This window comes from Corynebacterium sp. KPL2861 (assembly GCF_040225475.1).
Classification (GTDB): Bacteria; Actinomycetota; Actinomycetes; order Mycobacteriales; family Mycobacteriaceae; genus Corynebacterium.
Genome location: NZ_JBEHFW010000003.1, coordinates 1 through 57,671, shown reverse-complemented (window position 1 = coordinate 57,671; position 57,671 = coordinate 1). Strand labels below are relative to the sequence as shown.

The window sequence follows — 57,671 nt, the reverse complement described above, 5'->3', positions numbered from 1 at the left end:
AACTTGGCGTCCTGCTCGGCGTAGAGCTGCAGGAAGGTGTACGCATTCCAGATGGGGAGCAGCGCCTGGCGCACGCCTTCGCGGATGCCCTGCTCGGTGACGATGAGGTTGCCGCCGCGCAGAATGGGCGAGGACATCAGGAACCAGCGCATGGCATCGGAACCGTCGCGGTCAAAGACCTCGTTGACGTCCGGGTAGTTACCCTTGGACTTGGACATCTTAAGCCCGTCGTTGCCCAAGACGATACCGTGGGCCACGACCTTCTTGAACGCTGGGCGGTCAAAGAGCGCGGTGGACAGCACGTGCAGCAGGTAGAACCAGCCGCGGGTTTGCCCGGAGTACTCCACGATGAAGTCCGCCGGCGAGTGAGTTTCAAACCACTCCTTGTTTTCAAACGGGTAGTGCTTTTGCGCAAACGGCATGGAACCGGATTCGAACCAGCAGTCCAGCACGTCCGGCACGCGGCGCATGGTGGACTTACCGGTGGGATCGTCCGGGTTGGGGCGGGTCAGCTCATCGATGTGCGGGCGGTGCAGCGACTCCGGGCGCTTGCCGAAGTCCCTCTCCAGCTCATCCAAAGAGCCGTAGACGTCCATGCGCGGGTACTCGTCATTATCGGACATCCACACCGGGATGGGCGCGCCCCAGTAGCGGGTGCGCGAGATATTCCAGTCGCGGGCACCTTCCAGCCACTTGCCAAATTGGCCATCGCGGATGTGCCCTGGCAACCACTCGATCTCGTTGTGGTTGAGCTCCACCATGCGATCACGGAATTCGGTGACCTTCACAAACCAAGCGGGCAGCGCCATGTAGATAAGCGGCTCGCCCGAGCGCCAAGAGTGTGGGTAGGAGTGCTCGATGGTCACGTGGCGCACCACTCGCCCAGCGGCCTTGAGGTCTTTGATGATGGATTTATTCGCATCGAAGACCAGCTGGCCCTCGTACGGCGGGACCTGGGAGGTGAACTTACCGTCCTCATCCACTGGGACCACCAACTCGATGTCGTACTCGTTGGTGGTATTCATATCGTCTTCACCAAAGGCGGGCGACTGGTGGACAACACCTGTACCGTCTTCGGTGGTGACGTAGTCCGCCAACAGTACCTGGTAGGCATTGCGCAGGTCTGGGAAAAATCCGAAGATCGGCTCGTACTTAAAGCCCTCAAGCTGCGCGCCGGTGAAGGTGCCCAGCACCTCCGCCTCACCCAGCTCCTTTTCCAGGGTACCCAGCAGGTTTTCAGCCATGATGAACGTGCGGCCGGCGAATTCGCCGTCGGTGGCCTTAAACAGTGCATAGGAGACCTCCGGGTGAACCGCCAGCGCCTCGTTGGACGGCAGGGTCCAGGGGGTGGTGGTCCAGGCGAGGAAGGAGGCATCGGCAAGCGCGGGGTAATCCGCCAGCGTCTTCTCCGCCGCGGTGCCCTCGCGAGCGCCCGCGACCGGGAAGGTCACCGTCAATGTCGGGTCCTGGCGCATCTTATAGGAATCATCCAAGCGCGTTTCCTGGTTGGACAAGGAGGTGTGCTCCGCCCAGGAATACGGCAAAACGCGGAAACCCTTGTAGATCAGGCCCTTGTCATACAGCTCCTTGAAGGCCCACATGACCGATTCCATGAAGTTGATATCCATGGTCTTGTAGCCATTATCAAAGTCCACCCAGCGCGCCTGGCGGTTGACGTAATCTTCCCACTCATCGGTGTATTCCAGCACCGACTTTGCGCAGTACTCGTTGAACTTGTCCAGGCCCATGTCCTCGATCTGGGCTTTATCGGTGATCCCGAGCTGCTTTTCCGCCTCCAGCTCCGCTGGCAGGCCGTGGGTATCCCAGCCAAAGACGCGGGGGACGTAATTTCCGGCCATCGTGCGATAGCGCGGCACGATATCCTTGACGTAACCGGTCAGCAGGTGGCCGTAGTGCGGCAGGCCATTGGCAAAGGGAGGGCCATCATAAAAGATGTATTCGGGGCAGTCCTTGGTCTTTTCCAAAGAAGCCTGGAACGTATCGTCCTGCTTCCAGTACTTCTGGACTTCTTCTTCCATATCCGGGAAACGGCTCGAGCCGCCGGTCATATCGACCTTGGGATAAATCTTTTTCACCATTATCTTCCTTCACGCTGTAACTTGATGCAGGGACGGGCCAATGGCTCGCGGTACCACCCTGCTTGAGCTAAAAAGCTCCGCTTCGTTTCGGTGAAGGAGATAACGGTCCCACCCGTTCAGTTCTACTGAGCCTTCTGGCCGTTCTTCTGAATTGCTCCCCCGGTGATGGCCGGATCATCGCATGTGCCCGCCAGTATAGCGCCACAAGAACGCTGTGCACAAAAGTTATCCACAGGTAGAAAATTTACTGTTGTACGCGGTTGCGTGCAGCCATAGATTATGAAGCATGAACGCGCTCGAGAATTACTTAGCATCTATGGCCCCGGGGATGGATATCGTCGCCGGGTGCGCTGGCATGTCTGAGGACGATCTGCGGGCGCATGGTGCGCCGGAGCACACGGCGCGGGAGCTTATCCTGCTCAAAGAGGCTTATTGCGGAAACACCAAATTCACCGGCCGGCGCCGGCGCGCCATGGACGGTGCCCGGCGCAATGGCCATTCCATTGTGGCGTTGTCCATCATCGAAAAGTATGCCCGCAAGATGCCCACGCTTTTCGATGCCTGGCTCCTCCGCGAGCAGCTCTGCACCACCAACGCAAGCACCGGGGACCTAGAAAAACTGGCAAAATCTAAGCTACCTGCGAAAAAGAAGAAGGTTAAGCCTGGAGTGCGCATCATTCGCCGCAAGAATGCGCCGTGGACTTTGGCCATCGATGCGCGGTCCTCGCTCATTGCAGACCTTCATGCCGCGCTAAAGGAGAGCGGAAAAGAGCCGCTGGAGGCGGTGGAACAGACATTCTTCGGCGGCGGCACCGCCGTTAGAACCACGGTCATGACCAATGTCCTGGTCAACCTGGATGACTACGTACGCATCATCAATGGCGATGGCGAAGAAATCCAGCTGCAGATGACCAACGGCGCAACTCTTACTGGCACCGAGTACCTAGAGCGCGCCCTCAAGGAAAGAGGGCTCATTACCCTCATTAGCCCCTTTGAGGGAGCGGTCAATCTGTACCGCACGGAGCGCTTTGCCAATGCGAAACAACGCCTTATGGCCGCAGCAGAGAATCCCATTTGCCCGTGGCCGCGGTGCAGTAAGCCCGCAGACGAATGCCAAATCCATCATTTGGAACCGTGGTTGCACGGTGGATTGACCAACATAGGTAACTTATCCACAGCCTGCGCCTACCACAACGGGGTCAACGACGATGACCCCAATGCCCCACCACTGCGCGGACACCTGGTCCGCAGGAATGGGACCATCCGGTGGGAACCTCCGGATTAGGCAGGAGCATCTGAGAGCTCGTCACGAATTCCCGGCTGGGGTCCGCCTGGGAGTCCGCCTGAGGATCCGTTTGGGGGTCCATTTGGGGATTCGACGACCGATCCGAGAAAACCGCAATCCCATAAACCGCAGAGGTTGCTGGTGACGCAATTGCTACTGAGGCTCGGACCCCAGTCAGTTGAGGCGCAGGCGTGCGCCTACTTTGGCATGCCGTAATTGCGTGGAGATTCTTTCTGGCCGCTCACTTTGACCGCATCAACCAAACCACACCGAAACTGAGCGGGCAGAGACGGATGTGAGCGACGAAGGGGCCCTAGTTCTGCTTCCATCCATGGGACAGGTCTTCGTCAAGGGCGCTATTATCCGCGCGGTGCTTGCGCGCCCAGTCGATGATAAACAAAACGATGCCGGAACCCGCTGCGATAAAGACGAGGTACAACGCCCAGTCGGCGGTATTTAAGACATACGTCACCAAAGCCACGAAGGCCACAAGGGCAAGGACGAGGGCGGCAACGAGCATGGCAGTTCCTCTCAGGGATTAAAAAGAAGCGATGGGAACAATCATAGCGGGGATAAAACCATAATAGCGCCCACTCCCCTAGAGGCGTGGGCGCTACGGGTAACTAATTTGGCTTAGTTACTGCCAACCAGCTTTCTTAGTTCTTGCCGGCATCGCCATTTGGTGCGGCGGTTCCGCGGGTCTCGAGCTCTTCCAGCTGGGACTCGAGGAGGGTCTTCAAGCGGGTGCGGTACTCGCGCTCGAAGGTGCGCAGCTCGGAAATGCGTGCCTCCAAAGCGGTCTGCTGCTGCTTGACCGTGTTCATCACTTCAGTGTGCTTCTTCTCGGCATCGGCCTGCAGCGATGCGGCCTTCTCCTCTGCCTGGCGAATCTGTGCCTCGGCGCGGGAGGAAGCATCGGACTCGGTCTGCTGAGCCTTGGACTCTGCCTCCGAAACCAGCTTCTTGGAGCGGGTTTCTGCGTCCTGCACCTGAGTGTCGTACTTCTTCTGCGCCTCGGCAAGCTGTGCCTTGGAACGAGAGTCAGCATCGGAAAGCTGCTTTTCTGCAGCCGTGCGGGCCTCAGACAGCATGGACTCAGACTCGGCGCGAGCCTCAGAGGTCAGGCGGTCCGCCATCTCCTGGGCCAAGCCCAGCACGCGGGCTGCCTGCATGTGCGTATCAGGGGTAGCCAGGCCGTCTGCGCCCTGTGCTACACCAGCACCTGCAGCGGCCGCTGCGGCGTTGGAGGCAGCCGAGTTCGAGGAGCCAGCGGCGGAAGCGGACTTCTTCAGGCTCTCGTTCTCGCGCTGGGAAGACTCCAGCTCCTTCTTGGCCTGCTTGGCCTCGGTGCGAGCCTCCTCGGCTTCCTTCTTAGCCTTCGCAGCCTCATCGCGAGCCGCCTTGAGCTCGGCGGTATTAGCGGCGGCGGTGGCGCCAGCTGCCGGGGCATCGGCACCGCTCTCCTTGGCCTTTGCGGCCTCGGCCTGGGCGGCCTTGACCTGCTCCTGGGCTTTCTTGGTTTCTTCCTTGGCGCGAGAGACCTCGGACTTGGAATCTGCCAACTTGGTTTCATACTCAGCGCGCAGCTTGGCCTCAATCTCCTTACGCAGAGCTTCTTCATCTGCGCCAGAGGTTGCGGCGGCTGCGGCACCAGCCCCTGCTCCGCCGGCCTTGGACCCGGAGCTAAGATCGCTCACCTGCGCCTGCAGGTCTTCATTTTCATCCTGCAATTGGGCAAGGGCATCCTCAACGAGGTCGAGGAACTGATCTACCTCATCCTCGTTGTAGCCACGCTTGCCAATCGGCGGCTTGCTGAACGCGACGTTGTGTACATCAGCTGGTGACAGTGGCATGACTTGTCTTCCCCTTCGAGTTGATACAACCCCGGAGGTTCCAGGGCCTTAGGAGCTGCGGTTCCAGTTTATCTAAACCTTCCCCACAAAGTTATATGTGGTTCATAATACGGGTTATCGCATTTTATTGTAACCGAAAGTCCACAATAATGGACGTAACGCTGACTCTCAATGTCTACCACAGGTTACGGGGTGATGCGGGGTTGTCCTACAAGAAAATGGCCTGCAGGAAAATTGTCAGGAACGAGAGGATAAAAAATAGCACCAAGACGGAAACGTCCAGCGCGATTCCACCCATCTGCAGCGGAGGAATAACCCGGCGCAGCGCTTTGACCGGTGGGTCCGTGATGGCGAAAAGGGGTTCAGCGATGATCATGAACCAGCGCGGGGGATTGAATTGCCGCGAGAAGGATTGGATCATCTCGATAATAATCCGGGCGATCAGTACCCATGTATAAACCCTCACCAGAAAGATGAGGATAATTCCAATGTCAGTCACGATTACTCAGCCTATCGAATAGTCCCCCGCACATGCGCATTGCGCGCCGTACGGGGGTTAATGGGATGTGCGTCGTCGTGCCTAGCCCGCGCTCCTAGCGCAGACCGGCGGCGCGCTCCAGTTCAGGTTTAGCGATATCGGCGGATTTCGGCACGACGGCGAATACCTTGCGCTGGGTGTCCATGCCCTTCGACAGGTTGAGCATGCGGCCTTCCAAGCCGAAGCAGAGGCCGGCTGCGAAGTCGATGAAGCGCTTAGCGGTGCCGCGCTCGGCATCGGTAAGTTCAAAGACCACTGCATCGCCATCGCGGAAGGGCTCGCCCACCTTGGCGGCATCGTTGAACGAGGTCAGGGAAATTGCCACGATAGTCGGGACGAACTTTTCCTCGACGGGCGCCGGCGCCGGATTCGACTCATAGGCCTGCGGGGCGCGGCGCGGGGCGTAGGCCGCAGAAGTGGCCGCTCCGTTGCCCGCGTAACGCGGCTCGTCGTTGTAGTAGGCGTCGTCTTCTTCGAAATCCATCGGACCAAGCCCGAAGAAATTCTTCGTCCTATCAATGAATGACATTTTTGGGTCTCCCTCTGACCTAAATTTGTTCAAGTTCAAGCGCGTAAATGTGAATGATGTGACTCATGTGATTTACGCTGTGAAATGCGCTTTTGCGATATTTTTAACCTACTGGGCGCTTTCCCATGATGCTGGTTCCGACACGCACAATATCGGTGCCCGCAGCAATCGCCGCATCCATATCCGCGCTCATCCCGGCCGAGAGTTTGAGCTGCCGGCCAAGGCGTTCGGAGAGGCGATCCACGTCTGCGCGCACTGTAGTAAATACCTCCTGCGCATCGGCATCAAGGGGAGGAACCACCATGAGCCCGGCGAATTCTAGGTGCTCCGCCGCCTCGACGGCCTCGATAACCTCATCCAGCTCCTCACGGATTACTCCCCCGCGCGACGTATCGCCATCGGCGGAAACCTGAATGAATATTGGGAGGTTGTTCTCTCGCTGGCCGCGTTCTTTTGCCAGGCTCACGCCGCGGTCCAGCGCGTTGGCCAGCTTCACCGAATCCACCGAATGCACACTAGTAGCCCACCGCGCGACGTGGTTGGCCTTCTTGGTTTGAATCTGGCCAATCATGTGAAAACGCAGCTGGTCTAGCTCCTGCGCCTTTGCCCGGGCTTCTTGCTCGCGGTTTTCCGCTACATCTTCCACCCCGAGCTCCGCTAGAAGGGCGATATCCTCTGCGGGGTGGAACTTGGTCACGACCAATAGCTGCGGTGATGGGCGGTCGTGCTCGGCGGCAATGGCGCTGATGTGTTCCTTCGTTGCGGCAAGATTATCTGCCAGTTCTTGTTTCCGGTTACTCATGATTAGCCTCCAACCAAATCACACCGGCCTGGCGGCCGGTGGTTCCTTCGCGGCGATAAGAAAAGAAATCCGTGTCCTCAATGGTGCAGCGCGGATCCGAATCGATATTGGTAATGCCCAGGCCCATCAATTGGCGGATAAGCCCAGCGCGCACGTCGATGCCCCACGTCCCTTTCGCGGTCCTACACTTCGAGCCGGGAAGGCGCCGTTCGACATCGTTGGCCATTTCTTCTGGCACCTCGTAGTTTTTCCCGGATGCGGCGGGTCCCATGACCACCTGGATTCGCTCCGGCTGAGCGCCAAGTTTCTGCATCTCGCGCACGGTATTGACCACGATGCCGTTGCGGGCACCGAGCCGGCCGGCGTGGGCGGCGGCGATGACGCCGGCGGGGACATCGACAAGCAGCACGGGAGTGCAATCGGCGACGAGGACGCCAAGGCCAAGCCGGCGTTGCGTGGTCACCACCGCATCCGTGGCTGGAACCGGTGACTCGTGCGGGCTGTCGATAATGGTGACCGTATTGGTGTGGAGCTGTTCCATCCATACGATGTTCTCGAGCCCGGTCACGCGCAAGAGGCGCTCGCGGTTGGCCGCGACGTTGGCTGGCTCGTCGCCGACGTGGCCGCCAAGATTGAAAGACTCATAGGGATATGCAGACGCCCCGCCTGCACGGCTAGTAAAAACCATGCGGACGGGGCGGCTGGTGCGATGTTCCTCGTTTACTGGCATGCACACCAGCGTAGCGGTTTGCGCTTAACGCATGAAGGACGGCACATCGAGATCATCATCGCCATCATCATCGCGGCGCTGGCTTGGCCGGGACAGGCGGTAGTCTTCGCGGCGCTCCTCGCGGAAGCGATCGGAGTTGGTAAACAGGCCGGTGGACTCGCTGCGGCGCTCCTCGGGGCGGCGTTCTTCCACGCGGCGGTCGTCGTACCGGCGATCGTCTACGCGGCGCTCATCAGCGCGGCGGTCCTCCACGCCACCCTGGCCGGCGCGCGGCTCATAGGAGTGGCGCGGTGCGTAGTCATCGGCAGCGGGCTGGGCAGGTGCCGGGGTGGCGGAGTTGCCGGACTCGCGGTCGCGGTTATCAAAGAGCGAGCCGGGCTTGCGCTGCTCGGGGGCGCGCTGTGCGGAAGCTTCCTGGGCGGCATTGGCCTCGGCGTCGAAACCGGTGGCGATGATGGTGATGCGGATTTCATCGCCCAAGGTGTCATCGATGATGGTGCCGAAGATGAGGTTGACGTCTTCGTCGGCACGCTCTTCGACCATGGAGGCCGCGGAGTTAACCTCGTGCAGGCCCAGGTCGGAGCCGCCGGCGATGGACAGGAGCACGCCCTTGGCGCCTTCCATCGTGGATTCCAATAGCGGCGAGTTGATGGCCTGCTCGGCGGCGGTCATGGCGCGGTTATCGCCCCGTGCGGAGCCGATGCCCATCAGCGCGGAGCCGGCATCAGACATGACGGAGCGAACGTCAGCAAAGTCGACGTTGATCATGCCCGGGATGGTGATCAGGTTGGTAATACCCTGGACACCATTGTGCAGAACCTCATCGGCCGCGCGGAAGGCTTCCACGATGGAAAGCTCTTCCCCACCGAGCTGCATCAGGCGGTCATTCGGAATAACGATGAGGGTATCGCAAACCTCGCGCAGCTCCTCGATGCCGGCCATGGCCTGGCGGGTACGGCGCGCGCCCTCGAACTTGAAGGGGCGGGTGACAACGCCCACGGTCAGCGCGCCCATCTTCTTCGCAATGGAAGCCACAACGGGGGCGGCACCTGTACCAGTACCGCCACCCTCTCCGGCGGTAACGAAGACCATATCGGAGCCCTGCAGGGCATCCTCGATTTCGGACTTGTGGTCTTCCGCAGAGGTCTTGCCCACCTCAGGGTTGGCGCCAGCCCCCAATCCGCGGGTGGCCTCGCGGCCGATGTCGAGCTTGGTATCGGCATCAGAGAAAATCAGCGCCTGAGAGTCGGTGTTTATGGCGACGAATTGGACGCCCTTGAGGCCTTCTTCGATCATGCGGTTCACGGCGTTGACGCCGCCGCCGCCGACGCCGACGACCTTGATATCCGCGAGATTGTTGTTGGAAGAGATCATGTGAGCAGGTCTCACCTTTCGCTACTTTAAGTCTGCACGTGCATTAAACGAGGATTGTATGCGCTTCACGAGCGTGAATCGCGTTCCCCTCCATCTTTAACGACACACCTGTAATTTTCATGCTCATTTTACGCGTGTCGGGACTCTCAAGTACCACTTTAGGGTTGCTGGCCTGCGGTTTTGTCCGCCACTTCCGCACCATTGACACCACCTAAAAGAGAAAATAAAAGACCCTGCAGCGCATACGCTTCGGGCGCGGCGCGGCGGGGAAACTTTCGGGTCTATCGAGGCCTCCACCGAGGTATCTACCCTATCCGCGGGTAGTGACCAGTTCGGGGTTAGAAATATTCCATTCTTGGCCCTCCATCTTCAGCACGGTGGCGAAGGCGCGGGCCTTATCGTCGTTATTTTTATCGCTCGCACCCCAGAAAATGCGGCGATCATCCTTAGTGGTGAACTGCAAGGAGTAGGAATCGGTGACCTCGAGGGTGGCAACTTGGTGGCGCACGTCATCAGACAGTGCGGCAATGGCAGCCACCGCGTCTTGGGCCTCGGAGGAGCCACTGTCGATGTCCCCGGTAAGTTCCACCGCACCTTCAGGCGGCTCTGCGGAAGTAAATTCCTCGCCCTTGTCGTCGATGAGGTAGGTGGTGTCGTCTCGCTTCACGAAGGCGACGGGCTTGTGTTCCTGCACGGAAATGGTCAAGGTCGAGGGCAGATCGCGCGAGACCGTCACCGAATCCGCCCAGTCCAGGCTCGCAACGCCACTGGCGGCCTCGTGCGCGTCCACCCGCAAGAGGTTTTCGCCCTCGGGCACGCCCGCGGCCTCCTGTACCTGGGCGGCATCGAGCTGGTGCACGCCCTCCACCTCAAAGTTTTTCACCTTGAAGATGGGCAGTGCCCATACCGCGGCGCCCACCACCAGCACGAGGGCGAGCAGGCCGCCGATGATGCCGAAAATGAGTTTCTTCGACACCCGCACTAGTGGGCCCGCAATTCATCGAGGATTTCCGCGGCCACGAGGGTGATGGAACCGGCGCCAATAGTCAAGATGATATCGCCCGGCTGCGCGATGGAGACCACGTCCTTGGCTGCGGCGGAAAAGTCTGGCTCGAAGATAACCTCCATCTCTTCTGGCATCTTATTGGTGATAATGCGCGAGGTAATGCCTTCCACGGGTTGCTCGCGGGCGCCGTAGATGTCGAGTACAACGGCGGCATCGGCAAGCGCAAGCGCCTGGGCAAACTCAGCGTCGAATTCCATGGTGCGCGAGTACAGGTGAGGCTGGAAGCAGGCGATGACGCGCCCGCCATTGCCCTCGGCCGCGACCTTGGCGCGCGCGGCCCGCAGCACCGCGGCGACCTCGGTGGGATGGTGGGCATAATCGTCGAAGACGCGGACGCTGCCGCCCTGCCAGTCCACGCTGCCCCGGTACTCAAAGCGGCGGCGCACGCCGCTGAAATCCGCAAGCCCCTCCGCGATGGTGCTGGGCTCGCCACCCGATAGCACGCCGGCGATCAGCGCCGCCATGGAGTTGAGCACCATGTGGTGGCCGGGAATCTGCAGCTGGTAGCTCACGGATTCCTCCACGCCGGGCAGGGACAGCTGCACGGTGCACGCCATGCCGGCGGCGGTGGTTTCCTCCGCGGTCAGCGTCGCGGCGAGCGGAACGGAGGTGGTGCGGGCCTTTTCCGCGCCGCCATAGCCGATGACGTTGATGCCGCGGCTAAGTGCCTGCTCACCGATCTCGGCCGCGTGCTCGTCCTCCGCGCACACGACGAGGTAACCGGTATCCGGGGTGACCAGGTCCGCGAAGTCCGCAAAGACCTTGAAATAGGCATCCGCGGAGTGGAAATAATCGAGGTGGTCCGGCTCCGCGTTGGTGATGACGGCGATATCGGGGCTATAGCGCAAGAGCGAGGCATCGGACTCATCGGCCTCGGCAACGAAGGCCTCGCCGGTGCCGCCGTGCGCGTTGGTGCCGGCGCGGTTGAGCTGGCCGCCGATGGCAAAGGAGGGATCCAGCCCCGCGTGCTGCATGGCGCTCACGGCCATCGAGGTTGTCGAGGTCTTGCCGTGCGTGCCGGCCAACAGCACCTGGGTGTGGCCCTCCATCAGCGCGGCGAGCAGATCCGAGCGGCGAATGAGCGGGATATTATTACCCCGCGCTGCGACGAGCTCCGGGTTATCCTGCGGAATCGCCGCGAAGGAGGTGACGACGGTGGTGGGCAGCTCGCCAGAAAGCTTGAGGTTGTCCGCAGCGTGGCCGATGGCTACCTTGGCGCCCATCGAGCGCAATACCTCCACCGGGGTGGAGTCCTTCACATCGGAGCCGGTCACGACGGCGCCGCGGGCGGCGAGGATGCGGGCAAGACCCGACATGCCGGAACCACCAATGCCGATGAGGTGGACGCGGCTGAGATCGTACTGTGCGGGATCGGTCATTTACTTATCCTTCTTTCCTGCCTGCAGTTCTGCGTCCTGCACGCGGGTGGCGATGCGGTCAGCGATGATATTCGCCGCATCCCCCGCCTTAGACTGGGCGGCGGCCTGCGTCATGGATTTCAGGCGCTCTGGATCATCGAGGATGGCGCGGACCTCTTCGATGAGGCGATCGGCGCCCAATTCGGCATCGGCAATCTGCACCGCAGCGCCGGCCTCTACCATTTCGCGCGAGTTCAAAGCCTGTTCGCCGTTGCCGTGCGGCAGCGGGACGTAGATGGCGGGAAGGCCCGCGGCAGAGACCTCAGCCACCGTCATCGCGCCCGAGCGGCACACCACCAGGTCCGCTGCGGCCAGCGCGCCGGCCATGTCGTCGATATACGGCAGAGCGGCGTAGTTGGGGTACGGCTTGGGCGAATCGTTTTTCTTGCCATAGGCGTGCAGGAGCTGGAAGTCCTTAGTGAGGTCCTCCGCTGCGCCCGCTACGGCGCCGTTGATGCTGGCCGCTCCTTGGGAGCCGCCGGTAATGAGGATGGTGGGCAGCTGCGCTAAATCCCACTTCGTGCGGGCATCCGCAGCGGTATTCCCGTCCTTATCCCCGGCAGCCGCGGCCAGGCTGGGGCGCACTGGGATGCCGATGACCTCGCCCTCCATGCCGGAATTGGCGTGGGCATTAAGGCCGATGCCGCCGAGCTTCACGCCCAGCTTATTGGCCATGCCTGCCAAGGCATTGGTCTCGAGGACGTAAAACGGAATACCTAAGGTCTTCGCCGCTATATAGGCGGGCCCAGAGACGTATCCGCCGGTGCCGAAGACGACATCGGCCTCCACATCCTTTAAGACCTTCCTCGCTTGGCGCACAGAGCGTGCAAGCTTGACTGGCAGCTTGGCTAGGTTGGTGCTCACCTTGCGGGGAATCGGCACGGGGGTAATCAGGCGCAGGTCCACGCCGCGGGCGGGAATAATATCGCTTTCCAGCCCCTTTTCTGTACCTAATGCAGTAATCCGAGCGCCGTAGCGCTCGCGCAAAGCTTCACCGACGGCAAGGGCGGGCTCAATATGTCCTGCAGTGCCGCCACCTGCAAGGACGACGGAAAATGGCGTGGAATTCATAGCCTAAAGGCTACCAGCGCCTACCGCCTCGGGCGGTGCTCGGCGCGCGGATACCTCCGCCCACTTCCGGTCACCGGCCGGCCGTAGCGCTCATCGCGCACCCGCGGACGTGCCTCCTGCGGCTGGGCGTGTCGGCCCCGCGATTTCTGTTTCCGGGCTGCGGGCGGCTGCGGCTCACCGATGAAAAAGAGGCGATCAAACAGTGGCCGCCCAAAGTTCTGCATCGCAGAGATCTGCATCGGCTCGTGGCGTGCGACGTTGCACAAAATGCCCATTGAGCCAATCGTGATAATCGCGGCCGTGCCACCCGCAGAAATCATCGGCAGCTGGATACCGGTCACCGGCAGCAGGCCCACGACATAGGCGATATTGATAAACGCCTGGGTCACCACGCCGATAGTCAGCGTCGCAGCCAGCAGGGATTGATACTGATTCTGCGCGCGGGTCGCCGTGCGCAGCCCCACATAGCCCAAGGCGGCGAAGAGGAAGATCACCAGCGCGCCGCCCCACAGGCCGAGCTCTTCGCCCACGATGGCGAAGATGAAGTCGTTCTTGGCTTCAGGCAGGTAGAACCACTTGGCGCGGGATTGGCCGAGGCCGACGCCCCAGAAGCCGCCATCGGCAAGCGAAAGAAAGCCCTGGTAAGACTGAAAGCCCGTACCCTGGGTATCGGAAATATTGCCAAAGAGGGCATCGAAATAGGTGTGGAAACGGTGGGAGCGGAAGCCGCCGATGAGGAAGACGGCGACCAAGCCCAGCGCACACAGGATGCCGATGATGATGGGCACGCGCCGGTTCACGCCGGCGAAAAAGAGCGTGAAGACCACAACCAGGGCAAAGGACAAGGCCATGCCCAAGTCGCCCTGCCCCACGATGAGCAGGAACATTAAACCAGCGATGAGCGAGTACATCATGAACGGGTCCGAGAGCTTGAGGGAATGATGTTCCTTATCCGCCAAGACCGAGGCACCGAACATGCCCACCGTGATGCGCGCGAGCTCGGACGGCTGCAGGGAAATCGGACCGACGTAGATCCACGACTGGGAACCCACCTCCTCGCGGCCGGTACCAACGCCCGGGATGAGCACCGCGATCAGCAACAAGATGGAAAGGGCCAAAAGCCACGGGATGAATTTGCGCAGCGTCTGCGGGGACACCTTCAGGCCGAGCCAGAACGCGCCCAAGCCGATGATGACCATGGCAGTTTGCCGCAGCGCTTGGTTCCACACGCCGCCATCTTCTGTCAGCGACGTGGCCATGGACGAGGAAAAGACCATGACCACGCCAATGCCGATGAGCGAGAAGATAATCAGGCGCAGCAGCTGATAATCCAGCCCGGCTTGCTGGCGGGCTTGTTCGCGCACGTCATTAATGCGTTCGCGCATGCTCTTTGCGCGGGGGCGCTGCGGGGAGGTGGCCGTCATGAAGTCTCCTAATTTTTAAAAAGGTCTAATCAGCGCGGGCGATATTCCGCGCCGCTGCGGCAAAAACGTCGCCGCGTTGGGCCATTCCGGTGTACATATCCAACGATGCCGCAGCCGGCGCCAAGAGGACGGTATCGCCGGCCTCGGCGTGTTGCGCGGCGGTCCGCACGGCCGCGTTCATCGCCGCCTGTGGGTCGGTGTCCTCGATGAGCTCAACCGGGGTTTGCGGGGCGCGGCGCGCCAGTGCTTCCGCGATGATGCTCTTATCGATGCCCACCAGTACCGCCGCCTTCAACCGTGCGGCGTGGGTGGCGATGAGCTCATCCACGTCCGCGCCCTTGAGCTGCCCGCCGGCGACCCAGACAACGGAGTCGAATCCCTCTAGGGCGGCATCGGCCGCGTGTGGGTTGGTGGCCTTGGAATTATCGATATAAGAAATCCCGTCGTGCTCGTGCACCACGGCGCCGCGGTGGCCGGCCACCGCATAGGCGGCCAGGCCTTCCTGTATGGCGGCGGAGCTGGCGCCCGCCAACCGCGCCACGCTCGCGGCCGCCGCCGCGTCGAGGACTCCCGCAAGGCCGGCCGGCTCGATTCCCTCGGCGGAGGCGAGATCAATGGCGTCCTCGCCGTCCAGCCTGGAGACCAAGCGCCCGGCGCTCACCCCTACCTCGCCTGCGGCCGGTTCGCCGGCGGTAAAGCCGTATACGCCGTCGATTCCTTTGGCGTAGCGGCCCGCCGCGGCATCGTCCTTGCCCACCACGGCGCGGGTGCCGTGCAGGGCCTTGGCCTTGGCACAGGCATAAGCCTCGAAGGAACCGTGCCAATCCAGGTGGTCTTCGGCCACGTTGAGTAAGACACCAACATCGGGGCGTAGCTCGCTGGACCAGTGCAATTGGAAGGACGAAAGCTCGGCGCACAGCACGTCAACCCGCGGGGTGGCGGTCAGGGCATCAAAAAGGGAGACCCCAATATTGCCCACGGCTTGGGCGCGCAGCCCGCTGCGGGCGGTATCGGCCTGCATAATCTTGGTCAGCATCCCCGTGGTGGTGGTCTTTCCATTCGTGCCAGTGACGACAAGCCAGGTGCGCTTCGGGCCGAAAACCTCGGCGTGGTCGAGGCGGTAGGCCAACTCGACATCGCCAATGACCTCCACGCCGGCGGCCTGGAAGGAGTCTAAGAGGGCGGAATCGGGCCGCCACCCCGGCGAGGTCACCACCAGGTCATACTCACCCGGTGCTGGAGCGTCGGTTGATACCGTCACTACGCCGAACTCTTCCTCCAAGGTCGATAGGGCCGCTGCGTTGGAATCGGCGACGGTGGTGTCTACGCCGAGGCGCGCGAGCATCGCCACGCACCCGCGGCCAGAAACGCCGGCTCCTGCTACAAGGACGCGCCCGCGCAGAAAAGGTGGTAGCTCAGCCATGATGAGTGCCTCAATCCTTAAATATCTAGTGCCAAAGATTTATTGCAGGTTTCCAAAGCTCACTGCAGAGAGCCAATCGCCGTAGAAGATGCAGATGCCCGCCATTGCGGCCATCGCGCTAAGCAGCCAGAAACGGGTGACAACCGCGGTTTCGGCCCAGCCGCCGTTTTCAAAGTGGTGGTGAATGGGAGCCATGCGGAAAAAGCGCTTGCCCGTCGTGCGGAAGACCACGATCTGGATGACTACGGAGACCGTCTCGATAACAAAGATGGCGCCGATGACGATCATCAGCAGCTCGGTGCGGGTGGTCACAGACAGGCCGGCGACGAGGCCACCGAGCGCGAGCGAACCGGTATCGCCCATGAAGATCTTCGCCGGTGCGGCATTCCACCACAGGAAGCCGAGGCAGCCGCCCAGGCCCGCGGCGGCGAGAACCGCAAGATCCAAGGGATCGCGGACCTCGTAGCAGCCGGCGGCCGGGGCAATCGAGCACGAGTTGCGGAACTGCCAGAAGCTAATAAGCGTATAGGCGCCCATCACCATGGCCGTGGTACCTGCCGCCAGACCGTCGAGGCCATCGGTCAGGTTGACCGCATTCGACCACGCGGCGATGAGCAGGTACAAAAAGACCAAGAAGATGATCGTGCCAATAACGGCGCCGCCGACGGCGATATCGAAGGTGTCGAAATCGCGGACGAAGGACAGGTTAGTCGAGGCGGGGGTCAGCCCATTGGCATCCGGGAATTGTAGGGCGAGGATGCCGAAGATGAGCGCGATGGCCAGTTGGCCTACCAGCTTGGCTGTTTTATTAAGACCGAGGTTGCGCTTTTTAAACAGCTTGATGAAGTCATCGGCAAAACCTAGTCCGCCGAGTCCCATGGTCAAGAAGTAGACCAATAGCCCAGAGGGGCTAAATCCACCGTTGCCTGTCGCGCGGGCATAGATTCCCACGATGAGGTAGGCCACGGTGATGGCCAGCAGGATCGCCAGTCCGCCCATCGTCGGGGTGCCCCGCTTGCGCAGGTGGAGCTGCGGGCCGTCTTCGCGGATTTCTTGGCCTTTTCCGACGCCAGAAAAATACCGAACCAAAACTGGGGTGGTAAAAATCGCGACGAGGAAACTAACGACGCCCGCGATAATGATCTGAGTCATTGCTAGAGATCTTTCTCCTTGAGATAGGGACTAACGGCGATTGAGCTGTTCTGCCACGCGCCACAGGCGCTGGGCATTCGAGGATTTCACGAGGACGACGTCCTTGGCCGCGCGCGCGGACCAGTCCTCCACCCCAGCAGGGGCTACCCGCAAGATATTTTCCACGGCCGCGGTCGCGGCCTCGATATCGGGGCAAAGTTCAGTCTGGATGCCGTGCGCGTGCGCGGCATCCACCATGGCGACGGTATGGGCACCTTCTCCTACCGCGACGAGATGATCCACGTGGTACTTCGAGAGCACTGATCCTAGGATGCGGTGGGCTTCGACGGCCTCGCCGCCAAGCTCGCCCATCTCACCGAGCACCGCGATGGAGCGGGCATCGGGCCGGGCCGCGGAGGTATAGGCCAAGGCGGCAATCGCCGCGTGCATCGAATCCGGGTTGGCATTATAGGAATCATCGATGACGGTGACGCCATCGTGGCGGGTGCGCACGTCCATGCGGTGCGCCGAGCTCGTCTGGTGGCCACTCAGCGCTCGGGCGACGAGCGCAGGTTCCACGCCCGATTCGATGGCCGCTGCGGCCGCGGCCAAGGCGTTGGAGACCTGGTGCTTGCCAAAGACCTGCAGTTTGATCTCCATCGGCGCGACGTCGGGGGCGTGGAAGGTAAAGGACGGGCGGGCGACATCGTCAAGCTCGATGTCTGTTGCGTAGTACTGCGCATCCGCGGCTTGCGGGCGATTGGCGGAATAAAATACCACCTTGGCCTGCGTGCGCGGCGCCATAGAAGCCACGAAGGGATCGTCCGCATTCAGCACCGCTACCCCGCCGTCTGCTGCGGAGGGCAGGGCCTCAATGAGCTCGCCCTTAGCTTGAGCGATATTTTCGCGCGAGCCAAACTCACCCAGGTGGGCGGTGCCTACGTTGAGCACCACGCCCACCGTAGGGGCCGTAATTTCGGTCAAGTGGCGAATATGGCCAATCCCGCGTGCGGACATCTCCGCCACGAGGAAGCGCGTATGCTCATCGCAGCGCAGGGCGGTATAGGGAAGGCCCACCTCGTTATTGAAGGAGCCGGGCGGGGCGACGGTTTCGCCCTCGGCGCGGAAGATGGTGGCCAGCAAATCCTTGGTAGAGGTCTTGCCCGCAGAGCCGGTAACGCCGACGATATCCAGGCCCTGTTCCGCGGCGAGGCGGGAGGTCACCTCCCGCGCGAGATCGGATAATGCCCCAATCACAGCGGCGGCGGAGCCATCCTCATCGTTGGCATAAATATCGGCATTGGCGGCGTTACCGGTCACGCGGCCTTGGGGCTTGACGATGATCGCCGGTACCCCCACCGGCCGAGCGGCCAGCACGGCCACGGCGCCTTGCTCTATGGCTTTTTCTGCAAAATCATGGCCATCGACGCGGGCACCGGGCAGGGCTACAAACAAGCTGCCGGTGGTGACCTTGCGCGAATCAAACTCCACGAAGCCGGTCACGCGTTCATCGGGATCATCAACGCCATCCAGGCTACCGCCGGTTATCGCGGCGATATCTCCAATAGAAAGTGGAATCATTACTACTCCTTCGTATCCCTAAGAGTATCGCGATGCGTCGTTCCTGCCAGCTTTTCCTCAATGGCGCGCGCCATTTCCTCTCGGTCATCAAAGTACAGCGTGCGCTCGCCGACGAGCTGGCCTACCTCATGGCCCTTGCCGACGACGATGATGGCATCGCCCGGCTCCGCCCAATCCACCACTTCATCGATGGCGCGTGCGCGCGAGCCCTGCTCCCGAATATCGGCGTCCGGTGCGGCCTGGCGAGCGCCTTCAATGACCGCCGCGCGGATTGCGGCTGGGTCCTCGGTGCGCGGGTTATCATCGGTCACCACCGTAAGATCCGCCCGGGTGGCCGCAGCCTCTCCCATAATCGGGCGCTTGGTGCTATCGCGGTCACCGCCGGCGCCCACGACGACGCCGACGCGACCGGTAGTGCCCTCCAATTGCAGGCGCAGGGTATCGAGCACCGCCGCGATGGCCGCGGGCTTGTGGGCATAATCCACCACGGCCACGAAGTCCTGACCGCGGTCGATCCTTTCCATGCGCCCCGGAACGGCGACGTTTTCCACGCCGGTCAAAAAGACCTGCGGGTCTTCGCCCACCGCAGTAGCCATCCCTAGGGCGAGCGCGGCATTGGCGATATTGAATTCGCCGGGCAGCGGCAGCCGGAAGGAATAGTCGGTGCCGTCTAGGTTGAGGTCAACCTCCTGTGCACCGGTCGCCTCGGTAGCCGTCTGCCGGGCGGAGATCGTGGCATCGCCTGTACGCGTTGCCACCGTCGTAACCGGAGAACCGGCGTCTTCTATCTTTCCGCGGAGGCGCTCGCCCCACTCATCATCAACACAGATGACCGCGCGCTGGGCGGCCTGCTCCCCTAGGAATAGCCGGGACTTGGCCGAAAAGTACTCCTCCATCGTGGGATGGAAATCCAAGTGGTCTTGGCTGAGGTTGCTGAACCCAGCCACAGCAAAGTTGGTTCCACGCACGCGGCCGAGCTCCAAAGCATGGGAGGAGACCTCCATGACCACGTGGGTCACGCCCTCGTCCTTCATGCGGGCGAAAAGCTCTTGCAGCCGTGGGGCTTCCGGCGTGGTCAAAGAGGTGGGCACCGGCGTGCGATTGATGCGGGTGCCGGTGGTTCCGATAAGGCCGACGGAGTGCCCGGCCTGCAAGAGGCCAGCCTCCAGCAAGTAACTAGTCGTGGTCTTGCCGGAGGTGCCGGTAATACCCAAGACCGTGAGATCACGGGTGGGGTGTCCGTAGATTTCTGCTGCAATCGGACCTAAGACTGCGCGGATATCGTCTACCACGATGATCGGCCGGGTTTCGTTAGCCTGGCGAAGGTGATCGAGCCCGGGGGCATCGGTAAGCACCGCGCCCGCCTTGGTATCGCCGACGAACTGGGCGCCGTGCACGCGCGTGCCCGGAAGGGCGGCAAATAATGCGCCTTCGGGAAGGCTCGCGGAATCCAAGCCGCACGCGCTGACCTCAACAGTGCCATCACCGATGACGCGTCCGTGCGAAAGCTGCGCAAGTTTTTCTAAGGAAACAGACATTTCAAGCTCCTATTGTTCCCGCAGGGTCATCCGCGGCGCTGGTGTCGAGGTAGGAATATTATCGCGGTTAAGCAGCCAGGAAGAGATATCCCGGAAGATTGGGGCCGCAGACTGGCCGCCGCCGCCATTGTCTTCCACGCCGGACTTGGGCTCATCGAGCATGACCGCGACGACGAATCGTGGGTCATCGGCAGGCGCAATGCCCGCAAACGTGATCCAGTAGGCAGAATTAGAATACGCCCCGGAATTCGGGTCCACCTTCTGCGCGGTACCGGTCTTACCGGAGAGCTGGTAGCCATCCAATTGGGCGTTGGCGGCCGTACCGTTTTGCACCCCGGCATCGTCATCTTGGAAGACGGCGCGGAACATATCCACCGCAGTCTTGGCGGTTTCCTTGTCCACTACCTGGGTCTTCTTAGGCTCGAGCAGCTTTTCCGTCTCGCCATCGGGGTCTTTGATCTCGTCGATGATGCGCGGTTCGATACGCTCGCCGCCGTTGGCTAATGCTTGATACACGCTAGCCATCTGCAGCGTCGTCCACGCCTGGCCCTGGCCGATGGGCAAGTTGGCAAAGGTGCCGCCGGACCATTGCTCTTGGTCTGGCACCGTGCCGGCGGATTCATTCGGAAGCTCAACGCCCGTGTTAGCGCCCAAGCCAAACTTCTTCAGGTACTCGGCATATTTCTCGGGGCCAAGCTTATCCGCGATCATCAAGGTGCCCACGTTGGAGGACTTACCAAAGATGCCGGTGGTGGTATACGGCTCGGTGCCGTGAGTCCAGGCATCGTTGACGGTCACGCCAGCCATATCGATGGAGCCCGGAACCTGGTGCACCTCATCCGGAGTGGTAATACCCTCCTGCAATGCGGCTGCCGCCGTCACTATCTTGGCAACGGAACCCGGCTCATAGGGATGGGAGATGCTGCGGTTCTCGAAATCCTTGCCCTCTTTAAGCTGGTCTTCGATATTCTTATTCGGATCCACCGTATCGGTATTAGCCATGGCGAGCACCTGGCCCGTCGCGGCATCAAGCACAACGGCCTCGGCACCCTCCGCCTGGGAATTGGCCTTGGCCTTTTCCAGCTTTTGCTGGACGTAAGTCTGCAGGTCCAAATCCAGGGTGAGGGTGACATCGCGACCATCGACGGCATCCACAACATCGCGCAGCGTGCCGGGGATGACCTGCCCATCGGCGGAGACATCCTCCGTTGACTGCCCATCAATGCCGGTCAGCTCGGTATCGCGGGCGGCCTCAAAGCCAAATTGTCCGTGGCCGTCCATCGAGACCTTGCCCACGACGTTTTCTGCAATCGCCCCATTCGGGTACTGGCGGATGTCCTGCCGGTCAGCCGCCACGCCGTGGTACTTATTGGAAATCTCTACGGCAACATCCGGGTCCACATTGCGGACCAAGACCTCGTACTGCGTATCGGCCTTGAGCTTGTTTTTAATATCGCTCGCATCGACCTTGGAGGCAGAGGCACCCGAATCCTCAATCATCTTCGGGATGCCCTCAGCCATCTCCTTGAGTTTGTCCTCCATTTGTTTGGTGAGGTACTCATCTTTTTTGCTGTCATCCATGCCCTCGAGTTTCCCCTCGGACGTGGCTTCCATTTCCGCCTGCTCTTTCAGCTCATCGCGCAGGCGCGTGGGAGAGACAGTCAAGGAACGAGACTTCATCGTATAGGCCAAACGCTGGCCATCCCGGTCCAGGATCTCTCCCCGGCGGGCCGGGTCGATATAGACGCGTTCGCGCTGGGTAACGGCCTTTGCCGCAAGATCTGGGCCCCAGACCAATTGCACCCAAGCAAGGCGGCCGGCCAAAGCGACGGTGGCGACGACAACACAGGTCAAAATAATGCGCAGGCGCTGGCGCATGATCGCTTTTTGGGGCACAACAGAGCTAGCTGCGCGGCGCGGCCGCGGACGGTATCCACGGTTGCCACCATTATTCGGTGCAGTCACGGTGCTCAGTCACCTTCCCTTCGCCGCCACAGGTTCTTGCGTGTATCGATTGTGCCCTACAAGATGGGCAGTGCCCGCGCTACCACGCGCGAGCACAGAGAATTTCACCACTTATTCTGTCCGTTTAATCGGCCTGACTGGTGTACGGCGCGCGGGCGGGAAGGTTGGGGCGATTATCGCTGGCGTCATCGCGATTATCGTCGTTATCGCTGCCGCGGTGCTCATCCCGATCCTCGTCCGCATCATTACCGCGGGCATGTTGCTGTTGTCCGCGCGGCACAGCGTTGAGGGAATCAGACATTCCCTCCGTATCCTTCGGGTCGCTCGAGGCTTGGCCCGGGCGGATGGGTTCACCGTTGACATCGATAAGCTTTTCCGTATCCGGAGTGCCTTCGCGCTTGGCGATGATCTCGCCATCCCCGCCTACTTCAGTCACGCCGGGTTGCTTCGGCACGGCCATGCCCAATTCATCCGCGCGGCGGGCAATATCAGCCGAGGAGCTTAAGTTTTCTGCGTCCCGGTTCAGCGATTCAATCTGGTTATCCAACTGCGACTCCTGCACCGTCAGCTGCTGGATTTTAAACGTCTGCGAGGTGGACAAACCAGATAGCCACATGGCCAGCACTACCCCGCCAATGAGCAAGGTAACGGCCAAGACGGCAACGCGGGCAAATGCGTTATTCTGCTTCGTCTGTTGCTGCAGCCGCCGGCCGCGGAAGCTGACGACCTGCTTCGAACCAAGCCGGTTCGCTCCGCGGTGCGGAACCCGGGTACGGCTAGGGGCCGTCCGGCGCGCCGTTTTCCCGGTAGCTCTAGGGGCGGTGCGCTCGCGCACAGCGGTAGGCGCTCCCGTATCGATTCCGGTGGTGAAGTCTCGGCTGGCGCCCATGCTGCGAGTGGCCTCTCTGTCGCGGCTGTCCGTCAAGTGCTGGTTTCGGCGTGGGATGGTGCTCATTTGTTGCCTCCCGGGGGTAAAAATTCTGGCGTGCCTTCGAGCCGTTCTAGAGCCCGCACGCGCACCGACGCGGCGCGGGAATTTTCTTCTACTTCCGCCGCAGATGCTTTTTCGGCCCCACGGGTAACCGTGGCGAACTCCGGCGCTGTGCCCGGCAGGTCCATCGGTAGACCGGCAGGCGTGGTGGACGTAGATAGCTCCTTGAATGCTGCCTTTACGAGGCGGTCTTCTAAGGACTGGTAGCTCATAAAGACCGCGCGCGCCCCAATGGAAAGCGCACTGGTGATTACGGGAAGCACATTTTCAATGGCTTCCAACTCGCGGTTTACCTCTATCCGCAGCGCTTGGAACGTGCGCTTTGCCGGGTGCCCGCCCGTGCGGCGTGTTGCCGCCGGGATGGTCGAGTATAAAAGCTCAACCAAGCGGCCCGAGGTGCTAAACGGTTCCTTCTCTCGCTCCTTGAGCACGGCGGAGGCAATCTTGCCCGCAAAGCGCTCGTCACCATAGGTCTTGAGAATCCGCGCCAAATCCCCGTGCGAATACGTATTGAGCACGTCAGCAGCGGTAAGCCCGTGGCTCGGATCCATCCGCATATCCAGCGGCGCGTCCGTCTTATAGGCAAAGCCGCGCTCGGCCTGATCCAGCTGCATGGAAGAAACACCCAAATCGAAGAGGGCTCCCGCAATACCGTGGGTGCGGGCAGTGTCAAAGATGCCGCCCTCGCCCTGGGCAATGGCGGTACCGAGCTCATCGAAGCGAGCATTAACCGTGCAAAAACGCGGGCCGAAGGGCTCTAGCCTGGCCGAAGCATTGCGCAATGCCTGCTCATCGCGGTCCACACCGATAACGCGCGCCTGCGGATAGGTCTGGAGGAAGTACTCGCTGTGGCCGCCGGCACCCAGGGTGGCATCGACAAGCACAGCCTGCGAGCCCGCAGCCTCCACTCCGGGGCGCAGGAGCTCTGCCATGCGCTCGCGCATGACCGGCACATGGCCGTGGTTATCCGCCACATCGTAATTAAGGTCAGTTGTAGTCATTACTCCCCGCGTCCCCCTTTCTTATTTCCGCTGTGCAGGACTTCCTATCGTGGAAAGCACGACGAGTGCATATAGGGCCCTGTCCGAGGCAGGTTTCTGATATCGGGGAAGTACACCAGAATCATCCGCCTCGGACAGAGTCCTTACACGCACTCGAGATGCGGGCTTTTACAGCAAGCCCGCAAGTACGTCATCGGCATCTGCTGCCGAATACGCATCTTCAGTTTGCGATTGATACTCAGCCCACGCGGCTGCATCCCAAATTTCGAGGAAATCTACTGAGCCAACCACCACGCACTCTTTGGACAAGCCCGCGTACTCACGGTGGCCTGCGGACAAGGTGATGCGACCATGCCCGTCGGGCCGCTGTTCGTCCGCACTTGCCGCCAAGTTACGAATGAAAGCGCGCGCTTCCGGGTTGGTTCGAGAAACCGCCGCAGCCTTCCGTGCGCGTTCGGCGAACTCTTCGCGCGGGTACACGGCCAAAGAATGGTCCTGCCCCTTGGTAACCATCAGGCCACCGGCGAGCTCGTCGCGAAATTTTGCAGGAAGCGTTAAGCGCCCTTTGTCATCAAGCTTCGGAGTGTAGGTTCCGAGAAACATCCCGGCGTCCACCTTCCTCACTCGACAACTCCGGATTCCCTCACGTCAGAAGAGAGTTTTTCAACCCCATTCCTCCGCTGCGCCCCACTCTACCCCACTTTCCCCCACATGCCCCACTTAAATCGCCATATTCTTAATAAATCAAAAAATATGTGCAGTTAAAAGGGTGTTTTTACGGTGGGGAGAAATCCCGCGCCCCACCTTGACAACCTCGAAAATCCACCCCTTTAGCCCCACTTATAACATCCAGATCGCCCCACCTCATATGCCACTTACAGCGCAATGCCTGCATATTGGTCCTGCTACCACCCTCTGCTACCCACAATCCCCCACCGCGCCACGGTTTTGGTCAGAAGGTGGGGCAAAGTGGGAAATTTTGGTAAGGCGTAAAAAATCCCCAGCCACCCTTCTTGGTGACTGGGGAAATGAAGAGTTCGCGGCTAGCTTTCCTCAAAGCGCCGACGGAAGTTTTCTTCCAGCTTGCTGCCTACCCCATTGTTACGAGACGACGCTGCCTTCTTTGACCTCCCATTGGTGGACTTTTTCTTTCCTGCGCTAGCGGGCTGGTCACCGCGGAGCATCCACACGCCAGCGGCGAACATGACGAGGAACCCGGCGATGGACAGCGCAATAAACCACAAGCTTTGCTGCGCCAAGGCCACGCCGCCAACAAGCATGCACAGACCAACCACGATGAGCGCGACCCCACGTAGGGTAACTGCGCCGCCGGATCCGCCGATCGAGGTAGATTCAGACACAGAAGCGCCAAATTTAGGATCGTCCGCTAATAACGATTCCTCTATTTCACGGAGCGTGCGTTGCTCCTGCTCAGAAAGAGACACTTTTCCTCCAACTAGGGACTGGGCTTCGGCCGATATATCTTCTACCAATACTAACGTCCAGAGTAACCAGTATGTTCCCCAAAAGGTAGTTATTCCCCTCAACAGTGATTATGGCGCCGCTATGCTGCTGCTATGCCGCAAAGGATCCCAGAATCGTCTCGGTTTCACTCTCATCTAAAAATTGCGCCGCCTGCTCCATTAGCCCGTAGACATACTCCTCATCCGGAGTTGCATCCAAGCCAGATGCAACTCGGGCACGGGTACGAGAGTAGGACTTAAAAGCCTCGGCCCACTGCTTTTCCTCGGCCCCGACCAGAGCCAAGCGGTCCCAGGCGCTCGTTGGCAGGCGCCGGCGGCGAGAAACCACCGACACCGCTACCCGTGCGCCAGCCGTACGCAATGCAGACTGATAGGCCACCTCCAACGCCTGATCAAAGCGGCCATCCGCCGCGTAGCTTCTCGCCTGATCTAATAACTCGCGAGCCTGGAAAAGAAAGTGGGCCCGCTTTGCGCCCTGCTTGCCAGCGAAGCGACCGGTAGAGCGGGACTGCGTTGCCGAAATAATTTGTGCCATTGTTTTTCTCCTGTACTGCGCTAATAACTAACCGTGTTCGATTGCCGTTGACTTTAAGTAGCCAACCGGACATCTACCCCCTATTCTAGTTCACCTGTTCGAATTACTCAAGAGTTTTACCAGTCATAACTGCCTACACACCGAACAAAATTCGAAAACCTTGAGGGATCTATGGAATAACCCCGCCCCACCCTCTTCCGCCGGTAGCCACACGTATCTGGTGTGATAGATACCGTGAGTTTCGAAATCCGCCGCTTAACCCCGCAAGAGTTCTCTGTGCTGGCTCCCCAACTCGTGGAGATCTACATCGAGGCCATGGGATATGACCCGGTCACGTTTTCGCGCAGCGTGGACAATTGGCGAGCGGATTCCATGCGGCCCGGGTTTACAGCGCTTATCGCTGCGCATGACAACGGCGTCGTGGGAGTGGCCTATGGATTTTTGGGCTCACCAGATACTTGGTGGGATTCCGAGCTGCGCCGCGCCCTGCGCCGCAATGGCGGGCCAACGGAGCCCGAATGGGGCATGCTGCGCAGCTACTTTGAGGTGGCCGAAGTACACGTGCTGCCTTCCTTTCAAGGACACGGTTTAGGCAGGCAGCTACTAAAAGGGCTGCTGTGGAATATCCCTGCCCAATATGCTTTATTATCAACACCGGAAGCACCACAGGAAGCCAACGGGGCTTTTCGCCTCTATCGGTCTGTGGGCTTCTTTGATGTCGTGCGCCATCATCGCTACCCGGCAGATCCCCGGCCCTTTGCCATTTTGGGAGTGGGCCTGCCGCTATAAACCTGCGTTATTTCTTCTCGGCTCTAGGCGGTATCGTGTGAAAGTGTGACTATGACGAGTATTCCTGAGCTTGCGAATATCCCCGGCGCGGTGCGCGAAAAACTGGCCATCTTCTTGGACCAGCGCCGGGATCACGTGGCAGAAATCGGCGCCCCGGTCAGTACCGCCATGAGCTTTTTGGAATCATTCGTCCTCGATGGCGGAAAAAGGGTGCGCCCCATGTATGCGTGGGCGGGGTACCTCGCAGCAGGCCGAGGTTCGGAACCGCCTGAGGCGATGCTGCGCGCGGCATCCTCGCTGGAGTTCATCCAAGCCTGCGCGCTTATCCACGATGACATTATTGACGCGTCGAATACCCGGCGCGGGAAACCAACGGTGCATCGGGAAGCAGAGCGCCTCCACCGGGAATCCCATTTCTTAGGGGATCCGGAATTCTTTGGCACGTCCGTGGCCATCTTGGTGGGCGATTTTGCGCTTGTCTATGCCGAGGATATGTTCCAAGATTCCGGGCTCAGCCCAGAGGCTTTGCAGCGTGCGCGCGAGCCCTGGCGGGGAATGCGCACCGAGGTTTTGGGCGGCCAATTGCTCGATATTTCCCTCGAGGCAGCCGGTTCCGAATCGGTGGCGCTGAGCAATTCCGTCAACCGCTATAAAACCGCCGCATATACCATCGAGCGGCCCCTGCATTTGGGCGCTGCCATCGCGGGGGCAAGCGAGGAATTAATCTCGGCTTTCCGCGGCTATGGGCACGATATCGGCATCGCCTATCAGCTGCGCGATGATCAGCTGGGGGTCTTTGGGGATCCTGCCATTACGGGCAAGCCCGCCGGCGACGATCTGCGAGAGGGCAAGCGCACGGAGCTTCTCGCCCTAGCGCTACAGCGCGCTGATGAACGCGACCCCAGCGCCGCCGCTACCCTGCGGAACTTCATTGGCCGCACCTCCGATACCCAAGACCTGCTGCGCCTGTCCCAAATCATTGCGGATTCTGGCGCCCCCGATGAGATTGAGCGCCGCATAACCGCGTTGACGGAATCCGGCTTGGCTCATCTGCGTGCGGCGAACGTGGATCCGCAGATCACGGAAACTCTAGAGCACCTGGCCATTCAGGCAACGACGCGCCAAAAGTAGGAATCACCGTGGCCAAAACCTACTCCTTGCCAGTCCCCCGCGCGCTCCCGCTGGGCCTCGTGGCCTCGTGCGTTCTTCTTTTCTCGTCCTTTTCTGGCGGCTCGACCCGCAATCGCGGCGGCGTGCTCGAAGCACTCAATATCGGCTTTTTATCGTACGGGCACGGGCGCAACCTCGGGTTGGTGCTGTATTGGGTGGGCATCTTCCTCCTCGCCGCCGCCTGGGTCCTTGCCGGGCGCATGATTATTCGCCGGCAGCTTAAAGACCCGCGCCCGGAGGGAGGGGTGCGCGAGCTACGACGCATCCTTATCGCTTGGGTCACCCCATTGCTTTTCGCCGGCCCCATGGCTTCCCGGGACGTGTATTCCTACCTCATGCAGGGCGCCATGGTCCGCGATGGGTTCGACCCTTATACCGAGGGTGCCGCCATCAACCCCGGCCCCTTCCTGCTCGAGGTGTCCCAAGACTGGCGCAATACCACCACCCCGTACGGTCCGCTGCACCTGTGGATTGGCAAGATCGTCACCACCGTCGTGGGCGATAACGTCACCGCCGGAATCATAATCTATAAGTTGCTTTCGCTTTCAGGTTTCGTCCTCATTGCCTGGACGGTGCCGCGTATCGCACGAAAGCTCGGCGCGGATCCTGCAGTCGCACTGTGGATCGGCGTTGCCAACCCGGTCATCATCTTGCACCTCATCGGCGGCATGCACAATGAATCCCTCATGGTCGGCTTGGTGTGCTTGGGGCTTTTGGCGGCGCTGCACCAGCGCTTCCACGCCGCGCTCTTGCTAGTCGGCACCGCGGTGGCGATGAAGGCGACCGCAATTTTTGCCGCCCCCTTCATCGTCTGGCTGATGCTGCACCGCTACGCGCCTAAAGGTTCTACGTCGGTACGCACGGCGGTGGTCTTCGTCTGCTCAGGGCTCATCGCTGCCGTGGAAATCATCGCGTCCGTGGCGCTTATTACCTGGGCCTCCGGCACATCATGGGGCTGGCTATCCCAGGTAAGCGGCAACTCTAAGGTGATTAACCCCTTGGCTGGCCCAACATTGGCCGCAGACATCATCGTCCCCGCGGTCCACATTTTTGACCCGGACGCCTCCTATAACGCCATCTTGGGCGTCCTGCGCACGATCGCAATGGTGTGCATGCTTATCGGGTTGGTCATCGTGTGGTGGCTGAGCCGGCATACGACTCGGGATGCGATTATGGGCACCGCGGCGGCCTACCAGGTTGCCTTCGTCTTTAACTCGGTGACCCTGCCGTGGTACTACGCCTCCATCTTTACGCTCATGGGCACCTTCCGCCCGCCGTTGTGGCTGCTGAAGTTTACCTCTGGTGTAGCGTTATTTATCAGCTTGAGCTTTTCCGGCGATGGCAACCACCAGCTCTATAACTGGTTCTGGGTCATTGGCGTCATCGTTTTGTCCTGGTCCGCAACGCAGTGGATGTTCGATGGCGTGAGCCAAAAAGGCCCTCAGCTCCCCAAGCGCTGGGCTAAAAAGCAGACGCCTGAGCCCGCCGAATAACCTCGCGCGCCAGGTGCCCATGCAGGGCATCGATGGGCCGGCCTGGCAGGGAGTCATCTGCGGTAAATAGGTGGCGCAGGATCTCTTCGTCGTCATAGCCGCCATCGGTAAGCACGGTGATAACGCCCGTGACGTGCTTGGCGATGCTCCCCTTGTCGTTGAAGAATGCCAGCGGCACGCGCTTGCCTTCGGGCGAGTCCCAGACAATGAATTTGCGATCCTGGAGCAGGTCATAGGCGCGCGTGATGGGAAGACCTAGCTTGTCTGCCACCTGCTGCATGCTGAGCAGCTCTTCGCCGGCCAATAAGGAATTCAGGGAATTTTCTGCATTAGTCACGCCACCTACTTTAACGCGGCCTAGGGGATCGGCCATACTGGGAGGTATGACTAGGTTGGAAATTGGTGACGTGTTGGAAGACCGTTACCGCATCGATCGCCCCATCGCCCGCGGCGGTATGTCTACCGTCTATCGCTGCGTGGATATGCGCTTGGGCCGCCAAGTGGCCGCAAAGGTCATGGATGAGCGCTATGACGATGACCCGGTTTTTATCAAGCGCTTTTCCCGCGAGGCCCGCGCGATGGCGCGGTTGCAGCACCCCAACCTTGTGGCCATTCATGATTTTTCCGCCGATGGCGAGCCCATTTACCTCATCATGGAGCTTATCGATGGCGGCACTTTGCGAGAGCTGCTTGCCGAAGGCGGCCCCCTTACCGTTCCTGCCGCATTATCGACGCTGCGCAGCGTGCTCCAAGGCTTGACCGAGGTGCACTCCACGGGGCTTATCCACCGCGATATTAAGCCGGATAACGTGCTCATTACCTCGCATCACCGGGTGAAATTGGGCGATTTCGGCTTGGTGCGTGCGAGGAATGCGCAGGCGACCTCGAATATGATCGTCGGCACTGTCTCGTATTTGGCGCCGGAACAGGTCACCGGTGAAGATATACCCCCCGCCACCGACGTGTATTCGGCCGGCATTGTGCTTTTTGAGCTCTTGACCGGGACCGTGCCCTTCTCTGGGGATACCCCGATCGCGCACGCCACCGCGCGCCTATACGCGGATGTTCCCGCCCCATCCACGCGCGCTGAGGGCGTGCCTAAGCTTGTCGATGCCCTCGTGGCCACCGCCACTGCCCGCGATCCCCGCGAGCGCTTTGCCGATGCCGGGGAGTTTCTCGATGCCATCGAGGATATCTGCCGAGAGTTGGATCTACCCACGGTCACCATCCCAGTCCCCCGCAACGCCGCTGCCGCGCGCACCGCACAAACACCCACTGACTATTCCGGCATCGGCGCCACGGATGTATTTGAGCCCACGCGGACAATCCCGCAGGGCGCCACCGAGCATTTAGACGGCGGGCCCACCGAGGTTATTCCTCCCGAGCCCGAGCCGGATCCGCCGCAGCCAGACTTTGAAACGCGCCTCGATGTACCCCAGGCGCCCGTCGACGATTCCCCCGAGCCGCCGCTGGCTCCTGCTCCAGCACCGACCCCAGCCCCAGCGCCTGTCCCCGGACCTGCGCCCGCTACGGGTGCGGGAGCAGCAGCACATTCTCCCGCGCATCCTCCGGCACAGGCGGCAGAAGAAGAACCCGCCGAACGGCCGCTAACCAATCGCCATCCTGCCTCACTGCTGGTCTTTCTCCTCGCAGTGGTGGTGGCAACCGGTGCGGTCGCTATCAGCGGGTGGTGGTTTGGTTCCTCCTATTACGAAGGAACCCCTTCCCTCTGGGTCTAGTCGGGGCTAGTTTCGCAGCATCTCCGCGATGAGGAACGAAAGCTCGAGGGACTGCTGCGTATTCAGGCGCGGATCCACGGCGGATTCGTAGCGGCCCGGCAAATCCAGGTCAGTGATGTCCTCGGCACCGCCGAGGCATTCCGTGACGTCTTCGCCGGTGAACTCGAGGTGCACGCCGCCCGGGTGGGTGCCCAAATCGCGGTGTACCTCGAAGAAGCCCTGCACCTCGTCGACGATCTTGTCGAAGTGACGGGTCTTGTACCCGTTGGACGAGGTAAAGGTATTGCCGTGCATGGGGTCGGACTGCCACACTACGGTGTGCCCGGAGTCTTCGACGGCCTTGATGATGGGTGGCAAGACGCTGCGGACCTTGTCGTGCCCCATGCGGGAGATGATGGTCAGGCGGCCAGGCTCGCGGTTGGGATCTAGCTTTTCGGCGTATTCCACGGCTTGCTCCGGGGTAGCGCCCGGTCCGAGCTTGATGCCCACCGGGTTGCCGATCATGGCGGCGAAATTAACGTGGAAGTCATCCAGCCCACGGGTGCGCTCACCAATCCACACTTGGTGCGCGGACAGGTCATAGAGCTTGGTATCACCATTATCGTCTTGGCCCAAGCGCAGCATGGAACGCTCATAATCCTTCAGCAGCGCCTCGTGCGAACAGTAAATCTCTGCCGAGTGCAGTGTGGAATCCTGCACGCCGCAAGCATTCATGAACTTCAGGCCATTTTCGATCTCGCGGGCCAGATCCTGGTAGCGGGCACCCGCGCGCGATTTGCGGACGAACTCGCGGTTCCATTCGTGCAGGCGGTAGAGATCCGCGGTGCCGGAGGAGGTCAAAGAGCGTACCAAATTCATGGCCGCCGAAGAGTTAGCGTAGGCGCGGATCATGCGGGCCGGGTCATGACGGCGCTCCTCATCGGTGGGTTCCACGCCATTGACAATATCCCCGCGGTAATTCAACAAGCCATTGGCGTCCGTATCCGAAGAACGCGGCTTCGCATACTGCCCAGCAATGCGCCCCAGCTTCACCACTGGAACGGACGCGCCATAGGTCAAAACGACGGCCATCTGCAGCAAGGTCTTAACGTTGCCGCGAATATGCGGCTCGGTATTCGATTCAAAGGTCTCGGCGCAATCGCCGCCTTGCAGCAGGAAGGCGTTGCCTAATGCGACATCGGCAAGCTGCCGCTTGAGCTTCTCAATCTCTGGGGCAACCACGATGGGCGGCACCGACTCGAGAATCTTGCGCACGTTATCGGCTTGGGTGGGATCCCAACTGGGCTGTTGCTTTGCGTCACGCTTGATGACGTCCTGGAAGACCTCCTCAATGCCCTCTGGCAAGGGTGGAAGATCGGGCAGAACACTTTGCGGAATATCTACTGTCCAACTCACTCTTCCATTTAACCATTTACTGCCTGTCGCTTGGTAGTTAACTGCTAGAAATTGATTCTATTACCCTTGGACAAGGGCAAGACCTCGGTGCAGGCGCGGAATTTGGCGAGGTTATGGCGGGCATCGACAAGCGCATCGTGATTGCCCTTAGGCACGGCCGGCAAGCTGGGGCGGTCGGCGAACTCCCACAGCTGCTTCAGCTCGCGGGTATAGCGCGGCAGGCGCTTGGGCAAGCTTGCCATATCGCCCCACAGCTGTGCCAAGACCACGTGGTCATACGCGCCGACCCAAGCCCATAATTCAATGGGCGTAGAGCTGCGCGTTAGAAACTCCAGGATTTCCGTGCGGATGGTGCGCGCAGGCTTCCATGCGGAATCCTGGGGGCTGGGCAGCTTAGCCAACACGTTTTCCTTGACCCAAGAATTGGCCTTAGACGGGTCAAAATCCGTGGATACGGCATAATATTCACTTCCGTTCTCACCGACGATGCCGATGGAGACCAATTCAATGGTCTTGCCATCCTCGATAAATTCGGTGTCATAGAAGTAACGCACGTTGTACAAGCCTAGCGCTGCGGCGATGGGCGCGGGAAATTGGCCCCACGATCGCGCCGCTGTAAAATTTTGCAGGTGAGCCGAACCGATAATAAATCCCTGTGGACCACCGCCCTCCCCCTAATCCTGTCAGCGCTTGCCGCCCTGTGGTGGATTATCGATATTCCTGCCTTATTCTCCGGTGATTTTCGCGCCTTTTACCACATTGACCTCGATGTTTACCGCGAAGGCGGGGCCGGATTCGGCAGCGACCTTTATAACCGCGACTATTTCGTAGGCACCGACCGCAACGTCTCTCTCCCATTTACCTACCCACCGTTTGCGGCCCTGCTCTTCGCCCCGCTCCAGTGGATCCCCCTCACCGCTGCCGCCGTGGTGATCACGGTCCTCTCCGTGCTCGCCTTGTGGGTCTGCATTGCGCTGGTATTGCGTACCCTCAACTGCCAACAATGGGCGGCGTGGTGGCTTTTTGCCGCCATGCTGGCCGAGCCAATTACGCAGACCTTTAGCTTTGGCCAAATCAATATCCTGCTCACCGCACTCGTGGTCATTGATTTGCTATGGGTGAAAAAGGCCCGCGGCATCCTGACCGGCATCGCCATCGCCATCAAGCTCACCCCGGCGGTCTTTTTGGCTGTCTTCTTCGTCCGACGCGAATGGAAGGCCTTCTTTACCACCCTGGGTTCCTTCGTGGCCGCCGGCCTCATCGCCTTTGTTGCCAATCCGCATAGCTCGATTGAGTATTGGACCTCTACCCTGCGCGATTCCGAGCGCATCGGCGGCCTAGCCTATAGCGCCAACCAATCCTTGCGCGGCTTGTTTACCCGCCTCAGCCCCAATAACGCAGAAACCCTGTGGCTCGTTGGCGTCATCGTCGTCATCGCGATCGTGTGGTTTGCCATGGAGCGCCTGTCTCACGGTAACCAGGTTGTGCTCATGCTCCTGGCAGCCTCCGTATCGCTGCTGTGCTCCCCCGTATCGTGGTCGCACCACTTCACCTGGCTGGTATTAGTGGGCATCTACCTAGTGGCCAGCCGCCGCTGGATCCTCGCCGCTCTCACCTGGCTGGCGCTTTTCGCCCGCGGCCACTGGCAGGTTCCGCATACCGAGGACCAAGAGCTGGATTGGACGTGGTGGCAGCACATCGTTGGCAATGACTACGTCATCATCACCGTGTTGTTGGTTGCTTGTTCGCTACCATTGGCTCTACGGCGGGGCGGCGCCGATCGATCCGCGGCGGAACCAGCGTCCAGCCAAGGATAGGGACCTTCCCCAGCGCCCACAGCGCCAGGGAAGAAATGGCCGTAAAGATAAAGCACATGGCGATCCAGAACCACGTATTTTCCAGCGGCCACGACCCAGCCAAAGACACAGCATAGTCATGATGCGCCATGTAGTACCCATAGCCCACGGTCAAGCCGATGGGGTGCGAGAGATAAATCGGCAGCGTGTGCCGGCCGACGAACTTCACGCCTTCTGCAATCCACGGAATGTGGCTAATGAGCACGGCCCCAATAATGCCCGCGGGCACCTCTAGCACCTGTTCCACAAAGCGCACTAACAGGTTTATATCTCCCCAACCCAAAAAGTCCGCGCCCAACAGGGGCCAGTTAAAAGCAATGTCTGCTTCGTTGCCGTCCCACGCGTGGCGCAGGGCCAGGCCTGCACAATAAGCGCCGATGGCCGCGGCATACGCTCCAACACTGCGCACGGTCCACGAGCCGTGGAATACTTCTTCTGCCGCGGCCGCAAAACGGGTAATCGGCTCCCGCAGATAGGCTGCACCGACGAAGATGGGAAGGAACATAATGGCCTTGCCAATAAACTGAAACTGTTCCTGCCAGGCAATAAAAATAACGGGGGTAAAGCTCAGCCCGATGCCTGCCCACGCAGGCAATTTGCGCACGCACCACAGAAATAGGTTGAACAAAATGAGCGCGTGGATAAACCACGCCATCGTATGGCCAAGTAAAAGATTTTGCAGCATCTCGGTCATACCCATGGAGGAGTCACCGAAAACCCACTGGTATTCCAGCTGTTTGGTCATATGCTCCACGGACATCCACACCAAATAAGGAATGAGGAAAAACCAGAGCCGGCGGGTAAATAACTCCGCGAAACTGTAACGAAAGACTTTATAAGAGAAGTAGCCGGAGACCAGAAAGAACAGGGGAAGGCGCAGGGGGTCGAGATAGGTATTGAGACTTGCTAGCCACGTTTGTTCGGCTCCTGGCACCTTCAGCGTGATGTGTAGGAGCACCACGCCGATGATAGAAATTCCTTTTGCGGTATCCGGCCACGCTAAGCGGGCCTGAGGAATTGTAATTACCTCCCTTTAATCTCCGCACCGGCGGGGTACCCGTGGCCGGCCTTTAATGATTCCTTTACATCAGCCGCATAGACATCCACATAGGGGTTGCCGGAGAGCTCGGCTAATGTCCCCATGACCATGTCCGTGAACGCGCGTATGGTCTCGTGCTGCTGCGGATCCAGGCCGTGTTCGCGCGCCCAGTCATGCGGGTAAATGGGGTCTCCCACTCGCACTCCCACCTTGGCGGGGCGGACAATCCACGAACCGATCGGGTTAGCCTTGCGGGAATTGATCATGGCGATGGGATACACCGGCTGATTGGTCTCCATGGCAATGCGCCCCATCCCGGTACGCCCCTTGTACACACGTCCATCTGGGGACCGAGTGCCCTCTGGGTAGATACCAAAGAGATCACCGCGCCCCAAAATCTTTCGCGCGGTCTCGAGCATGGCCTGGCTGGCTGATTCATGATCCCGTTCAATGGGAACTTGCCCGACGGAGCTAAAAAACCATTTCTGCATGCCGCCCACGAGGCCGGGGGTGGTGAAGTACTCTGACTTGGCCAAAAAAGTAATTTGGCGCGGGCACAGCAGGGGGAAGAAGAAAGAGTCCATCACCGCTTGATGGTTGGATACCAAAATCGCGGGACCCTCAGCAGGGATTTTTTCCATTCCTTCTGACCAAGGGCGGTTCCATACACGCAGGGCGGGCCCGAAAAAGATGTGCTTAAACGCCCAGTACCATTTGTTTTTCATCTCCAGCTCGTCCTTCGCTCATTCTAGTGGCCGCGGCGGGCCAGGTCAGCTACGCCAATCATACCTGCTGCCGAGCCCAATTCCGCGGTTGCAACGCGAGCAAGGGGGCGATGCCCAGCGCCGACTATATCCCGGCCCATGGCAGCGGTGGCTTCCTCTAAGTACATATCCGCATCTTGGGACACCCCGCCGCCAATGACAATGAGCTCTGGATCGAGCACATCAGACACGATGGATAAGCCTTGGCCCAACCACTGCCCAAAGTTCTCCATTACCGCAATACCGAGTGGGTCTCCCCCACGTGCTGCGCGTGCAACCTGCTCACCGGTGGGATACGGCGGCAAGGAGGTCTCATAGTCTGGCCGCAGTTCGCGCGCGGTATCCGGCAGGGCCGTGCCTGAGGCATAGCGCTCCAAACAGCCCCGTTTGCCGCACGAGCACTGCCTGCCATTCGGCACCACGACGATATGACCAAATTCCGGAGCAGTACCAAAGGCGCCTCGGTAGATGGTGTCATGGGTCATTAAGGTCGCGCCGATGCCGGTGCCGACCGCAAAAAATACCCAATCCTTCGCGCCGCGCCCTGCGCCAAAGCGCCATTCTCCCCAAGCGGCGGAGTTGGCATCGTGCTCCAGCCGGACATGCAACCCCAAGCGTTCCGCGAGGTTTCTCCGGACCGGGGCATTCCGCCACGGCAGGTGCGGGGCGAAGCGGACTGTCTCACACTCTGGGTCTAAAAATCCCGCCACGGCAAGGCCCACCGCGCCCACGGGGTAGTCCGCGCGCAGCTCCTCGACGATCGCTACCAGGTCATCATCAAGCTGGCGCGGATCCCCCGAGGTTGGCATGGTGCGACTCGCAAGGATTTCCCCGTCTCGAGTGATTACTCCACCGCGCACATTGGTGCCACCGACATCGAAGCCGATAGTAAGATCGGCGGAGTTATTTTCAAGCATGGATATCAGAATATACCGACAACCGGGCCAGGGTCACATCAAGCCATAAGCTTTCTCAGCCGTTGCCCCATAATCTCCCAGCTCCAGTGCTTTTCGACGTGCCTGCGTCCCGCCTGCCCCATACGAGTACGTATTTCTGGCGAACGCAAGAGCTCTTTCAAAGCATCCACGAGCTCATCAACAGATATGCCCTTGACGACGATCCCCGTCTCCTTCGTAATAGTCTCCGGCGCTCCCCCAGAGTCACCGGCGACGACTGGGACCCCGCAGGCCTGTGCCTCTAGGTAAACAATCCCCAAGCCTTCCACGTCCAAGCCTCCGCCGCGTGTGCGGGCTGGCATGGCAAAAATATCCGCGGCATGAAGCGCGGTTTCGATGTTGGGGGCCGGCTGAATCACTGCATCGGGGCAATAAAGCTTCGCCAATTCTTGCAATGCATCGTGATAACGCCCGCGCCCAATCAACAGCAACTGCGCATCGGGGAATTCTTCTCTGACCTGCGGCATCGCCCGCAATAATTGGTCTTGCCCCTTGCGCGGAACTAACCGGGAAATGCAGACGATGGTAGGTCCGCTCACTCCAAACTCCGCCTTCGCTGCTATGCGCTGCGCAGGGTTTGCGGGAGAAAGCGAATCTAGACTGACCCCAGAAGGCAGGTGAGCCCACTCCGGGTGCGGACCAAACGGCCCGCGCAGGCGCCGTAGAGTGTAATCCGAGATATACGTAATGACATCGGCGTTATTGCCAATCAGCCGCAGGCATTGTCGGGCCAGTGGAACCATAGACCACCCCACCTCGTGGCCATGCGTCGTTGCCACCACGCGGCGCGCCCCCGCCTGACGCGCAGCCTTTGCCATCAGCGCCAGTGGTGCCGCCGCACCAAACCACACGACGTCAATGGCTTCCTGCCGGATGATCTCCTGCATGCGGCGCGTGGTTGCCGGGGTGGGCAGCATCACGCGATGTGGCCACCGAATGACTTTATAGGCAACAGAGGCGTCATAGTCCTCAGGTGGCTGTTGGGTTGAAGCGAATACTACGACATCGTCTGGGTCGAGCACTTCTAGGTAGTCCCGCAGGTAGGACTGGATTCCTCCGACTTTGGGAGGAAAGTCATTCGTTACCAGCAGTATGCGGGCCACTTAGAATCGCGCAGTCCCCGAAATAGGCATCGAGTTGAGTGGCACGACCTGAACTGGCACGCCATAGGTCGAGGCGTGTACTACCTGGCCGTTGCCAATGTACATTCCGACGTGGGTAACTCCTGGGTAGTAGCCCACGATATCGCCAGGCTGCAGCTGATCCACCGGCACGGACGTGCCACCTGCAATTTGTGCTTGCGAGGTACGCGGAATGGTCTTTCCAATCTGCTGGTATGCCCAGTACATCAGGCCAGAGCAGTCGAACTGGTTCGGACCGGCAGAACCCCAGCCGTAGGGCGAACCCAACTTGGACAGAGCCGCAGAGCTAGCGCCATCGGCGATCTCTCCCAAGTCGAAATCCAGCTTATCCGTGCCGCCGAATTGTCCTTCCCAAGCTTCGCGCTGCTCATCGCTCAGCGCATCCACTTGAGCTTCGATATCTGCCTGCTGCTCTTCCAGCGCATCCTTTTGCTTTACCAGTTCATCGCGCTGCTTTTCGAGGTCCTTCTTTTCCTCGCGCACCTTTTTCGCAGCGTCAGCGGCTTCTTGCTGAACCGCTTCAGCCATTGAGGCTGCATCTGCCTTGGCATCGAGGGTGCGTTGCGCCTTGCGCGAAAGCGCGCCCAAGTATCCCATGCGCTCTACGGCGTCTGCTGGGTCTTCTGCAGCCAGCGCGCCCGAAACGGCGGAACGGGAGTCTCCTCGGTAGCGAGACTGTGCCAAGTCGTCCACGCGACCTTGCTGCGTGGAGACATCGCCCTGCGCGTCATGTACGCGTTTTTGGGCCTCTGCGGAGTCTTGCTCCGCTTGAGCGACCTCTTCTTCCTTGGCCGCGAGCTTATCTTCTAGCTCTTTGACTTCCTCATTCTTCGCCGAGACCTTACGAGCGACCTCTCCGACGCGATCCACCAGATCGTCTACGTTTTCAGAGGTAGATTCTTGGTTCGGTTCCGCCTCTTGCGCGATAACTTGCGGGATGCCAGAAAAAGAAGTGACAGCGAGGACTGCGGTTAATGCAGCAGCTGGGAGCACACGTTTAGACACGAGAAGACCTTCAACTCAAAATTTTCAAAAATCGAATTTACTATAGCGGGTTTTAGCCACCGTTGCACAACAAAACCCTCCCCTTTTTGCGCAAAGGGAAGGGCATGTCATCTCACTGCCAATTAGAAACGCACAGCGTTGTTAATCGGCATGTAGTTCAAGTCGCGCTCCTGCACAGGGGTGCCGGAGTTGAGCGCGTCGATGATGGTGCCGTTGCCGGTGTAGATACCGACGTGGGAAGCGCCACCGTAGTAGGAAATGATGTCACCAGGCTGGAGCTGGTCCAAGGAAACAGGGGTACCGCCAGCGGCCTGAGCCTGGGAGGTACGCGGAATCTGAACGCCAGCCTGGGAGTATGCCCAGCTGGTCAAGCCGGAGCAGTCGAAAGCGTTAGGGCCAGCAGCGCCGTAAACGTACGGCGAGCCGAGGACGGAGCGTGCAGCTTCCAGAGCCTTCTGACCAACGGTAGACGGCGCCGGAGCAGCCTGCTGCTCTGCAGCAGCGACGAAGTTGTCGCCACCCTGGTTGGAAACCTGGCCCAAGGAGGGGACGTACTTGTCAATGTTTGGGACCTGGTCAATGTTCGGGACGTTTTCCAGACCGGCAACCTCGAAACGGTAGTCGGTATTAGGAACAACGACCTCGGCAGCCTGAGCGACGCCTGGGGCGGCGACAGCTGCGGTTGCAGCGATGGCTGCAGTAGATGCGATACGACGGGTATTTACAGTGCCCTGACGACGGTGCTTTGCCACGAGAAAAACTCCAAATCTTCCTACGCGTCTACTTTCCATATCGAAAAGCTCTGACCCTGGGGCCTAGTGTTCATTGGAGGACCGTTCCTTTAGGCCTTCCTCCACTCGGCCCCTCACTAGGAGGAGCCAGATGCGACGCTTTAAATTTTCATTTCGTATTGAGCACCTTTTCGGGCGGTAACTCAATGTCTCGAATAGGTTACGAAATCATCACAATCAATGTCCATTCGCAATCCGAGATCCGGCTTCGTTACACGTTCGTTACCTTATTTTGACCAAGCCGAGACAAAGGCCTCATAACGAACATTCAATAAAGCTATTATTGAGTTTTAACGGCTATACACTGCAGAAATGGCCAAAATTCACACACGTCAGGCCTGGCAAGACGGAATTTGAAGCTAAAGTTAAAAGCGCCGAAAATTCTATATGTGACATTCGTCACCTGCTCTTAGGTGTGACCCCTTCAGTGTCACTAGCCTAATTCTTTAACAGTGCCTCCTCATTCAACAAACTACTTAACCGCAGCCGGCAACTGGCTCACTTTGCCTGGGATATGCGGAGCATAAACTAAGCTCCAGTCCCCCTCCCGCGACTCAAGACAGGGTGCTGCCTGTCTATGCCCCGCCCTTCAACGGGCAACATCGGAGCATCCCCCTTACGTAGCAAGGTTCTGCGGAAAGTGGCTTTCTTAAGCTCACTTAGAAATATGTCTCCCCGCCCCACCGTTCCGCATGGGTTCTCCTACTATCCCCAAAATTTTGCAGTTGTATCTTCGCCTAGAACGAACTACCTGACATCAATCCCAGCAAAATTCCCTGTCAACCCCCGTACATGTATGCAGCGAAGGCGACAGTCACGTTAGGTGCGCTAATAACACCTGCGCGACGGAAGTAATGGATGCACGCGGCCCCAAGTGCTCCGTTCTACAACCACATTGGTCGCCGTAAACGATGCATCAGCTATCCCACAAGGCGGAAGTGCCCAGGGCCTAGGTTTGTTAAGCTGAAAATTAGCTGTCCCCGTACTGAAATTCAGCTGAAATTTTACAAATACTACATTACCGTGACTGGAGAGTCACGGATTGCTACACAAATTACTTACAAGAATGGAGAAGAGAATGCGTAAATCGCTTACTCTAGGAGGCGTCTTACTGGCCACTTCACTTGCAATTACTGGCTGCGGGTCCTTTGGAGGGCCAGAAAAGGCTCTAAAGAATGCCGCCGACGAGCAAATGGAAGTTCACACAAGCCTGTTGGAAGCTGCTCAGCAACACCAATCTGGCGACAGCAAAAAGGCCGAAGAATCGGCACACGACTGGGTAGACCAAGCTAATGAATTCCAGACAGATTATCTCTGTAAAGGGCAGCGGAACACAGTATCCCCAGATGAAGTTGTTGCAACAGTCCAAAGCATGAATCCCTCAGATGTTCCAAGTGAAGACGAGCTCGAAGAGCTAAGGGACAAGAAGGACGATGCGGTCAAAGATCTAGAAGAGTCTGAGTCCTCGTCCGACGATGAAGCCTATGTGACTTCAGATAACGAAGAATTTGCAGACTATTTCAATACCAGTGAAATTCAGTTGAAGAAGGAAGATGGAGACTGGAAAGTTTGCGACAGTTCTTTCCAGCTCTTCTAAACGGTACTCCGGAGAATCAGTTGTTGCTTGTTGCCTTCTCATAAAGCAATATTTGGACTACGAGATTGATGTAGCCCATTGATCGTTGGGGTTACTCTCATCGACTCGCTAACAAAGTAGAAAAGGCCCCCGTTGTATCGGATATAGGCCAGCACTACTCCCCAACAAAAGCATCGGATTCAGACGCCAATCGCACCGATGCTTTTGAATACTGCCTGACGAATCCAGTTGGCTCGCCAGGCAGTTCTTTAGTTTGCTCTCGAGATCATCAACCATGCGCATTAGGCGCGAAGTACCCAGCTTTTACGCAAGCTTTCGCGGGGAAACGTCTGCAGGCCTTCAGCAAGAGCTGAGACTATATATTTTCATTACTGAGATCGCTTAACCGGCGAACTTCTCGCAGCCTCCTTAGAAATCAGTGCGCGAAGTTACCTCTTCCAATCCATACGCACCAGCCTCCTGAAGAAGGGCCTGCGGTAAAGAACTAAGACAGCAGGACCGCCCACATCAAACAATAGATTCAAAACAAATAAGCCCGCTGGCCGCCTAATTTCTGGCGACAGCGGGCTTATCTAGTGAGCGTGTATCGAGCTACCCCAAGGGAAGATTAGATGCGGCCGTTTTCCTCGTCATCACGACGATTAGCCTCATTGAGGCGGCGGAACATCTCCGCTTCCTCTTCGTGGTTCTCCTCGTGAATCTCGTGAACGCGACGCATGAGTTCCGGATCATCCGGGCTGAAGGTGCCCTGAATCTCGGAGTCCGCGTAACCAAGGTGGTTAAGTTGCTTTGGCACCTGAGCGCCTGCGTACTCAAGCGGTACTGCATGGCCGTCCTCGTCAACCGGGCCAAGCGGCTGGTGGACTTCAATAAAGGCACCATTAGGCAGCTGCTTGATAACACCAGTAGCGATACCGTGTTCGAGCACCTCACGGTCAGAACGCTGCAGACCAACACAGATGCGGTAGGTCATGAAGTAGGCAATCGGCGGCAAGATAATCAAGCCGATACGTCCCACCCAAGTCATCGCATTCAGCGAAATCTGGAAGAAGTGCGCAACGTGGTCGTTACCACCGGACAAGGTGACCAACAAGAAGAACACGATTGCTGCAGCACCAATTGCGGAACGGGTAGGAACGTCACGCGGACGCTGCAGAAGGTTGTGGTGCGCATCGTCACCAGTGAACTTCTTCTCCAAGAACGGGTAGGTGATTAGCAGTACGACCATCAGGCCACACAACAACGCGACCCAGAAAGCGGAAGGAATCGTGTAATTGCCCAAGTACAGTTCCCAAGCCGGCATGACACGAGCCACACCGTCTGTCCAGAGCATGTAGATATCGGGCTGGGAACCTGCAGACACCTGGGAGGGGTTGTACGGACCCAGCAACCAGATAGCGTTGATGGTTAGCAAACCGGACATCAGAGCCAGCACACCAGCGACCATCATGCCCATACCAATTGCCTTAGTTGCAAAGACCGGCATAATGCGGACACCGACAACGTTGTTTTCTGCGCGACCCGGTCCAGGGAACTGGGTGTGCTTCTGGAACCAGACCATGATCAAGTGGGCTGCGATAAGGCCCAAGATGATGCCTGGGATGACCAGAACGTGGAGGATGTAGAAGCGGTCCAGCATCAAGTCGGACGGGAAGTCGCCGTTGAAGATGGCCCAGTGCAACCAGGTGCCGATAATCGGCAGCCCCAAGATGATGGCGGACATAATGCGCAGACCGACACCGGAAAGCAGGTCATCCGGCAGGGAGTAACCGAGGAAGCCCTCGATCATGCCCAGCAGGATAAGGGTGCAACCAATAATCCAGTTGGCTTCGCGCGGACGACGGAAAGCACCGGTGAAGAAGATACGCAGCATGTGCGCAACCATCGACATCATGAACAGCAGTGCTGCCCAGTGGTGCATCTGGCGAACGAAGAGTCCGCCACGTACCTCGAAGGAAATATCAAGGGCCGTTGCGTAGGCGCGCGACATCTCAACGCCGTTCAGCGGTGCGTAGGTGCCGTCGTAGATGACCTTCGTAATGGAAGGGTCAAAGAATAGCGCCAGGTATGTACCGGTTAGTAGAAGAATGATGAAGCTGTACAGCGCCATCTCACCGAGCATGAAGGACCAGTGGGTCGGAAAGACCTTGTTCAGCTGCGTCCTTAGCACGCCGGCGGCGCTGTAGCGCTCGTCCATGTTGTTGCCCATTTGGGCGAGTTTATTGCTCATTATGACTTACGCTCCCAGAATGCCGGACCGACAGGCTCAATGAAGTTGCCTTCTGCAACAAGGTAGCCCTCATCGTCCACCGTGATGGGCAGCTGTGGCAGAGCACGGGCGGCCGGGCCGAAGACCGGCTTACCGTAGTGCAATGCGTCGAACTGCGACTGGTGGCAGGGGCACAGGATTCGGTTGGTCTGTGCCTCGTACAACGACGTTGGGCAACCAATGTGAGTACAAATCTTGGAGTAGGCGTAGTAATCGCCGTGGTGGAAGTTTTCCTGCCCCTCACGCTCGATCGCCTTCTGCGCATCGGAGTGGCGCAGACGAATCAACATCACAGCGTTGCGGTTGCCGTGGATGGAGTGCATGTGGTGCTCGTATACGTCGCGCTTAGCGTCGTACTGGTCACCATCGTTGACGTCTTCTTCCGCGAGCGGGAAGACGGTTTCCATACCGCCGGCAGCCAAGTCCTCGGGGCGAACGCGCACTAGGCGGGTAACGCCTTCGGTGGTGTAGTGTTCGCCGGACTCGCCGGAGTGCTTCTCAGCGATGGTGCCGGTGTCACGAGCGAGGTAAAGCTTTACGCCTTTCTCGTGCATCGTCCAGCCGGAGGTCCACAGCGTGCCGTCACCGGCGTAGTTCACCTCGTGGCGAACCTTCCATGGATTGCGGATTGCGCCGGCAAGCGGGGCGATAACAGTCAAGCCGAAGAGAACGCCTGCACCACCGAGCAGACCTTGGATGGTCTTGCGGCGGCCGAGAGTGGAGGTCTTCCAAGAATCGTTCAAGAGAGCGGTAAGAGTACGGCGGTCAACTTCTTCGGAAGGACCATCGTGGCGACGCTGCACGGAGATTTCTTCCGGCAGGATCTTCTTCACGTACTGAACGATGGCAAAGCCGAGTCCGAAAATGGACAATGCAGCGGTAATACCAAGCAGCGGGGTGTAGAGAGTGTGCCAGACGAGGCCGTCCTCCCCTAGCTGCTTGTACTGCCAAGGCCAGAAGAGGTAGACGCCCAAGAAAGCCAATCCGCCGATAACGGAGAGTGCCAGCCAAATGGCGACATTGCGACCCGCACGCTTTTCCGCGGGGTCACCTTCAACCGGGAAACGCTCCTTGCGGAACGCTACGGTGACATCATCGAGCTCGGTACCAAGTGCAGCAAGTTCATCATTGCTCATCTTATCGAGCTCTGCGTCAGTGTAATTCTTTTTCACATTGCTCATGAGCGCGATCCAATCCACATAGCAGCGGCGCACAGTGCGCTGATACCAATAATCCACATTGCCAGGCCTTCAGCCACTGGGCCGAGACCGCCAAGGTCCCAACCGGCAGGAGACGGAGTCTCTTCTGCAGACTTCAAGTAGGCGATGATGTCCTTCTTTTCATCTGCAGTCAGCTGACGGTCAGAGAACTTTGGCATGTTCTGCGGACCAGTCAACATTGCCTGGTAGATTTCCTGCTCGTTAGCAGGTGCCAGCTCCGGGGCGTACTTACCGGAGGACAGCGCGCCACCCTGACCGGTGAAGTTGTGGCAGGATGCGCAGTTCATGCGGAAAAGCTCAGAGCCCTTGGCAACGTCTTCGGCCTGAATCTGGCCGTTGTAGTTGGCGCCGCGAAGGGATTCTTGGGCGATGCTTCCATCGTCGTTGTAGACAATGTCTGCGCCGCCGCCGTTAGCAGCAACATAAGCGGCCAGCGCCAAGGTCTGCTGTTCGGTGTAACGAGGAGCCTTGCGCTCTGCCTGTGCGTCGTTGGACATCATCGGCATACGGCCGGAGTGAACCTGGAAGTACACAGAGCCGGCGCCGATACCTACGAGAGAGGGGCCACGGCCTTCGATGCCTTGCAGATTGGCACCGTGGCAAGTGATACAAGCGGTGTCGTAGATGTCCTTACCCTCTTGCACGAGGGCTTGATCATCTTTTTCCGCCGTAGCGACCTGAGCGTCAGGCGTCAAGGCAGAGGCCAAGACGCCAGCGCCGGTCAAACCGATGGCCAAAGCAAAGCCACCTGCAAGGGTGCGCTTCGCCTTGCGGCGACGGCGGGTCTTCTTAGCCGAGGCAGTGGTCTGCTCCACTGCCGCGGACTGCGAATTGTTATCCATCATTTTCCTTTAGATAACTCGAACACGGGAGGACTGTTTTGGGGAGAGGGTCGCCGACACTACTGAACCAAGTAGATAACGGTGAACACACCGATCCACACAACGTCAACGAAGTGCCAGTAGTAGGACACTGCCATCGCGGCGGTAGCCTGTGCCGGCGTGAATTTAGACTTAGCGATACGCGCCAGGATGATTGCAAAGGAAATCAAACCGGCGGTTACGTGCGCAGCGTGGAAGCCGGTGATGATGTAGAACACCGAACCAAAGACGCTGGACTGTACCGTCACGCCTGCGTGAATCAACTCAGCCCACTCAAACGCCATGATGCCCAGGAAGACAACACCCAATACCAGCGTGATGGTGTACCAGAGTCGAAGCTTGTAAACGTCACCCCTTTCTGCGGCAAACACGCCGAACTGCGAGGTCACGGAGGAAGAAATCAACACTGCAGTAATGAGAAAGCCCATTGGCAGGTTGATATGGGCAGTGTGCTCTGCCCAATCGCCTTCCTGGCCGTTCGCTCGCGAGGTGAACCACATCGCGAACAGTCCGGCAAAGAACATCAATTCCTGAGACAGGAACACGATGGTGCCCACGCTGACCATATTGGGTCGGTTCAGCGAGGCAACACGTGGTGCTGTCATACCTTGGTTAGAAACTACGCTCGTCACAGTGGTAATTATGGCTGTTCTGGACGCTAAAGTCACTTCAATTCCCCCCGCTTCCTCTATTCGGTTTTCACTAAATTGCCAGCTACCGATAAGGAATATCTTGAGGCCTATCAAGATTAATAACGCGGGAACTTTTTGCATTCTTTTACGACGGGACATCAACGCAGGTGACGCCCTTAAACTTCATCTATGGCCACGATGCCCACCGTTTCAACTACCTCGCTCACGTTGATTCGACCCTCTTCCGCAACCGGTTTCAGCAAATTTCTTAGAGAGATAAATCACACGGCGGTTTCCGGGGAAAATCGCTCTTTTGCAACTTTCGGTTGACCCCCGCAGAAATTGCGGTTTACGTGCTACGATGCGCTTTTGCTGCCCACTTAAAGCCTGGGCGCAGCCCCTCTCCCCCTCCCATAAAGAAATTGTGGAACCTCGGGAACTTTTCTATTTGATTTACGACGCGGATCGCCAAAGCCCTCCTCACCACGGCGTGGTGAGGAGGGCTGAGAAGTTTTGGCAGTGGTTGCGACTAGCTAAGTACTAGTGCTTTTCCTTAGGCAGGCCATACTGCAGGGACAGGCCGGCGCAAGCTGCAATCAAGCAGACAGCGCCCAAGGCGATGAGCCAGTAGTAAAGGAAGATGACGCCTAGGCCCAAGAAACCGATGGAACCAGCCATGGCCAGTGGCCAGATGGAGCTCGGCGAGAAGAAGCCCAAGATACCAGCGGAGTCTTCGGTCTCTGCTTCTTCCCAGTCTTCCGGTAGAACGTCGCTGCGGTTATCGGTGAAGTGAAGGTAGCCGCCCAGCATAAGGCAGAGCACGACGGAGAGGAACATACCCACGATGCCAACCCACTCGGCGCCGTAGAGGTAACCATCATCCTTCACGAGGGTGACGCCAAAGATATAAACAATCAGCGAGACGAAAAGGTAAGTCGCGATTGAGTAAAAGACTTTCGATGTTGCACGCATTGTGTAATGTCCTTATCTCTTATGCCGCGGTCTTGACGGAGTTGTCACCATCGGCGGTGTCACGCTCGCCGGAGAACGGGTGGGTGGTAACTGCGTACGGATCCTGGCCAATTTCCTTCAACGCCTCAGCGTTGGTGGCATTCGGGTTCTTCTCACGGAAGTCCATGTAAGCATTGAAGTCCTCTGGGGACACAACGCGAATCTCGAAGTTCATCATGGAGTGGTAGGTACCGCACATCTCAGCACAGCGGCCAACAAAGGCGCCTTGCTTATCAATCGATTCGATCTGGAAGCTGCGCTCCTGGGCGTTGGCCTCAGGGTGTGCGTACACGTCGCGCTTGAACAAGAACTCCGGTACCCAGAACGCGTGAGAAACGTCAGCGGAAGCCAGACGGAACTCGATGGCGGTATCGGAAGGAAGCACCAGAACCGGAACCTCTTCGGTGGAGCCTACGGTCTCAATCTTGTTGTAGTTGAGGTAGGAAAGGTCGCCCTTGGACTTACCGTGAATTGGGTTGGGGTTGTCCACACCCTCAGGGTCATGGGCGGTCTTTTCCGCTTCAGCCTGACGCGCTTCGTCCGCACCGTTGTAGTTCTCACCGTTGACGTGGTTCTCGGCGTAGCCGAACTTCCAGTTCCACTGGAATGCCGTGACGTCAACGGTGACCTTTGGATCCTTATCCAATGCGGTGACCTTCTGCTGGGTCTGCACCGTGAAGAAGAACAAGGTCATGATGATCAGGATTGGAACGATGGTCAATACCATTTCCAATGGCACGTTGTACTGCGTCTGGCGCGGGAATTCACCCTTCCCATCACGCTTTGCCTTCTTCGCGCTCCAGCGGAAGATTGCAGTAAGGAAGAGGCCCCACATAACGAAGCCGACAATCCAAGCTGCTACCCAGACCCAGATCCAGAAGTTGTACATTGCCTCAGCCTCAGGGGTCACACCCTTTGGCCAACCGAATCCCAGGAGGTTCTCTACAGCAGTTGGCGCCTGAACGTCACAACCAGCCAGGGCGAGACCGCCTAGGGCAAGTGCGCCAGCTACGCCCGCCTTACGGGCGAAGGTGCGCTTATTACGCTGTCCCACGTGTGTTCTGCCTTTCTGTCCACACAAACTTCTCGAATACTCACAGAGCACCCTTACCCAATCAGAATAATGGATAAATGCTTGGTTCCCAGCCTTTTTGAAGCTTTAAAGGAGACCCAGGGCGCTCAATTTATATCCACGATTCAGTAGGTTACCGCCCCACCTGCACAATGTTCCAACCGCACCCCCTGTCTGCGCCTTCACCATGTGCCTTAACTCACAGGGTGCTGTTCCAGCCATCATCCGAAAGTTCGCACCCTTACGGGGAAGCTTAATTTAAGCTTTTCTACAGCTTCTTCCAAACCGTGGCGCTTTCTGGTTTCCACCCCGCGCACCGTAAAGTAGGACAACGAGCACTAGTCGCTTAATTAAAAGGAGCTATCTTTACATGTGCGGACTTCTTGGCATGCTCGCGGCCACCGGTAACGTGGACAAATATGTCGACGCGCTGGAGCGGTCACTTCCTTGCATGCACCACCGCGGACCGGACGCAGCCGGCACTTGGCATGATGGCGACGCCGCCTTCGGCTTTAACCGCCTGTCCATTATCGACTTGGAACATTCCCACCAGCCCCTGCGCTGGGGCCCGGAGGACGAGCCTGAACGATATGCCCTTACGTTTAACGGCGAGATCTACAACTACGTTGAGCTCCGCGAAGAACTTAAGGCTTTGGGCTACACCTTCTATACGGAAGGCGACGGCGAGCCCATTGCGGTGGGCTACCACCACTGGGGCAAGGACGTCGTTGAGCACCTCCGTGGCATGTTTGGCATCGTCATTTGGGATACCAAGACCAAGACAATGTTTGCCGCGCGCGACCAGTTCGGCATCAAGCCGCTTTACTTTGCCACCACGGACGCTGGCACGGTCTTCGCCTCCGAGATGAAGTGCATCCTAGACATGGCTGAGGACATTGGTCTAGATCTCAGCCTTGACCGACGCGCCATTGAGCACTACGTAGACCTACAATACGTACCGGAACCGGAATCGTTGCACGCCAATATCCGCCGCGTGGAATCCGGCTGTACGGTCACCTTGAAGCCGGGCGAGGACGTCGTATCCGAGCGCTACTTCAAGCCACGTTTCCCGGTCCAGCAGGTGCCTGAAGGCGAAAAGCAGCAGCTTTTTGACCGCATTGCAGAAGCGCTGGAGGATTCCGTCGCCAAGCACATGCGTGCCGATGTCACCGTTGGTTCCTTCCTCTCTGGCGGCATCGACTCCACCGCCATCGCTACCCTGGCCAAGCGACACAACCCAGATCTGCTGACCTTCACCACTGGTTTCGAGCGCGAAGGCTATTCCGAGGTGGACGTGGCCGCAGAATCGGCGGCAGCCATCGGCGTAGAGCACATCGTGAAGATCGTCTCGCCGGAAGAATACGCCGAGTCGATCCCAAAGATTATGTGGTACCTGGATAACCCGGTCGCCGATCCTTCCCTCGTGCCGCTGTACTTCGTGGCCCAAGAGGCCCGCAAGCACGTCAAGGTGGTCCTGTCCGGTGAGGGTGCCGATGAGCTTTTCGGCGGCTACACCATCTATAAGGAGCCACTGTCGCTCGCGCCATTCGAGAAAATCCCTTCTCCGCTGCGCCAGGGATTGGGCAAGCTTTCCCGCGTGCTGCCGGAAGGCATGAAGGGCAAGTCCTTGCTCAACCGCGGCTCCATGACCATGGAGGAGCGCTACTACGGCAACGCACGTTCCTTTAACTTTGAGCAGATGCAGCGCGTTATCCCATGGGCCAAGCGCGAGTGGGATCACCGCGAGGTCACCGCGCCCATCTATGCGCAGTCGGAAGACTTTGACCCAGTAGCCCGCATGCAGCACCTTGACCTATTTACCTGGATGCGCGGTGACATCCTAGTCAAGGCTGATAAGATCAACATGGCCAACTCCTTGGAGCTGCGCGTGCCATTCCTAGATAAGGAAGTATTCAAGGTCGCAGAATCCATCCCGCATAACCTGAAAATCTCCCACGGCACCACCAAGTATGCGCTGCGCAAGGCCATGGAACAGATCGTCCCCGCGCACGTGCTCAACCGCAAGAAGCTGGGCTTTCCGGTTCCCATGCGCCACTGGCTCGCCGGCGACGAGCTCTACGGCTGGGCGCAAGACACCATCAACGATTCCCAGACCGAGGACATCTTCAACAAGAAGGAAGTTCTGGAGATGCTCAAGGAGCACCGCGATGGCGTCTCCGATCACTCCCGCCGCCTGTGGACGGTGCTTTCCTTTATGATCTGGCACGGCATCTTTGTGGAAAAGCGCATCGACCCGCAGATTGAACAGCGCGACTACCCGGTCAAGCTTTAACCTGGGCTGGGTAAAGTTCCACACCGAGCTTTAAAGACATAAAAAGAGGGTGAGCGCCGAGAAGCACTCACCCTCTTTCTTTATCCTTCTGTTTAGTTGAAGGAATCGCCACACGCGCAGGAGCCGGTGGCATTCGGGTTATCGATGGTAAATCCCTGGGACTCGATGGTGTCAGCGAAGTCGATCTTGGCACCGGTAAGGTACGGCACGGACATCTTGTCCACGACGAGCTTGATTCCACCCACCTCGTCGACCTTGTCGCCATCAAGGCTGCGGTCATCGAAGTAGAGCTGGTAGCGCAGGCCAGCGCAGCCGCCGGGCTGCACTGCGATGCGCAGGGAGAGATCGTCGCGGCCTTCCTGATCAAGCAGGCCCTTTGCCTTTGCGGCTGCGGCCTCGGTCAGAATGACGCCGGTTTCGGAAACTGGAGCGGTCATCACTTCTCCTCAAATGTGTCTTGGTTGCGTAGCCACTACCCTACCCGCATCTACGAGGAGGGAAAAGGTAGCCCATAGTAATAACAACGCCGTGGGCGGGCCTATTCCCCTCTTGGGGCCGAAACCTTGTAGTCTGATCAGCGTGAAACTTCCGTGGCAAAAAGATGACAAGACCTCCCCTGAACCCGCTCCCGCGCAGGAAGAAGTTCAGGAAGAAACCCACCGCAAGGGGTATACCCCTCCGAAAGGTCGTCCCACGCCAAAGCGCCAGGAACAAGAAATCGCGCGCGGCGTAAAGCGCGATCCACATGGGGTATCCGATGCGCAGCGCTATAAGCGCCGCAAGGAACTCAAAAAGTCCATGAGCAAGGACGAGTGGAAAGAATATAAAAAGCAAGAGCGCAAGGAGCGCAACCAGCGCAACCGCGAAAGCCAAGAGCGCATGGCTGAAGGCGATCCGCGCTTCCTCCCAGCCCGCGACCAGGGTGAAGAGCGCGCCTACGTGCGAGATTGGATCGATGCCCGCCGTACGCTTTCGGAATGGGTAATGCCGATGGCGCTTGCCCTTATCGTCGTGGTCTTTGTGACCTATGCGGCTCCAAGCATCGCCGGCCTCATCAATGCGATTGCGATGGTGGTTATCCTCATCTTCGCCATCGACGGCATCTGGCTGGGCCGCCGTGCTAATAATGCTGTCCGCAAGAAGTTCCCCGGAACCACCGCCACCGGCTTTGGCCTGGGATTCTACGCATTTTCCCGCGCCAGCCAGCCCCGCAAGTGGCGCATTCCTCGCCCGCGCGTAGAGCGCGGGGCCGACGTTTAAGGAAACACGCTGATGGCTGATTCCTCGCAGCTTTATCCCTACGGCCGGCTAAGCGATGCCGCACAGTGGCTAGCCGCCTGCCAGGATCGCTCCCCCGCCTCCGAGCCACAGCGGGTGCGGGCCATCATCTTCACCGAGGATGGTGAGGAGATCCCACAGGCCACGGAGACCGCCGCACGGCGGGTTGAGGCCAGCATTAAATCCGTCACGGTGACGGATTGCTCCTCGGCCTATGACCTAGGCGTGCAGGCGGCGGATGCGGAAATCGATGGTGGTGCGGATCTGCTTATTCCGGGCGGCATCGACAGCACGCAGGTTGCCGCGGCCGTCATGGGTGTCTTGGCGCAGGAGGAACCGGTGGTGGTCGTCGGCAAGCAGCCGAGCGTCGAGGCTTGGAAGGCCGAGGTTGCGGCCATTCGCGATTCCATGTTTCGGATGCGCGATCTGACTGGGCGGGAGCTCATTAAGGCCTGCGGCTCCCCCGTATTGGCCGCGCTGGTGGGCTTTATGTCCCAGGCGGCTAGGCGGCGCACGCCCCTGCTTGTCGATGCCCCCTTAACCGCCACCGCCACCGTATGCGCCGCCGCAGACACGCGGATCCACGACTGGATCCTTGCCACCAATATCACGCCGCAGCCAGCTCACGGGTTGGCCTTAAAGAAGCTGCGGCTGAAGCCCCTATTGGATCTGCAAATGGAGCCAGTACCGGCGCTCGGCGCCTTGTCTGCCCTACCCCTTTTATTGTTGGGCGTAGAAATTACCGCGGACGCCGCGCAGGCAGAGGCCTAACTGCGCGGCGCAGGTCCTCCTCGCGCAGCGTTTCACCGTGGCGTGCTAGACCAAATTGTGCAACCAGCCGTGGGCATCCTCCACAGCACCGCGCTGGATACCGGTCAGGCGCTCGCGCAAAGCCATGGAGACCTCGCCGGCCTCGTTATTGTTAACGCTGAAATCGGTATCCTCACCAAGGATGCGCCCCACAGGCGTGATGACGGCGGCGGTACCGCAGGCAAAGGCCTCGGCCATCTTCCCTGATTCCACATCTCGCTGCCATTCTTCGGCGGTAATGCGCCGCTCGGTAACCTTGTACCCCATGTCTTCAGCGACCTGCAGCAGGGATTGGCGGGTAATACCGGGAAGCAGGGAACCGGATAGCGCCGGGGTGACGATCTCGGCGTCGTCGCCGGTGCCGTAGACGAACATGAGGTTCATCCCGCCCATCTCTTCGATATACCGGCGTTCGATGGCATCCAGCCACACCACCTGGTCACAACCCTTTTCTTCGGCCTGGGCCTGCGCCAACAAGGAGCCAGCGTAATTGCCGGCGAATTTCGCGGCACCGGTTCCGCCCGGCGCGGAGCGGACATAATCGGTAGATAACCACACCGAAACAGGCTTAATGCCGCCGCTAAAATACGCACCGGCGGGCGAGGCCAAGAGAATGAAACGATACGCATTAGCCGGGTGAACGCCCAGCGATACCTCGGTAGAAATCATAAAGGGGCGCAGGTAGAGCGATGCTTCCCCGCCGGCCTCTGGAACCCAGCTCTTATCGATGTCCACCAGTTGGCGCAGCGCCTCGATGAACTCTTCTTGCGGTAGCTCGGGCATCGCCAAGCGCTGCGCCGAATTAATAAAGCGTTGCGCGTTTTGATCGGGGCGGAAGGTCACGATGGAGTCATCGGGCTGGCGGTAGGCCTTAATGCCCTCGAATACGGCCTGGCCGTAGTGGAAGACGTTGCTCGCCGGGTCCATCGTAAGCGGACCGTAGGGACGGACCTGTGCATCATGCCAGCCCTTGTCCGTGGACCAATCAATGGTAACCATGTGGTCCGTAAAGTACTGGCCGAAGCCTGGATTGGCCAGGATTTTATCTAAATCTGCTGCCGCCGTTGGCTGATTCGTACGGGTAATCGTGTAATCAAGCATGCCCACAATCTACTCCTTTTATCTATAGCCGGGTAGGAATATGTTCACTTTAGCGCGGTATTATGGGCGAAAGTTTCATTAGTACCAATTAAAAAGGAGGATATTATGTCTCAGCACGCTGTACCCGCACGTGGGGAATTTCCGGAACTTACGCTAGAAAAGAAGGCTCCGAAGAACACGCAGGCCCTACTTATCGCGGCATTCGAAGGCGAAGATGGCATTGAGCTTCCAGGAACCTCGCTGCTCAAGTCAGCCGAGCTGCGGGAAGCGTACGAGTCTCTCATTGCCGTGGGGGCAACCGGTAAGGCCAACGAGGTCACCCGCATACCCGCCCCCAAGAAGGCGGAGGCAGATTCCGTCATTGCCGTCGGCCTCGGCGATGCAGAGGACCTCGATGCAGAAGCCTTGCGCCGCGCCGCCGGCAGCGCCGCACGCTCGATTTCCAAGCTGGAAGAGGTAGCCACGTCCCTGGGGGATTTTGGAATCGCGCCCACTGTAGAAGGCCTCATCTTGGGCGGCTACAAGTTCAAGGGGCTGCGCTCTAAGCCCGGCAAGGATTCCGAGCAGCCCGCCGCTTTTACCGTGGTGGCAGAAAAGTCCGCGCGCGAGGAGTTCGAGGCAGCGAAGATCACCGCAGAATCCGTGCTCATTGCCCGCGATCTGGTCAATACCCCGTCGAACCTGCTGTACCCAGAGTCTTATGCAGACTTCCTCTCCGCCCAGGCTGAAGAGGTAGGCCTCGATGTAGAAATCTTGGATGAAAAGGCATTGAAGAAGCAGGGTTTTGGCGGCATCACTGCGGTTGGTCGCGGTTCCGCTCGCCCGCCGCGCTTGGTGCGCCTGAGCTGGAGCCCCAAGAAGGCAAAGAAACACGTGGCGCTCGTGGGCAAGGGCATCACCTTCGATACCGGCGGCATTTCCTTGAAGCCAGGCTCTGGCATGTGGGACATGATTTCCGATATGGGCGGTTCCGCTGCTATGGCCGCCTCCATCATCGCCGCGGCAAAGCTCAACCTGCCAGTGAAGATCACCGCTACCCTGCCGCTGGCGGAAAACATGCCAGGCGATAATGCCACCCGCCCGGGCGATGTCATCACCCACTACGGCGGCATTACCTCTGAGGTACTCAACACCGATGCAGAGGGCCGCTTGGTGCTTGCCGATGCCATCGCGCGCGCCAGCGAGGATAAGCCCGACTTCCTCATCGAAACCGCCACGCTGACCGGCGCCCAGATGGTCGCCTTGGGCGGGCGCACCGCCGGCGTCATGGGTTCGGAGGACTTCCGCGACCGCATGGCCAGCATCGGCCGCGAGGTAGGCGAAAACGCATGGGCCATGCCGCTATTGGAAGAGCACGATGAATCCGTGAAATCCGCCAGCGCAGATATCCGCAATATCAACGCCAAGCGCGAAGGCGGCATGGAATACGCCGGTACTTATCTGAAGCACTTCGTAGGCGAGGGCATCGAATGGGCACATATCGATGTCGCTGGGCCTTCCTTCAATACCACCGGTGCCTATGGCTACACGCCAAAGATGGGTACGGGCGTTCCTACCCGCACCGTCATCGCTGCCCTGCGCGAGATTGCTGAATCAAAGTAATACCCCGCGCCGCCGACTGGGCATAAAATAGCGGAGTTATGAACACTGCTTTAATCATCGTTGATGTCCAACACGATTTTTGCCCAGCCGGCGCGCTCGGCACCGATCGCGGCAACGAGGTTGCGGAGAAGATCGCTTCTTTGCAGACCGAGTATGACACCGTCGTTGCCACGCAGGACTGGCACATCGATCCGGGTTCCCACTTTGCGGAGGACCCGGATTTTGTCGATTCTTGGCCGGTGCACTGCGTTGCTGATTCCTATGGGGCCCAGATGCACGAGGCCATCGGGCCTGCGCTAGCATATTTCCGCAAGGGCGAATACACCGCAGCATACTCCGGTTTCGAGGGCGCAGCGAATGGCGTTTTGCTCGCAGATTGGCTGCGCGAGCACGCTATCGACGCAGTAGACATCGTCGGCATTGCCACGGATCACTGCGTGCAAGCAACCGCAGCGGATGCTTTAAAGGAAGGTTTTTCCGTCCGCGTCTTAAGCGAGTACTGCTCCCCTGTTGATGCAGACCGCGGGGATGCCGCCCTGGCAAGGCTAGGAAAGGCCGGCGCCACCATTATCTAGGCCGATTAACTTAAGTCTTGCCCCGAATCAGGGTTCTCCCCGCGCTCAAAACGGGCGCGGCGAAGGCGCTGTTCTTCCCTTTTACGCAAGATGCGTTGGCGTTCCATGCGCTCGCGCATGCGTTGGGGGTACCCGGTTTCTTCGACATCAAAAACGTCGCATTGCAATAGTTTTCTTACCGCGTCAATCCCCTTCGGCCCGCCGATGCGCCGGCGAATAAACTCACCATTTTCATCCACCACGACCACAGACATTTCATTGACCACGGTCTCAGGCTCGATAAATGCCTCGACAAATGCCTTATCGGCCGCCCACATTTTGAGCTCTTGTTCATCTTCCGGGCGAATAGTTTCTCCCGGACCGCGGGGCGGTCGCAGTGGCGATCGGGACTTATTGCGGCGGAAGAGGTTGAACATAACCCACTAGTTTACCCGCATGGAGGGTATTACTAACCCCACTACTGCACGATGACGGGCATCACGCTGTAAGATTGTGCGGTAGCGATAGAATACTTCCAACTTTTCGAGGAGTCTTAAAACTCATGGCGAACTCCGTTGAGATGCCCGAGCTGGGCGAGTCCGTAACCGAAGGCACCATTACCCAGTGGCTTAAGTCCGTCGGCGACACCGTCGAGGTGGACGAGCCTTTGCTCGAGGTCTCCACCGACAAGGTCGACACCGAAATCCCTTCTCCCGTGGCCGGCACCATCCTAGAAATCAAGGCCGAAGAAGACGACACCATCGAGGTCGGCGAGGTGATCGCGCTCATCGGTGATGAAGACGAGGCTGGCTCCTCTTCCGATGATTCTGATGACTCCGATGACGATAAGTCTGAGGACAAGGAAGAATCCAAGTCCGAGGAGAAGGAAGAAAAGGACGAGAAGAAGTCTGGCTCTAGCTCCCAGGCTTCTGGTGAGACCACCGATGTGGAGATGCCTGAACTCGGCGAATCCGTCACCGAAGGCACCATTACCCAGTGGCTCAAGTCCGTCGGCGACACCGTCGAGGTAGACGAACCACTGCTCGAGGTCTCCACCGACAAGGTCGACACCGAAATTCCTTCCCCCGTCGCCGGCACCCTGGTAGAAATCCTCGCCGAAGAAGACGACACCATCGAGGTCGGCGAAGCCATCGCCCGCGTCGGCGACGAAAACGCCGCACCATCCTCCGACGACTCCGACTCCGACGACGACAAGTCCGAAGAAAAGGAAGAAACCAAGTCCGAAGACAAGGAAGAGTCCAAGTCTGACTCCTCTGCCAAGTCCTCCGGCGAAGCAACCGATGTGGAGATGCCTGAACTCGGCGAATCCGTCACCGAAGGCACCATTACCCAGTGGCTCAAGTCCGTCGGCGA

The 57,671-nt window shown here is 59.1% G+C and carries 53 protein-coding genes (1 of these 53 running past the window's edge); 13 read left to right on the top strand and 40 right to left on the bottom strand.

All coding sequences use genetic code 11. The features are described 5' to 3' along the window. On the bottom strand, positions 1-2,099 hold the 5' portion of the coding sequence (gene ileS, locus ABRP84_RS03090) for an isoleucine--tRNA ligase (protein WP_349852683.1). The gene continues 1,066 nt to the left of window position 1, outside the view; the window shows 2,099 of its 3,165 coding nt (coding positions 1-2,099); it begins with the start codon at positions 2,097-2,099; its stop codon lies off the left edge, out of view. Between the two features lie 286 nt (positions 2,100-2,385). Between ileS and ABRP84_RS03085 the strand changes: the two genes are divergently transcribed. Then, positions 2,386-3,384, top strand: coding sequence for an HNH endonuclease signature motif containing protein (locus ABRP84_RS03085; protein ID WP_349852682.1), 999 nt, complete (start codon positions 2,386-2,388; stop codon positions 3,382-3,384). A 313-nt stretch (positions 3,385-3,697) separates the two neighbouring features. Here ABRP84_RS03085 and ABRP84_RS03080 read toward each other — a convergent pair whose 3' ends face one another. The 21 genes from ABRP84_RS03080 to ABRP84_RS02980 form a co-directional block, all read right to left on the bottom strand. Further along, positions 3,698-3,904, bottom strand: coding sequence for a hypothetical protein (locus ABRP84_RS03080; protein ID WP_023023054.1), 207 nt, complete (start codon positions 3,902-3,904; stop codon positions 3,698-3,700). 136 nt (positions 3,905-4,040) lie between these two features. Next, positions 4,041-5,237, bottom strand: coding sequence for a DivIVA domain-containing protein (locus ABRP84_RS03075; protein ID WP_349852681.1), 1,197 nt, complete (start codon positions 5,235-5,237; stop codon positions 4,041-4,043). Between the two features lie 208 nt (positions 5,238-5,445). Further along, positions 5,446-5,736 (bottom strand): YggT family protein, encoded by a 291-nt coding sequence (locus ABRP84_RS03070; RefSeq protein WP_349852680.1) that lies wholly within the window; start codon positions 5,734-5,736, stop codon positions 5,446-5,448. Positions 5,737-5,830: 94 nt separating this feature from the next. Then, positions 5,831-6,304, bottom strand: coding sequence for a cell division protein SepF (locus tag ABRP84_RS03065; RefSeq protein ID WP_349852679.1), 474 nt, complete (start codon positions 6,302-6,304; stop codon positions 5,831-5,833). A gap of 103 nt (positions 6,305-6,407) precedes the next feature. Next, complete coding sequence (locus ABRP84_RS03060) at positions 6,408-7,106, bottom strand: YggS family pyridoxal phosphate-dependent enzyme (RefSeq protein ID WP_349852678.1); 699 nt, start codon at positions 7,104-7,106, stop codon at positions 6,408-6,410. Beyond that, positions 7,099-7,836, bottom strand: a complete 738-nt coding sequence (gene pgeF, locus ABRP84_RS03055) for a peptidoglycan editing factor PgeF (RefSeq protein WP_349852677.1) — start codon at positions 7,834-7,836, stop codon at positions 7,099-7,101. Before pgeF ends, ABRP84_RS03060 begins: the two co-directional genes overlap by 8 nt. Before the next feature lie 24 nt (positions 7,837-7,860). Next, on the bottom strand, positions 7,861-9,210 hold the full coding sequence (gene ftsZ / locus ABRP84_RS03050; protein WP_023023067.1) for a cell division protein FtsZ: 1,350 nt from the start codon (positions 9,208-9,210) through the stop codon (positions 7,861-7,863). A 310-nt stretch (positions 9,211-9,520) separates the two neighbouring features. Further along, positions 9,521-10,192, bottom strand: coding sequence for a cell division protein FtsQ/DivIB (locus ABRP84_RS03045; protein ID WP_023023069.1), 672 nt, complete (start codon positions 10,190-10,192; stop codon positions 9,521-9,523). After that, positions 10,192-11,655: a UDP-N-acetylmuramate--L-alanine ligase gene (gene murC, locus ABRP84_RS03040; RefSeq protein ID WP_023017235.1), complete on the bottom strand. Its 1,464-nt coding sequence runs from the start codon at positions 11,653-11,655 to the stop codon at positions 10,192-10,194. The genes ABRP84_RS03045 and murC overlap by 1 nt, the downstream gene beginning before the upstream one ends. Continuing rightward, the gene (murG, locus tag ABRP84_RS03035; RefSeq protein WP_023023071.1) at positions 11,656-12,765 is read right to left on the bottom strand and encodes an undecaprenyldiphospho-muramoylpentapeptide beta-N-acetylglucosaminyltransferase; all 1,110 of its coding nucleotides are present in this window, start codon (positions 12,763-12,765) and stop codon (positions 11,656-11,658) included. It abuts the gene before it with no gap. A gap of 20 nt (positions 12,766-12,785) precedes the next feature. Beyond that, positions 12,786-14,189 carry an FtsW/RodA/SpoVE family cell cycle protein gene (locus tag ABRP84_RS03030; protein ID WP_023023073.1) on the bottom strand — a complete coding sequence of 468 codons (1,404 nt, stop codon included), beginning with the start codon at positions 14,187-14,189 and terminating at the stop codon, positions 12,786-12,788. A 25-nt stretch (positions 14,190-14,214) separates the two neighbouring features. Next, entirely contained in the window at positions 14,215-15,612 is a 1,398-nt protein-coding gene (gene murD / locus ABRP84_RS03025) for a UDP-N-acetylmuramoyl-L-alanine--D-glutamate ligase (protein WP_023023074.1), read from the bottom strand. Between the two features lie 39 nt (positions 15,613-15,651). Next, positions 15,652-16,764, bottom strand: coding sequence for a phospho-N-acetylmuramoyl-pentapeptide-transferase (mraY, locus tag ABRP84_RS03020; protein ID WP_349852676.1), 1,113 nt, complete (start codon positions 16,762-16,764; stop codon positions 15,652-15,654). Between the two features lie 30 nt (positions 16,765-16,794). Next, entirely contained in the window at positions 16,795-18,324 is a 1,530-nt protein-coding gene (locus ABRP84_RS03015) for a UDP-N-acetylmuramoyl-tripeptide--D-alanyl-D-alanine ligase (protein WP_349852675.1), read from the bottom strand. A gap of 2 nt (positions 18,325-18,326) precedes the next feature. Beyond that, entirely contained in the window at positions 18,327-19,862 is a 1,536-nt protein-coding gene (locus ABRP84_RS03010; protein ID WP_349852674.1) for a UDP-N-acetylmuramoyl-L-alanyl-D-glutamate--2,6-diaminopimelate ligase, read from the bottom strand. Between the two features lie 9 nt (positions 19,863-19,871). Further along, a complete protein-coding gene (locus ABRP84_RS03005) occupies positions 19,872-21,740 on the bottom strand; it encodes a peptidoglycan D,D-transpeptidase FtsI family protein (RefSeq protein WP_349852786.1) in 1,869 nt (622 codons plus the stop codon). A gap of 211 nt (positions 21,741-21,951) precedes the next feature. Beyond that, positions 21,952-22,782 (bottom strand): cell division protein FtsL, encoded by an 831-nt coding sequence (gene ftsL, locus ABRP84_RS03000; protein WP_349852673.1) that lies wholly within the window; start codon positions 22,780-22,782, stop codon positions 21,952-21,954. Next, positions 22,779-23,819, bottom strand: coding sequence for a 16S rRNA (cytosine(1402)-N(4))-methyltransferase RsmH (gene rsmH / locus ABRP84_RS02995; protein WP_349852672.1), 1,041 nt, complete (start codon positions 23,817-23,819; stop codon positions 22,779-22,781). Before rsmH ends, ftsL begins: the two co-directional genes overlap by 4 nt. A 168-nt stretch (positions 23,820-23,987) precedes the next feature. Further along, the gene (gene mraZ, locus ABRP84_RS02990) at positions 23,988-24,422 is read right to left on the bottom strand and encodes a division/cell wall cluster transcriptional repressor MraZ (protein WP_034654127.1); all 435 of its coding nucleotides are present in this window, start codon (positions 24,420-24,422) and stop codon (positions 23,988-23,990) included. Between the two features lie 440 nt (positions 24,423-24,862). Further along, on the bottom strand, positions 24,863-25,264 hold the full coding sequence (locus ABRP84_RS02985; protein ID WP_349852671.1) for a DUF3040 domain-containing protein: 402 nt from the start codon (positions 25,262-25,264) through the stop codon (positions 24,863-24,865). Positions 25,265-25,394: 130 nt separating this feature from the next. Further along, positions 25,395-25,838 carry an SAV_6107 family HEPN domain-containing protein gene (locus ABRP84_RS02980; RefSeq protein WP_349852670.1) on the bottom strand — a complete coding sequence of 148 codons (444 nt, stop codon included), beginning with the start codon at positions 25,836-25,838 and terminating at the stop codon, positions 25,395-25,397. A 234-nt stretch (positions 25,839-26,072) separates the two neighbouring features. Between ABRP84_RS02980 and ABRP84_RS02975 the strand changes: the two genes are divergently transcribed. The 3 genes from ABRP84_RS02975 to ABRP84_RS02965 are packed head-to-tail and all read left to right on the top strand — an operon-like array spanning position 26,073 to position 29,290. Further along, positions 26,073-26,627 (top strand): GNAT family N-acetyltransferase, encoded by a 555-nt coding sequence (locus tag ABRP84_RS02975; RefSeq protein WP_284630917.1) that lies wholly within the window; start codon positions 26,073-26,075, stop codon positions 26,625-26,627. Between the two features lie 51 nt (positions 26,628-26,678). Beyond that, positions 26,679-27,758 carry a polyprenyl synthetase family protein gene (locus ABRP84_RS02970; protein ID WP_349852669.1) on the top strand — a complete coding sequence of 360 codons (1,080 nt, stop codon included), beginning with the start codon at positions 26,679-26,681 and terminating at the stop codon, positions 27,756-27,758. A gap of 8 nt (positions 27,759-27,766) precedes the next feature. Then, the gene (locus ABRP84_RS02965) at positions 27,767-29,290 is read left to right on the top strand and encodes an alpha-(1->6)-mannopyranosyltransferase A (RefSeq protein ID WP_349852668.1); all 1,524 of its coding nucleotides are present in this window, start codon (positions 27,767-27,769) and stop codon (positions 29,288-29,290) included. On the opposite strand, the gene ABRP84_RS02960 is transcribed toward ABRP84_RS02965, so the two are convergent. Then, a complete protein-coding gene (locus ABRP84_RS02960; RefSeq protein ID WP_005278391.1) occupies positions 29,259-29,663 on the bottom strand; it encodes an Rv2175c family DNA-binding protein in 405 nt (134 codons plus the stop codon). The two genes, ABRP84_RS02965 and ABRP84_RS02960, sit on opposite strands and share 32 nt — an antisense overlap. 10 nt (positions 29,664-29,673) lie before the next feature. On the opposite strand from ABRP84_RS02960, the gene ABRP84_RS02955 reads away from it, so the two are divergent. Beyond that, the gene (locus ABRP84_RS02955) at positions 29,674-31,029 is read left to right on the top strand and encodes a serine/threonine-protein kinase (RefSeq protein WP_349852667.1); all 1,356 of its coding nucleotides are present in this window, start codon (positions 29,674-29,676) and stop codon (positions 31,027-31,029) included. 6 nt (positions 31,030-31,035) lie between these two features. On the opposite strand, the gene ABRP84_RS02950 is transcribed toward ABRP84_RS02955, so the two are convergent. Continuing rightward, entirely contained in the window at positions 31,036-32,424 is a 1,389-nt protein-coding gene (locus tag ABRP84_RS02950; protein WP_349852666.1) for a class II 3-deoxy-7-phosphoheptulonate synthase, read from the bottom strand. Between the two features lie 44 nt (positions 32,425-32,468). Continuing rightward, positions 32,469-32,978 carry a polyadenylate-specific 3'-exoribonuclease AS gene (locus ABRP84_RS02945; protein WP_349852665.1) on the bottom strand — a complete coding sequence of 170 codons (510 nt, stop codon included), beginning with the start codon at positions 32,976-32,978 and terminating at the stop codon, positions 32,469-32,471. Positions 32,979-33,053: 75 nt separating this feature from the next. Between ABRP84_RS02945 and ABRP84_RS02940 the strand changes: the two genes are divergently transcribed. Beyond that, complete coding sequence (locus ABRP84_RS02940) at positions 33,054-34,241, top strand: glycosyltransferase 87 family protein (RefSeq protein ID WP_349852664.1); 1,188 nt, start codon at positions 33,054-33,056, stop codon at positions 34,239-34,241. On the opposite strand, the gene ABRP84_RS02935 is transcribed toward ABRP84_RS02940, so the two are convergent. The 6 genes from ABRP84_RS02935 to ABRP84_RS02910 form a co-directional block, all read right to left on the bottom strand. Beyond that, a complete protein-coding gene (locus ABRP84_RS02935; RefSeq protein WP_349852663.1) occupies positions 34,147-35,241 on the bottom strand; it encodes an acyltransferase family protein in 1,095 nt (364 codons plus the stop codon). The two genes, ABRP84_RS02940 and ABRP84_RS02935, sit on opposite strands and share 95 nt — an antisense overlap. Positions 35,242-35,303: 62 nt before the next feature. Further along, positions 35,304-36,044, bottom strand: coding sequence for a lysophospholipid acyltransferase family protein (locus ABRP84_RS02930; RefSeq protein ID WP_239269950.1), 741 nt, complete (start codon positions 36,042-36,044; stop codon positions 35,304-35,306). A 23-nt stretch (positions 36,045-36,067) separates the two neighbouring features. Then, positions 36,068-37,000 (bottom strand): ROK family protein, encoded by a 933-nt coding sequence (locus ABRP84_RS02925; protein ID WP_349852662.1) that lies wholly within the window; start codon positions 36,998-37,000, stop codon positions 36,068-36,070. Between the two features lie 38 nt (positions 37,001-37,038). Continuing rightward, a complete protein-coding gene (locus tag ABRP84_RS02920; RefSeq protein ID WP_349852661.1) occupies positions 37,039-38,142 on the bottom strand; it encodes a glycosyltransferase family 4 protein in 1,104 nt (367 codons plus the stop codon). Continuing rightward, entirely contained in the window at positions 38,143-39,186 is a 1,044-nt protein-coding gene (locus ABRP84_RS02915) for a C40 family peptidase (RefSeq protein WP_349852660.1), read from the bottom strand. Between the two features lie 122 nt (positions 39,187-39,308). After that, positions 39,309-39,938 (bottom strand): C40 family peptidase, encoded by a 630-nt coding sequence (locus ABRP84_RS02910; protein ID WP_023023120.1) that lies wholly within the window; start codon positions 39,936-39,938, stop codon positions 39,309-39,311. Positions 39,939-41,055: 1,117 nt separating this feature from the next. On the opposite strand from ABRP84_RS02910, the gene ABRP84_RS02905 reads away from it, so the two are divergent. Next, the gene (locus ABRP84_RS02905; protein WP_349852659.1) at positions 41,056-41,574 is read left to right on the top strand and encodes a hypothetical protein; all 519 of its coding nucleotides are present in this window, start codon (positions 41,056-41,058) and stop codon (positions 41,572-41,574) included. A gap of 607 nt (positions 41,575-42,181) precedes the next feature. Here ABRP84_RS02905 and qcrB read toward each other — a convergent pair. The 6 genes from qcrB to ctaC all read right to left on the bottom strand — a co-directional run bounded on the left by qcrB (position 42,182) and on the right by ctaC (position 48,641). Beyond that, positions 42,182-43,804, bottom strand: a complete 1,623-nt coding sequence (gene qcrB / locus ABRP84_RS02900) for a cytochrome bc1 complex cytochrome b subunit (protein WP_023023124.1) — start codon at positions 43,802-43,804, stop codon at positions 42,182-42,184. Beyond that, complete coding sequence (gene qcrA, locus ABRP84_RS02895; RefSeq protein ID WP_034659105.1) at positions 43,804-45,024, bottom strand: cytochrome bc1 complex Rieske iron-sulfur subunit; 1,221 nt, start codon at positions 45,022-45,024, stop codon at positions 43,804-43,806. The genes qcrB and qcrA overlap by 1 nt, the downstream gene beginning before the upstream one ends. Beyond that, a complete protein-coding gene (qcrC, locus tag ABRP84_RS02890) occupies positions 45,021-45,908 on the bottom strand; it encodes a cytochrome bc1 complex diheme cytochrome c subunit (RefSeq protein ID WP_005283937.1) in 888 nt (295 codons plus the stop codon). The genes qcrA and qcrC overlap by 4 nt, the downstream gene beginning before the upstream one ends. A 56-nt stretch (positions 45,909-45,964) precedes the next feature. Beyond that, positions 45,965-46,576, bottom strand: coding sequence for an aa3-type cytochrome oxidase subunit III (gene ctaE / locus ABRP84_RS02885; protein WP_502879774.1), 612 nt, complete (start codon positions 46,574-46,576; stop codon positions 45,965-45,967). A gap of 540 nt (positions 46,577-47,116) precedes the next feature. Then, positions 47,117-47,548, bottom strand: coding sequence for an aa3-type cytochrome oxidase subunit IV (gene ctaF, locus ABRP84_RS02880; RefSeq protein WP_023023132.1), 432 nt, complete (start codon positions 47,546-47,548; stop codon positions 47,117-47,119). A gap of 19 nt (positions 47,549-47,567) precedes the next feature. Continuing rightward, the gene (gene ctaC / locus ABRP84_RS02875) at positions 47,568-48,641 is read right to left on the bottom strand and encodes an aa3-type cytochrome oxidase subunit II (protein WP_023023134.1); all 1,074 of its coding nucleotides are present in this window, start codon (positions 48,639-48,641) and stop codon (positions 47,568-47,570) included. Between the two features lie 388 nt (positions 48,642-49,029). Here ctaC and asnB point away from each other — a divergent pair, with 388 nt between their 5' ends. Continuing rightward, a complete protein-coding gene (asnB, locus tag ABRP84_RS02870; RefSeq protein WP_349852657.1) occupies positions 49,030-50,952 on the top strand; it encodes an asparagine synthase (glutamine-hydrolyzing) in 1,923 nt (640 codons plus the stop codon). 92 nt (positions 50,953-51,044) lie between these two features. On the opposite strand, the gene ABRP84_RS02865 is transcribed toward asnB, so the two are convergent. Beyond that, positions 51,045-51,389 carry a HesB/IscA family protein gene (locus ABRP84_RS02865; RefSeq protein WP_005283948.1) on the bottom strand — a complete coding sequence of 115 codons (345 nt, stop codon included), beginning with the start codon at positions 51,387-51,389 and terminating at the stop codon, positions 51,045-51,047. 142 nt (positions 51,390-51,531) lie between these two features. On the opposite strand from ABRP84_RS02865, the gene ABRP84_RS02860 reads away from it, so the two are divergent. After that, positions 51,532-52,212: a DUF3043 domain-containing protein gene (locus ABRP84_RS02860; protein ID WP_034659101.1), complete on the top strand. Its 681-nt coding sequence runs from the start codon at positions 51,532-51,534 to the stop codon at positions 52,210-52,212. 12 nt (positions 52,213-52,224) lie between these two features. Then, entirely contained in the window at positions 52,225-53,001 is a 777-nt protein-coding gene (locus ABRP84_RS02855; RefSeq protein WP_023027915.1) for a nicotinate-nucleotide--dimethylbenzimidazole phosphoribosyltransferase, read from the top strand. A gap of 45 nt (positions 53,002-53,046) precedes the next feature. Here ABRP84_RS02855 and ABRP84_RS02850 read toward each other — a convergent pair whose 3' ends face one another. Then, the gene (locus ABRP84_RS02850; RefSeq protein ID WP_034659188.1) at positions 53,047-54,141 is read right to left on the bottom strand and encodes a branched-chain amino acid aminotransferase; all 1,095 of its coding nucleotides are present in this window, start codon (positions 54,139-54,141) and stop codon (positions 53,047-53,049) included. 105 nt (positions 54,142-54,246) lie between these two features. Here ABRP84_RS02850 and ABRP84_RS02845 point away from each other — a divergent pair, with 105 nt between their 5' ends. Both ABRP84_RS02845 and ABRP84_RS02840 read left to right on the top strand, forming a co-directional pair. After that, the gene (locus tag ABRP84_RS02845) at positions 54,247-55,743 is read left to right on the top strand and encodes a leucyl aminopeptidase (RefSeq protein ID WP_349852656.1); all 1,497 of its coding nucleotides are present in this window, start codon (positions 54,247-54,249) and stop codon (positions 55,741-55,743) included. 38 nt (positions 55,744-55,781) lie between these two features. Next, a complete protein-coding gene (locus ABRP84_RS02840; RefSeq protein ID WP_349852655.1) occupies positions 55,782-56,318 on the top strand; it encodes an isochorismatase family protein in 537 nt (178 codons plus the stop codon). 5 nt (positions 56,319-56,323) lie between these two features. On the opposite strand, the gene ABRP84_RS02835 is transcribed toward ABRP84_RS02840, so the two are convergent. Beyond that, entirely contained in the window at positions 56,324-56,734 is a 411-nt protein-coding gene (locus tag ABRP84_RS02835; protein ID WP_349852654.1) for an oxidoreductase, read from the bottom strand. 125 nt (positions 56,735-56,859) lie between these two features. On the opposite strand from ABRP84_RS02835, the gene ABRP84_RS02830 reads away from it, so the two are divergent. Next, positions 56,860-57,671, top strand: an 812-nt coding sequence (locus ABRP84_RS02830) for a biotin/lipoyl-containing protein (RefSeq protein ID WP_349852653.1), incomplete at its 3' end; no start/stop codon positions are given.

Excerpts from the sequence above, each read along its gene's own strand:
- ABRP84_RS03085 (WP_349852682.1), top strand. The coding sequence starts at position 2,386 with ATGAACGCGCTCGAGAATTACTTAGCATCTATGGCCCCGGGGATGGAT.
- ABRP84_RS03080 (WP_023023054.1), bottom strand. The coding sequence starts at position 3,904 with ATGCTCGTTGCCGCCCTCGTCCTTGCCCTTGTGGCCTTCGTGGCTTTG.
- ABRP84_RS03075 (WP_349852681.1), bottom strand. The coding sequence starts at position 5,237 with ATGCCACTGTCACCAGCTGATGTACACAACGTCGCGTTCAGCAAGCCG.
- ABRP84_RS03065 (WP_349852679.1), bottom strand. The coding sequence starts at position 6,304 with ATGTCATTCATTGATAGGACGAAGAATTTCTTCGGGCTTGGTCCGATG.
- ABRP84_RS03060 (WP_349852678.1), bottom strand. The coding sequence starts at position 7,106 with ATGAGTAACCGGAAACAAGAACTGGCAGATAATCTTGCCGCAACGAAG.
- pgeF (WP_349852677.1), bottom strand. The coding sequence starts at position 7,836 with ATGCCAGTAAACGAGGAACATCGCACCAGCCGCCCCGTCCGCATGGTT.
- ftsZ (WP_023023067.1), bottom strand. The coding sequence starts at position 9,210 with ATGATCTCTTCCAACAACAATCTCGCGGATATCAAGGTCGTCGGCGTC.
- murC (WP_023017235.1), bottom strand. The coding sequence starts at position 11,655 with ATGACCGATCCCGCACAGTACGATCTCAGCCGCGTCCACCTCATCGGC.
- murG (WP_023023071.1), bottom strand. The coding sequence starts at position 12,765 with ATGAATTCCACGCCATTTTCCGTCGTCCTTGCAGGTGGCGGCACTGCA.
- ABRP84_RS03030 (WP_023023073.1), bottom strand. The coding sequence starts at position 14,189 with ATGACGGCCACCTCCCCGCAGCGCCCCCGCGCAAAGAGCATGCGCGAA.
- murD (WP_023023074.1), bottom strand. The coding sequence starts at position 15,612 with ATGGCTGAGCTACCACCTTTTCTGCGCGGGCGCGTCCTTGTAGCAGGA.
- mraY (WP_349852676.1), bottom strand. The coding sequence starts at position 16,764 with ATGACTCAGATCATTATCGCGGGCGTCGTTAGTTTCCTCGTCGCGATT.
- ABRP84_RS03015 (WP_349852675.1), bottom strand. The coding sequence starts at position 18,324 with ATGATTCCACTTTCTATTGGAGATATCGCCGCGATAACCGGCGGTAGC.
- ABRP84_RS03010 (WP_349852674.1), bottom strand. The coding sequence starts at position 19,862 with ATGTCTGTTTCCTTAGAAAAACTTGCGCAGCTTTCGCACGGACGCGTC.
- ABRP84_RS03005 (WP_349852786.1), bottom strand. The coding sequence starts at position 21,740 with ATGCGCCAGCGCCTGCGCATTATTTTGACCTGTGTTGTCGTCGCCACC.
- ftsL (WP_349852673.1), bottom strand. The coding sequence starts at position 22,782 with ATGAGCACCATCCCACGCCGAAACCAGCACTTGACGGACAGCCGCGAC.
- rsmH (WP_349852672.1), bottom strand. The coding sequence starts at position 23,819 with ATGACTACAACTGACCTTAATTACGATGTGGCGGATAACCACGGCCAT.
- mraZ (WP_034654127.1), bottom strand. The coding sequence starts at position 24,422 with ATGTTTCTCGGAACCTACACTCCGAAGCTTGATGACAAAGGGCGCTTA.
- ABRP84_RS02980 (WP_349852670.1), bottom strand. The coding sequence starts at position 25,838 with ATGGCACAAATTATTTCGGCAACGCAGTCCCGCTCTACCGGTCGCTTC.
- ABRP84_RS02970 (WP_349852669.1), top strand. The coding sequence starts at position 26,679 with ATGACGAGTATTCCTGAGCTTGCGAATATCCCCGGCGCGGTGCGCGAA.
- ABRP84_RS02960 (WP_005278391.1), bottom strand. The coding sequence starts at position 29,663 with ATGGCCGATCCCCTAGGCCGCGTTAAAGTAGGTGGCGTGACTAATGCA.
- ABRP84_RS02955 (WP_349852667.1), top strand. The coding sequence starts at position 29,674 with ATGACTAGGTTGGAAATTGGTGACGTGTTGGAAGACCGTTACCGCATC.
- ABRP84_RS02930 (WP_239269950.1), bottom strand. The coding sequence starts at position 36,044 with ATGAAAAACAAATGGTACTGGGCGTTTAAGCACATCTTTTTCGGGCCC.
- ABRP84_RS02925 (WP_349852662.1), bottom strand. The coding sequence starts at position 37,000 with ATGCTTGAAAATAACTCCGCCGATCTTACTATCGGCTTCGATGTCGGT.
- ABRP84_RS02905 (WP_349852659.1), top strand. The coding sequence starts at position 41,056 with ATGCGTAAATCGCTTACTCTAGGAGGCGTCTTACTGGCCACTTCACTT.
- qcrB (WP_023023124.1), bottom strand. The coding sequence starts at position 43,804 with ATGAGCAATAAACTCGCCCAAATGGGCAACAACATGGACGAGCGCTAC.
- qcrA (WP_034659105.1), bottom strand. The coding sequence starts at position 45,024 with ATGAGCAATGTGAAAAAGAATTACACTGACGCAGAGCTCGATAAGATG.
- qcrC (WP_005283937.1), bottom strand. The coding sequence starts at position 45,908 with ATGATGGATAACAATTCGCAGTCCGCGGCAGTGGAGCAGACCACTGCC.
- ctaF (WP_023023132.1), bottom strand. The coding sequence starts at position 47,548 with ATGCGTGCAACATCGAAAGTCTTTTACTCAATCGCGACTTACCTTTTC.
- asnB (WP_349852657.1), top strand. The coding sequence starts at position 49,030 with ATGTGCGGACTTCTTGGCATGCTCGCGGCCACCGGTAACGTGGACAAA.
- ABRP84_RS02865 (WP_005283948.1), bottom strand. The coding sequence starts at position 51,389 with ATGACCGCTCCAGTTTCCGAAACCGGCGTCATTCTGACCGAGGCCGCA.
- ABRP84_RS02855 (WP_023027915.1), top strand. The coding sequence starts at position 52,225 with ATGGCTGATTCCTCGCAGCTTTATCCCTACGGCCGGCTAAGCGATGCC.
- ABRP84_RS02850 (WP_034659188.1), bottom strand. The coding sequence starts at position 54,141 with ATGCTTGATTACACGATTACCCGTACGAATCAGCCAACGGCGGCAGCA.
- ABRP84_RS02845 (WP_349852656.1), top strand. The coding sequence starts at position 54,247 with ATGTCTCAGCACGCTGTACCCGCACGTGGGGAATTTCCGGAACTTACG.
- ABRP84_RS02840 (WP_349852655.1), top strand. The coding sequence starts at position 55,782 with ATGAACACTGCTTTAATCATCGTTGATGTCCAACACGATTTTTGCCCA.
- ABRP84_RS02835 (WP_349852654.1), bottom strand. The coding sequence starts at position 56,734 with ATGTTCAACCTCTTCCGCCGCAATAAGTCCCGATCGCCACTGCGACCG.